54 protein-coding genes and 1 tRNA gene (1 of these 55 only partly in view) are annotated in these 57,671 nt (G+C 43.7%); 27 read left to right on the plus strand and 28 right to left on the minus strand.

Annotated features, from left to right (window positions below):
* The first annotated feature begins 192 nt into the window (after positions 1–192).
* Positions 193–1,590 (plus strand): hypothetical protein, encoded by a 1,398-nt coding sequence (locus tag ABD894_RS22595; RefSeq protein ID WP_345213357.1) that lies wholly within the window; start codon positions 193–195, stop codon positions 1,588–1,590.
* A complete protein-coding gene (locus ABD894_RS22600; protein WP_345213358.1) occupies positions 1,587–2,165 on the plus strand; it encodes a TlpA family protein disulfide reductase in 579 nt (192 codons plus the stop codon). Before ABD894_RS22595 ends, ABD894_RS22600 begins: the two co-directional genes overlap by 4 nt.
* A 188-nt stretch (positions 2,166–2,353) precedes the next feature.
* Here the strand turns inward: ABD894_RS22600 and ABD894_RS22605 are convergent, their stop codons facing one another.
* From ABD894_RS22605 to ABD894_RS22625, 5 genes are all read right to left on the minus strand, one after another.
* Positions 2,354–2,968, minus strand: a complete 615-nt coding sequence (locus ABD894_RS22605) for a hypothetical protein (protein ID WP_345213359.1) — start codon at positions 2,966–2,968, stop codon at positions 2,354–2,356.
* A gap of 33 nt (positions 2,969–3,001) precedes the next feature.
* Positions 3,002–3,703, minus strand: coding sequence for a hypothetical protein (locus ABD894_RS22610; protein WP_345213360.1), 702 nt, complete (start codon positions 3,701–3,703; stop codon positions 3,002–3,004).
* 78 nt (positions 3,704–3,781) lie between these two features.
* Positions 3,782–4,264 carry a hypothetical protein gene (locus ABD894_RS22615; protein ID WP_345213361.1) on the minus strand — a complete coding sequence of 161 codons (483 nt, stop codon included), beginning with the start codon at positions 4,262–4,264 and terminating at the stop codon, positions 3,782–3,784.
* Between the two features lie 152 nt (positions 4,265–4,416).
* Positions 4,417–4,746 carry a hypothetical protein gene (locus ABD894_RS22620; RefSeq protein WP_345213362.1) on the minus strand — a complete coding sequence of 110 codons (330 nt, stop codon included), beginning with the start codon at positions 4,744–4,746 and terminating at the stop codon, positions 4,417–4,419.
* Positions 4,747–4,823: 77 nt separating this feature from the next.
* Positions 4,824–5,090: a hypothetical protein gene (locus ABD894_RS22625; protein WP_345213363.1), complete on the minus strand. Its 267-nt coding sequence runs from the start codon at positions 5,088–5,090 to the stop codon at positions 4,824–4,826.
* Positions 5,091–5,472: 382 nt separating this feature from the next.
* Here ABD894_RS22625 and ABD894_RS22630 point away from each other — a divergent pair, with 382 nt between their 5' ends.
* Positions 5,473–6,030 (plus strand): hypothetical protein, encoded by a 558-nt coding sequence (locus ABD894_RS22630; protein ID WP_345213364.1) that lies wholly within the window; start codon positions 5,473–5,475, stop codon positions 6,028–6,030.
* A 116-nt stretch (positions 6,031–6,146) separates the two neighbouring features.
* Here the strand turns inward: ABD894_RS22630 and ABD894_RS22635 are convergent.
* Positions 6,147–6,219 (minus strand) — tRNA-Met (locus tag ABD894_RS22635).
* A 145-nt stretch (positions 6,220–6,364) separates the two neighbouring features.
* Here ABD894_RS22635 and era point away from each other — a divergent pair.
* The 4 genes from era (at position 6,365) to ABD894_RS22655 (ending at position 9,406) form a co-directional block, all read left to right on the plus strand.
* Positions 6,365–7,240, plus strand: a complete 876-nt coding sequence (era, locus tag ABD894_RS22640; protein ID WP_345213365.1) for a GTPase Era — start codon at positions 6,365–6,367, stop codon at positions 7,238–7,240.
* A 132-nt stretch (positions 7,241–7,372) separates the two neighbouring features.
* The gene (gene der, locus ABD894_RS22645; protein ID WP_345213366.1) at positions 7,373–8,674 is read left to right on the plus strand and encodes a ribosome biogenesis GTPase Der; all 1,302 of its coding nucleotides are present in this window, start codon (positions 7,373–7,375) and stop codon (positions 8,672–8,674) included.
* A gap of 195 nt (positions 8,675–8,869) precedes the next feature.
* Positions 8,870–8,998, plus strand: a complete 129-nt coding sequence (locus tag ABD894_RS22650; RefSeq protein ID WP_345213367.1) for a hypothetical protein — start codon at positions 8,870–8,872, stop codon at positions 8,996–8,998.
* A gap of 198 nt (positions 8,999–9,196) precedes the next feature.
* Positions 9,197–9,406, plus strand: a complete 210-nt coding sequence (locus ABD894_RS22655; protein ID WP_345213368.1) for a YqaE/Pmp3 family membrane protein — start codon at positions 9,197–9,199, stop codon at positions 9,404–9,406.
* 25 nt (positions 9,407–9,431) lie between these two features.
* Here the strand turns inward: ABD894_RS22655 and ABD894_RS22660 are convergent, their stop codons facing one another.
* The 4 genes from ABD894_RS22660 to ABD894_RS22675 all read right to left on the minus strand — a co-directional run bounded on the left by ABD894_RS22660 (position 9,432) and on the right by ABD894_RS22675 (position 13,534).
* A complete protein-coding gene (locus tag ABD894_RS22660; protein ID WP_345213369.1) occupies positions 9,432–10,895 on the minus strand; it encodes a hypothetical protein in 1,464 nt (487 codons plus the stop codon).
* A 90-nt stretch (positions 10,896–10,985) separates the two neighbouring features.
* Positions 10,986–11,249 carry a hypothetical protein gene (locus ABD894_RS22665; RefSeq protein ID WP_345213370.1) on the minus strand — a complete coding sequence of 88 codons (264 nt, stop codon included), beginning with the start codon at positions 11,247–11,249 and terminating at the stop codon, positions 10,986–10,988.
* Between the two features lie 53 nt (positions 11,250–11,302).
* Positions 11,303–12,958 carry a glutamine--tRNA ligase/YqeY domain fusion protein gene (locus ABD894_RS22670; RefSeq protein WP_345213371.1) on the minus strand — a complete coding sequence of 552 codons (1,656 nt, stop codon included), beginning with the start codon at positions 12,956–12,958 and terminating at the stop codon, positions 11,303–11,305.
* Between the two features lie 300 nt (positions 12,959–13,258).
* Positions 13,259–13,534: an Imm27 family immunity protein gene (locus ABD894_RS22675; RefSeq protein ID WP_345213372.1), complete on the minus strand. Its 276-nt coding sequence runs from the start codon at positions 13,532–13,534 to the stop codon at positions 13,259–13,261.
* Between the two features lie 161 nt (positions 13,535–13,695).
* Here ABD894_RS22675 and ABD894_RS22680 point away from each other — a divergent pair, with 161 nt between their 5' ends.
* The 12 genes from ABD894_RS22680 to ABD894_RS22735 all read left to right on the plus strand — a co-directional run bounded on the left by ABD894_RS22680 (position 13,696) and on the right by ABD894_RS22735 (position 24,592).
* Complete coding sequence (locus ABD894_RS22680; RefSeq protein WP_345213373.1) at positions 13,696–14,118, plus strand: cobalamin B12-binding domain-containing protein; 423 nt, start codon at positions 13,696–13,698, stop codon at positions 14,116–14,118.
* A 10-nt stretch (positions 14,119–14,128) separates the two neighbouring features.
* Positions 14,129–14,911 carry an enoyl-CoA hydratase/isomerase family protein gene (locus ABD894_RS22685; protein WP_345213374.1) on the plus strand — a complete coding sequence of 261 codons (783 nt, stop codon included), beginning with the start codon at positions 14,129–14,131 and terminating at the stop codon, positions 14,909–14,911.
* Positions 14,912–15,021: 110 nt separating this feature from the next.
* Positions 15,022–16,470, plus strand: a complete 1,449-nt coding sequence (locus ABD894_RS22690) for a sigma-54-dependent transcriptional regulator (protein WP_345213375.1) — start codon at positions 15,022–15,024, stop codon at positions 16,468–16,470.
* Positions 16,471–16,478: 8 nt separating this feature from the next.
* The gene (locus tag ABD894_RS22695; RefSeq protein WP_345213376.1) at positions 16,479–16,679 is read left to right on the plus strand and encodes a hypothetical protein; all 201 of its coding nucleotides are present in this window, start codon (positions 16,479–16,481) and stop codon (positions 16,677–16,679) included.
* Between the two features lie 98 nt (positions 16,680–16,777).
* Positions 16,778–17,821 (plus strand): AI-2E family transporter, encoded by a 1,044-nt coding sequence (locus ABD894_RS22700; protein WP_345213377.1) that lies wholly within the window; start codon positions 16,778–16,780, stop codon positions 17,819–17,821.
* Between the two features lie 147 nt (positions 17,822–17,968).
* A complete protein-coding gene (locus ABD894_RS22705) occupies positions 17,969–18,235 on the plus strand; it encodes a YtxH domain-containing protein (RefSeq protein ID WP_345213378.1) in 267 nt (88 codons plus the stop codon).
* Positions 18,236–18,295: 60 nt separating this feature from the next.
* The gene (locus ABD894_RS22710) at positions 18,296–18,634 is read left to right on the plus strand and encodes a phage holin family protein (RefSeq protein ID WP_345213379.1); all 339 of its coding nucleotides are present in this window, start codon (positions 18,296–18,298) and stop codon (positions 18,632–18,634) included.
* A 6-nt stretch (positions 18,635–18,640) separates the two neighbouring features.
* The gene (locus ABD894_RS22715) at positions 18,641–19,087 is read left to right on the plus strand and encodes a hypothetical protein (RefSeq protein ID WP_345213380.1); all 447 of its coding nucleotides are present in this window, start codon (positions 18,641–18,643) and stop codon (positions 19,085–19,087) included.
* Positions 19,088–19,156: 69 nt separating this feature from the next.
* On the plus strand, positions 19,157–19,807 hold the full coding sequence (trmB, locus tag ABD894_RS22720; protein ID WP_345213381.1) for a tRNA (guanosine(46)-N7)-methyltransferase TrmB: 651 nt from the start codon (positions 19,157–19,159) through the stop codon (positions 19,805–19,807).
* 5 nt (positions 19,808–19,812) lie between these two features.
* Positions 19,813–20,145, plus strand: a complete 333-nt coding sequence (locus tag ABD894_RS22725; protein WP_345213382.1) for an MGMT family protein — start codon at positions 19,813–19,815, stop codon at positions 20,143–20,145.
* Between the two features lie 70 nt (positions 20,146–20,215).
* Positions 20,216–20,446: a hypothetical protein gene (locus ABD894_RS22730; RefSeq protein WP_345213383.1), complete on the plus strand. Its 231-nt coding sequence runs from the start codon at positions 20,216–20,218 to the stop codon at positions 20,444–20,446.
* A gap of 165 nt (positions 20,447–20,611) precedes the next feature.
* Entirely contained in the window at positions 20,612–24,592 is a 3,981-nt protein-coding gene (locus tag ABD894_RS22735) for a methylmalonyl-CoA mutase family protein (RefSeq protein WP_345213384.1), read from the plus strand.
* 262 nt (positions 24,593–24,854) lie between these two features.
* On the opposite strand, the gene ABD894_RS22740 is transcribed toward ABD894_RS22735, so the two are convergent.
* On the minus strand, positions 24,855–25,475 hold the full coding sequence (locus ABD894_RS22740; protein ID WP_345213385.1) for a thiamine phosphate synthase: 621 nt from the start codon (positions 25,473–25,475) through the stop codon (positions 24,855–24,857).
* A 73-nt stretch (positions 25,476–25,548) separates the two neighbouring features.
* Complete coding sequence (gene pafA, locus ABD894_RS22745) at positions 25,549–27,210, minus strand: alkaline phosphatase PafA (RefSeq protein ID WP_345213386.1); 1,662 nt, start codon at positions 27,208–27,210, stop codon at positions 25,549–25,551.
* 166 nt (positions 27,211–27,376) lie between these two features.
* Between pafA and ABD894_RS22750 the strand changes: the two genes are divergently transcribed.
* The gene (locus ABD894_RS22750; RefSeq protein ID WP_345213387.1) at positions 27,377–29,011 is read left to right on the plus strand and encodes an aminopeptidase P family protein; all 1,635 of its coding nucleotides are present in this window, start codon (positions 27,377–27,379) and stop codon (positions 29,009–29,011) included.
* A gap of 159 nt (positions 29,012–29,170) precedes the next feature.
* Here the strand turns inward: ABD894_RS22750 and ABD894_RS22755 are convergent, their stop codons facing one another.
* The 5 genes from ABD894_RS22755 to ABD894_RS22775 form a co-directional block, all read right to left on the minus strand.
* Positions 29,171–29,866 carry a hypothetical protein gene (locus ABD894_RS22755; RefSeq protein ID WP_345213388.1) on the minus strand — a complete coding sequence of 232 codons (696 nt, stop codon included), beginning with the start codon at positions 29,864–29,866 and terminating at the stop codon, positions 29,171–29,173.
* A gap of 50 nt (positions 29,867–29,916) precedes the next feature.
* On the minus strand, positions 29,917–31,008 hold the full coding sequence (locus ABD894_RS22760) for an acyl-CoA dehydrogenase family protein (protein ID WP_345213389.1): 1,092 nt from the start codon (positions 31,006–31,008) through the stop codon (positions 29,917–29,919).
* Positions 31,009–31,140: 132 nt separating this feature from the next.
* Positions 31,141–31,788 (minus strand): nicotinamide riboside transporter PnuC, encoded by a 648-nt coding sequence (gene pnuC, locus ABD894_RS22765; RefSeq protein ID WP_345213390.1) that lies wholly within the window; start codon positions 31,786–31,788, stop codon positions 31,141–31,143.
* Between the two features lie 106 nt (positions 31,789–31,894).
* Complete coding sequence (locus tag ABD894_RS22770) at positions 31,895–34,366, minus strand: TonB-dependent receptor (protein WP_345213391.1); 2,472 nt, start codon at positions 34,364–34,366, stop codon at positions 31,895–31,897.
* Positions 34,367–35,039: 673 nt separating this feature from the next.
* Positions 35,040–35,645 carry an HAD family hydrolase gene (locus ABD894_RS22775; RefSeq protein WP_345213392.1) on the minus strand — a complete coding sequence of 202 codons (606 nt, stop codon included), beginning with the start codon at positions 35,643–35,645 and terminating at the stop codon, positions 35,040–35,042.
* A 194-nt stretch (positions 35,646–35,839) separates the two neighbouring features.
* Between ABD894_RS22775 and ABD894_RS22780 the strand changes: the two genes are divergently transcribed.
* Positions 35,840–37,462, plus strand: coding sequence for an NADP-dependent glyceraldehyde-3-phosphate dehydrogenase (locus tag ABD894_RS22780; RefSeq protein ID WP_345213393.1), 1,623 nt, complete (start codon positions 35,840–35,842; stop codon positions 37,460–37,462).
* A gap of 207 nt (positions 37,463–37,669) precedes the next feature.
* On the plus strand, positions 37,670–39,352 hold the full coding sequence (locus ABD894_RS22785) for a sodium/sugar symporter (RefSeq protein ID WP_345213394.1): 1,683 nt from the start codon (positions 37,670–37,672) through the stop codon (positions 39,350–39,352).
* A gap of 309 nt (positions 39,353–39,661) precedes the next feature.
* On the opposite strand, the gene ABD894_RS22790 is transcribed toward ABD894_RS22785, so the two are convergent.
* From ABD894_RS22790 to ABD894_RS22805, 4 genes are all read right to left on the minus strand, one after another.
* Entirely contained in the window at positions 39,662–41,380 is a 1,719-nt protein-coding gene (locus ABD894_RS22790) for a sodium:solute symporter family protein (RefSeq protein ID WP_345213395.1), read from the minus strand.
* A gap of 108 nt (positions 41,381–41,488) precedes the next feature.
* A complete protein-coding gene (locus ABD894_RS22795) occupies positions 41,489–41,689 on the minus strand; it encodes a hypothetical protein (RefSeq protein ID WP_345213396.1) in 201 nt (66 codons plus the stop codon).
* 98 nt (positions 41,690–41,787) lie between these two features.
* Entirely contained in the window at positions 41,788–43,386 is a 1,599-nt protein-coding gene (locus tag ABD894_RS22800; RefSeq protein ID WP_345213397.1) for a S8 family peptidase, read from the minus strand.
* Positions 43,387–43,537: 151 nt separating this feature from the next.
* A complete protein-coding gene (locus ABD894_RS22805; RefSeq protein WP_345213398.1) occupies positions 43,538–45,994 on the minus strand; it encodes a PIG-L family deacetylase in 2,457 nt (818 codons plus the stop codon).
* 202 nt (positions 45,995–46,196) lie between these two features.
* On the opposite strand from ABD894_RS22805, the gene ABD894_RS22810 reads away from it, so the two are divergent.
* Genes ABD894_RS22810 through ABD894_RS22825 form a run of 4 tightly spaced genes read left to right on the plus strand, consistent with a single transcriptional unit; the run spans position 46,197 to position 50,813 of the window.
* Positions 46,197–46,844: a TetR/AcrR family transcriptional regulator gene (locus ABD894_RS22810; RefSeq protein WP_345213399.1), complete on the plus strand. Its 648-nt coding sequence runs from the start codon at positions 46,197–46,199 to the stop codon at positions 46,842–46,844.
* Complete coding sequence (locus tag ABD894_RS22815; RefSeq protein WP_345213400.1) at positions 46,828–48,189, plus strand: TolC family protein; 1,362 nt, start codon at positions 46,828–46,830, stop codon at positions 48,187–48,189. The genes ABD894_RS22810 and ABD894_RS22815 overlap by 17 nt, the downstream gene beginning before the upstream one ends.
* A 21-nt stretch (positions 48,190–48,210) precedes the next feature.
* On the plus strand, positions 48,211–49,269 hold the full coding sequence (locus ABD894_RS22820; protein WP_345213401.1) for an HlyD family secretion protein: 1,059 nt from the start codon (positions 48,211–48,213) through the stop codon (positions 49,267–49,269).
* Positions 49,270–49,271: 2 nt separating this feature from the next.
* A complete protein-coding gene (locus tag ABD894_RS22825) occupies positions 49,272–50,813 on the plus strand; it encodes a DHA2 family efflux MFS transporter permease subunit (protein ID WP_345213402.1) in 1,542 nt (513 codons plus the stop codon).
* Positions 50,814–51,071: 258 nt separating this feature from the next.
* On the opposite strand, the gene ABD894_RS22830 is transcribed toward ABD894_RS22825, so the two are convergent.
* From ABD894_RS22830 to ABD894_RS22860, 7 genes are all read right to left on the minus strand, one after another.
* Positions 51,072–51,656, minus strand: coding sequence for a carboxymuconolactone decarboxylase family protein (locus ABD894_RS22830; protein WP_345213403.1), 585 nt, complete (start codon positions 51,654–51,656; stop codon positions 51,072–51,074).
* Positions 51,657–51,731: 75 nt separating this feature from the next.
* Positions 51,732–52,277, minus strand: coding sequence for a peroxiredoxin (locus tag ABD894_RS22835; RefSeq protein WP_345213404.1), 546 nt, complete (start codon positions 52,275–52,277; stop codon positions 51,732–51,734).
* A 516-nt stretch (positions 52,278–52,793) separates the two neighbouring features.
* Complete coding sequence (locus ABD894_RS22840; protein ID WP_345213405.1) at positions 52,794–53,648, minus strand: DUF2911 domain-containing protein; 855 nt, start codon at positions 53,646–53,648, stop codon at positions 52,794–52,796.
* Between the two features lie 117 nt (positions 53,649–53,765).
* A complete protein-coding gene (locus tag ABD894_RS22845; RefSeq protein ID WP_345213406.1) occupies positions 53,766–55,124 on the minus strand; it encodes a hypothetical protein in 1,359 nt (452 codons plus the stop codon).
* A 350-nt stretch (positions 55,125–55,474) separates the two neighbouring features.
* Complete coding sequence (locus ABD894_RS22850) at positions 55,475–55,984, minus strand: anti-sigma factor (protein ID WP_345213407.1); 510 nt, start codon at positions 55,982–55,984, stop codon at positions 55,475–55,477.
* A complete protein-coding gene (locus tag ABD894_RS22855) occupies positions 55,981–56,562 on the minus strand; it encodes an RNA polymerase sigma factor (protein ID WP_345213408.1) in 582 nt (193 codons plus the stop codon). Before ABD894_RS22855 ends, ABD894_RS22850 begins: the two co-directional genes overlap by 4 nt.
* A gap of 75 nt (positions 56,563–56,637) precedes the next feature.
* On the minus strand, positions 56,638–57,282 hold the full coding sequence (locus tag ABD894_RS22860; RefSeq protein ID WP_345213409.1) for a Pr6Pr family membrane protein: 645 nt from the start codon (positions 57,280–57,282) through the stop codon (positions 56,638–56,640).
* 192 nt (positions 57,283–57,474) lie between these two features.
* Between ABD894_RS22860 and ABD894_RS22865 the strand changes: the two genes are divergently transcribed.
* Positions 57,475–57,671: the 5' portion of a DUF6249 domain-containing protein gene (locus tag ABD894_RS22865; protein WP_345213410.1), read on the plus strand. Its footprint extends 163 nt past the window's final position; 197 of the gene's 360 nt are visible here — the first part of the coding sequence; it begins with the start codon at positions 57,475–57,477; its stop codon lies beyond the right edge, outside the window.

Here is a 57,671-nt window from a genome sequence, read left to right on the forward strand (position 1 = left end):
TTGACTAAGTATATAGGTGCTCAATAAAGGTAAAAATATTTTAATTCCTGCATTAGGAGTATATATGATAAATTAAATGTTACGATTTTTTGCCATCTATTTCTTTTTTGCTTTTAACAATAAAAGAATAAGTAAAAAGAAATTCAGAACTTTACAACACATGTAACTAAACTGAAAAACAACCAACATCCTATGAAAAAGAATAAGGTTCTGTTAGTCTGCCTGTTTGTTATAAACGCGGTTTGGGCCACGGCACAAGCCCAAAAGCTGGACGGCGTATACGTGGGGGCGCAATTGTACTCAACCCCTTACAATGGTATGCAGATAGAAAATATTGCGGTGTATTTTAGAAACGATGGCACCTATACCGATAAACTGAACATCAAAAACTGGAAAACCAATGTTACTGGTAAATACACCATTAGCAATGGTATAGTGCAGTTTACCTTTGATAAGGCTATTAAAAAGTACAAGCTAAGCGCGAACGGCAACCTCGAAAGTACATCGGGCATTAAGCATACCCTGCACAAAGTGAAAAATGTAACCACGCTGGCCGCGGCGGTTTACGAAATGAAATCGGCTTCAAATAGCGGTGGTATGGGGACGGGTATGCCTAATGTGGGCGCTTTCTCGTCCGACTATCTCTATTTCGACGGTAAGGGAAATTTCTCGACAGATCATTCGGGCGTGGTAGGTATTGGCGGCGATGTTGCAGGCGGTACCATTGGCGGCAAAACAAATACCAACAGCAAAACACGGGGTACTTATAAGCTTAGTCCGGGAGAGATCACGCTGACCTTTAGTAATGGCACCGTTAATAAGCATAGCTTTTTTTACAGTCCGCCTAACGAGGAGGATATGATCATACTGGATGGCAACTTCTACTTTCGGCAGGAGAGCGAAAAACCTGTAGCCAATATAAAGCAGCCTGTTGCTAATACAAACAAAACGCAGGGCAATGCTACAAAAGCATCAGGCGGATTGCCATCGCCGGCCTTACTGTTGAGCAAACTACGCGAAGCCTGCGGAGGAGCGGGTATAGATAAAATTACCACAGTAAAAGAAACGTCAGCTATAACGGGCAACCTGCAAGCGGTAACTTTTACGGATATTGCCGCTAATAAACTGCGCGTAGAAATAAGGCAGAATGGCAAACTATTAATGGTGAAACAACTGGAAGGCAACGACGGCTGGCAATGGGTGAACGGCGCAAAAAAACCGCTATCGCAAAGCGATAAAACCGAAATGACGCTAAGCTTGTACCAAGGCATACTGGGGTTGCATAAAAAGCTGAACAAAAATTTCCTGGCGGGAACAGTATCTGAATCAAAGGGCGATTATATGCTTACCTTTTTTGTAAATAATAACAAGCTCATTTATATGATTGGCAGCGATTATAAGCTGAAGGCCAATGCCTATACGGTTAATAACACGCCCAATTATTCGGTATACCGCGATTTTGTTGAGAAGGGCGGCATAAGTTATCCTTCGGTTACCGAATCGTCTGACGGGAAGAACACCATTACGGTAACTACCACGGCCATTGAGTTTAACCCGGCATTTACCGAAGCAAACTGGCAGGCACCATGATCAAAAAATGGTTAACACGCGGCAATATCCTGAATGCCTTATTTTTTGCCGTTATACTGATCCTCCTGTTCGTTCCCGCGGCAAAGGCCTTGCTGATACGCGGCTTAATGCAGGTGGGCTTGTTTCAGCCCGATGTGGCTGATAGCTCAACTAAAAATAGTATAGCTACCGATGTGGTATTTCACGATGTACGGGGAAGACAGTTTCACCTCGAAAGCCTGAAAGGGAAAGTGGTATTTATCAATTTTTGGGCTACCTGGTGCCCGCCTTGCCTGGCAGAAATGCCCGCCATAAATGAAATGCACACGCAACTAAAAGCCGACACCAACATTGTTGTGCTGGCAGTTGATACCGATAGCGACCTTAAAAAATCGGCAGCGTTTATGGCGAAACATCAATACAATTTGCCGGTATACGCGACCGAGAGCGCTATACCGCAAACCATGGCGGGCAGCAGCATACCAGCCACAGTGGTGATCAATAAAAAAGGACAGATCGTTTTCCGGCACGATGGCACGGCGGATTATTCTTCATCGAAATTCATCGCTTTGCTAAAACGCTTGTCGGCAGAGTAGCCACAGGTGCTGGGAAGATGATTTTTTTGTCATTTCGAACGAGGAACGAGGAGAAACTACTCTCTTGAGCGTTAGCGAAAAATCTTCTGCTTAATAAAAGTAGAGACTTACAGGGCAAAGAAGATCTCTCCCTGCGGTTCGAGATGACACGTAGTCTTCCCAATACCTGTGAGTTGAATAGCAAGTTATTAAACGGCCATTTGCGGCTGATAGCCTGCCGTAAACATATTAACAATGCTGTGGGGCGTGAGTACGGTTACTATTTTTTCTACCGGTATTTCGAGAGGTATTTTATAACCAGCTGGTGTCCATAAATGTAAGGCGCCGTTTTTAACAAGATAAGGCTCGGCTTCATGCAGCACAAAAGTACCGTCGGGCAGGTCGGCAAGTTTTGCCCTGTAGGTAATCTTCGATCTGTCGGCCGCTATCCTTTCTGAATGAATGATTTCATCTATTTTGGCAACCGGCGTTTTCGGGCTGAAGCCATACTGCGGGTTCCCTTTTAACCAAAATGATTTAAATAGTTGATGATCTTTAAACCGGCATTGAAAGCAAGGGCGGTGCCCGGCAGAAAACGCGGTAGCCTCATCCAGAAAGAAAAGCTCCGTCCAGCGGTCGGGCAGCATGATATCGCGGTGCCTGCCCCTGAAACTCAACGCGCAGGTGATCCATGCCTTCAATTTAAACGGCCGCGTAATTTGTTTATCCTCATTGTGGATCACGCCCCGGTTACCCAGCCACGCCCCGCGGGCAGTAGTACTGAATATATTTCCTTGCGGATCGACGCGGTTTTGGAAAGGCATGGTTAGTTAACAGTTAATTGATGTATTTAATCGCTATCTGATCGCTCGACCCCTAATTTCTTTGGGTATATCTACATAAGAAGGGGTTAAAACCATCCCTGGGATCCAACTATTTATACCATCCTTAATTAAATTATCATCTGTTTTTAAAAATACGGGGTCGGCTTTGAATACTTTGTAAGCAATATCTTTGTAATCCTGCATGCTAAACGTCAGGCCGTGCTTATTTACGTTTATTTTAAGTAGTTCTATAACAATACGGAGGCGCAAAACAGCATCTCCATACAAGGCTATGCCTTCTAAATGTTTTACATTCTCAAATTTGGATGCAACTCCATTTAAAATAAAGTATTTACCATGCTCCATATAAAACCAGTTGCCCTCTAATTCATTGTTGTTGTTCGAGCTATATTTTAAGTGTGGCAGGTCTTCCTTAATTAAGCTACCTTCTTTGGTACCAATAACTATACACTTTGCTTTTCCCCGTGTCGAAAGTTTTTCGCTTACCACACTTCCGAATAAAAGCTCTTTATTTTGTAGCTCGTCAAGATCCTTTATTTCATTATCAAAGGAATTGTACACAGTTACCATATGAGCGTCAAGCGTCATAAATGTTATTAAAGGAAAAGAACTACAATAAGCATACTGATAGTTTAAACCATTTAAAGTAGGAATTTTTGAAAAGGGAATAAACTGTAACGGTAACTTATAAAATGTAGTTTTGATTGGCTCCATTAAGTTAATGATATTTAGTTTTCACTCTGAAATTGTAAGAATTATGAAGAGGGATATCAATAAGATGATTAAGTTCAATCATTCGTTGTCTTCGTCAAAAATGCGAGTGTAATTTGCAAACTCGGTATCTTTTAAAGCTTGCCCAATTACATGTTTAGCCACATCAAAATCCACTACTAAGCAACAAACTTCCATCGTTCCGCTGCCGATACTGCCACCATCACAATGCCCAAGTCCCGTCCAGCCTAATACCTCATCCATTTTATCCTGAAGTCTTGTTCTTTTCTCAACATCTTCGGCAGTTCCCATTCCATCTACAGTATATTCAATTAAAAGGGTATAATGTTCGTCGGTATCAATTTGTGCGTATCCGTCTTTAAGTTTTTGATCTACTTCTTCTTGTATCTTTTTTCTAAAATTGGCTAATAAACCGGATGCGACTTCTTTGCCTTCTCCCGTTTGGCCAACAATGCCCCAATGTATTATTCCTGCCTTACTGTTCTTATCCCAGGTTTCCCAATAATGGAGCGTATCCCCAACGCGTTTATAGAGCTTTAGCATTTTAATCTTTTGTTTTAAGGTATGGTAATAGCAAAGAAAGGTAAAAAAAGTGTTTTGATCCTCAAAATAAGGAAATAGGATTGAGCCGAGGATCGGTATTATTATCGAATCATGAACTTCTATAAGAATAAGATATCTAAGTTGATATACAATTATCTTTTTTTAAATGTTGCTTTTAAATATTTAAAATTCCCGCCTTTTGTTTTATAAAGTTTCAGTTCTTCGTCATGTTGATAATCCTGAAAGCTGGGCATTAATCCTAAAACCGGGACGTCAGTATTTATGAACTTTAAGATTAATGTGTCCTCGTTTTTTATCTTCCATTTACCCCTTCCCTTTTTTTTCGATTCAATGGTACGTTCATGAAAGTTGAAAGTACTATCCTGATTCAAACCTAATTCCATAATGTAATCTTTTCCTTTTGCAACATAAATGCCAGGGATGCTTCGCTTACTTATACAAGACGCTAAGCCAGTAAGCATGTTCCGAAGATTATTCGTTTCATAATTTATTGTTTTTTAGGGTCAGATATTATTGGACGGGCAGTCTAAGGATTCGGTCAAATAAAATCTTTAACGTTTGCCATATGGATATAATGAACTATCTCATCATTCCTGCTTTGAATCCAACATTCAATATCGGGTCTGCTTTGTACAATTGTTAGAGCGGCTTGTAGTGCGTCTTCTTTGTTCGGATAAATCGTAAATACTCTTTGGGCGTTCGTAGTTGCAAAATTATATTCTTCATCAATTACAATTCCGGTATTATACATAGCCCGGGCTAAAACAACCTGACTGTCGACTAAGTTTGGAAATAGCTCAATCATTTAAACGGGTTTAAGTTTATTGTAAGATTTCAACAACTTTGGCCATGCCTAAACTACCACTTAAGTTTCTTAAATCTCTTACAATCAATAAGAGATAACATGAGTACAACTCAAAGAAATTAAAGCAATAGAACCATGCCCTTAAGAGTTAAAGGTACAAATCTGATGCTATATCAAATCCATCATTTTCTGCTTGCTGAACGCCTCGCGAATTACAACGTAGTGTCGATCCGGACAGCGACTTCCCTTTCTAAACGGTGGGATTTATCCTCAGAGAGATACTGTCAATATTTTATTTACAAAGTTTACATTAATATTTACAATACAGATTCGTCCGGCTGAAAACTATCAAGGTAGATTCGCTGAACTAATTCTGATAGATATGAAAAATAATAGCAATGTTTTGTGCAGCCTGGCTATCATGCTGGTTAGCGTAATTTATTTTCCCGTGCAGGCTCAGCAAAAAAAGGGCACTCAACGCGCTGACTTTTCCGGCGAATGGAAAGCTAAAGAGTCGATAAGTATGGGTGGGAATATTGTTTGCACCTACACAGAGGGTGATCGTATGCTATATAAATCGATGAAAATAGCACAGCAGGCAAATTTTCTAAATATAGAGGTATCTGATCCGTCTCCCCACTCAGGTCCGGCTAAAAGCCAGGAGAAGCTGGTCTTTAGCGGTAAAGCAAGCAAAATTGATCGTGCCCCTGGGTTTGGAAAGAAGTTTACTGTAAACTGGTCAGCCGATGGCCAAACTATGACTGTGAACACAATTGTACATTTGATGATCGATCAGAAACAAGAATTGGTTTACGTAACAGAGGTTTGGAAGTTAACCAATAATGGCAATTCAATTTCTGTTCAGACCAATGCAAGATCTGGCTTATTGGGTCGCGACCGTGAACGTTCCTGGACGACCGTATTCGATAAAGCCAGTTGATATTCAAAGATTTTTTATAACAGATCGAATGTGCCGAATTATGCACGCAATTTGTTACCATTTTTAAAACAAAAAAGCCTCTCAGATTTCTCTAAGAGGCTTTCATTTTACTCAGGTAGCGGGAGCAGGACTCGAACCTACGACCTTCGGGTTATGAGCCCGACGAGCTACCAACTGCTCCATCCCGCACTGTGTTTTTATATGTTGCATTCCGTCATAACTTCGGAAAGGTGCTTCCAATTAGCGAAAATGCAAATAACATCTCCGTTTTTATTGGACTGCAAAGATATAATTCGTTTCTTTGCAGTCCAAATAATATTTTTAATATTTTTTTATGAGTCATAAGGCAGGTTTTGTAAGCATAATTGGTAAACCCAACGCGGGTAAATCAACCCTCATGAATAATCTCGTGGGCGAAAAAATGTCGATCATTACGCCTAAAGCACAAACTACACGTCACCGTATATTGGGTATAGTAAATCACGAAAACTACCAGATCGTTTTTTCAGATACGCCCGGTATTATTAAGCCGCACTATGCCCTTCACGAGAGCATGATGCACCAGGTAGAAGGCTCTATTGTTGATGCCGACCTTATTTTGCTGGTTACCGATATCAACGAAAAGCATGATGAGAACGATGTGATGGAGAAGCTGCAAAACTCATCGGCCCCGCTGGTGGTGCTGATCAATAAGATAGATCAGTCGAACCCCGACGCTGTAAACGAAAAAATTGCTTACTGGCAGGAGAAGCTGAACCCTAAAGCGGTTTTCGCTATATCGGCCCTGCACATGCCAAACGCGGCAAGCCTGCTCGATTTTATTATCGAGCACCTGCCCGAGCACCCGGCTTATTATGAAAAAGACGCGCTTACCGATCGTAACGACCGTTTCTTCGCATCAGAAATGATACGCGCGCAGATCTTTAAACAATACAAAAAAGAAATTCCGTACAGTGCAGAGGTAATAGTTACCGCTTTTGTGGAGGGCGAAAAGCTGCACCGCATCAGCGCGGAGATTATTGTGGAGCGCGATTCGCAAAAGAATATATTGATAGGCGAGGCCGGCAGCATGCTTAAAATAGTGGGCAAATACGCCCGTTTGGATATGGAAGAGTTCTTTCAGCGCAAGGTGTTCCTGGAAATGTTTGTAAAAGTAATACCCGACTGGCGCAGCAAAAAAAATTACCTTAAAAAATTCGGGTACGAATAAAATCAGTTGTATGTTATAGGTTGTGAGTTGCAGGTACTCATAATTTTTTAGCATCTAACATCATAATCAAAAATGGTTGTAATTTTGCGGTAACTACTCGCAACATACAACCGCAACTTACAACAAAACAGAATGAGTAACATAGTAGCCATAGTGGGCAGGCCCAACGTAGGCAAATCAACTTTATATAACCGCTTAACCGAAACCCGCAAGGCCATCGTTGACGACTTTAGCGGCGTTACGCGCGACAGGCACTACGGCGTATCTGAATGGACCGATCATCACTTTACCGTGATTGATACCGGTGGCTATGTAGCCAACTCTGAAGATGTGTTTGAGGCCGCCATTCGCGAGCAGGTGGTTATAGCTATTGAAGAAGCCAGCGTGATCTTGTTCATGGTTGATGTAACTACTGGTGTAACCGATCTGGACGACGAAATCGCGTCGTTGCTTCGTAAAGGCAAAAAACCGGTTTTTGTAGTGGTAAATAAGGTTGATAACCACGCCTTACAGTCTGACGCTACGCTGTTTTACAGCCTTGGTTTAGGTGAGATCTACAATATTTCATCTATGACAGGTTCGGGCACCGGCGAACTGCTTGATGAGGTGGTAAAACACTTTGAAGATGAGTTTCCGGAAGAGAATGCCCTGCCTAAGTACGCCATTGTTGGTCGCCCTAACGTAGGTAAATCCTCCATTATAAACGCGCTGTTGGGTAAAGACAGGAATATTGTTACCCCGATAGCCGGTACCACCCGCGATTCTATCCACATTCGTTATAACCAATACGGTCACGATTTTATGCTGATAGACACCGCCGGTTTGCGTAAGAAAACCAAGGTGAAAGAAAACATCGAGTTCTACTCGGTGATGCGTACCATCAAAGCATTAGAAGAAGCCGATGTAGTGATACTGATGATCGATGCCGTTGAAGGTATCGAATCTCAGGATATCAACATCTTTCACCTGGCCGAAAAGAATAAAAAAGGAGTGCTGATCGTAGTAAACAAGTGGGATTTGATTGAAAAGAACAACAAAACCGTAAAGGTATTTGAAGAGCAGATCCGCCAGAAACTGGCACCATTCAGCGATGTTCCTATCGTGTTTACCTCAGTAACCGAAAAGCAGCGTGTACTAAAGGTAATTGATACCGCTAACCAAGTATACGAAAACCGCAGCCGCAAAATACCAACCTCAAAGTTGAATGATATAATGCTGCCGATCATCGAGAACTATCCGCCGCCATCAATAAAAGGTAAATACGTTAAAATTAAATACGTAACGCAAATAGCAGGTACATCACCCATGTTCGCATTCTTTTGCAACCTGCCGCAGTACGTAAAAGAACCTTACTATCGTTTCATCGAAAACAAACTCCGCGAAAACTTCGAACTATCAGGCGCCACGGTGCAAGTGTGGTTCAGGCAGAAGTAGTTTTTAGGATGATGTTTTAATGTGCATGAATTTGATGTGCAGATGAATCTGATGTGCAGATGTGCAAATTAGCAGATGTACAGATGATTTCTTGATGGTCTTTATTCTATCCCCTCCTCGGAGGGGCGAGCGTAAGCCCGAGCACTGGCGGGGTGGGTTTCTACAATTTACAAGGTTAACAATTCCAATATTTTTTTGAAAATCAAAAATAGCGGGGCGTCGGTTACGATAGCCCCGCTATTCGCTTATACTGCACAGGCATTAGGCTCGGGGCCAGTATCGCTGCTATCGGGTTTAAGCGGGGAGAAGGCTGTGCTGATTTAACAGTATACGGCATAAACCCACCCCGCCACCGCGCATTCCCCACGCTCACCCCTCCGAGGAGGGGAAAACTGCATCGCTTCATCATCTGCACATACTCATATTTGCACATCTACTAATTTGCACATCTGCACATCAAAAACATCATCTGTAACATTCCACCCTTTCGCGCGTCAAAACGATATATTAAATACTAAACTTATGCGCTACTTCCTTTGCTTTTTGTTTCCGCCGGCTGCCGTGTTAACTACAGGGCGTATTGGCGCCTTTATATTGAGTATCATACTTACCCTGTTCTTCTGGATTCCGGGTATTATACATGCCGTACTGGTAACGCAGGATTATTACGAAGCCAAACGCCACCGTCGCCTGGTTCGCGAGGTAAGGCGCGGTCACCGGTACTCGTGGTAATGCTGCGCCTGCTCACAGGCTGCAATTAAAATAGATTTTGTTGCAGCCTGATGTCGCTGGTTATGCTGAACATGCCGCCCATGGCTACATAAGGCAATATAAAGCCATTCTTATACCACAATGCGTTCGAACCATCCGAGAACGACGAACTCCGCAGGTTCTTTTTCGATAATATCTCCATGCTTTTCCATTCGCCGGTTTGCATATCAAGCGTGCCATGTATGGCCCTTATAGATGTCATTCCATCCTTGTCATTAGCTATCACATGTAGTGTGTTTTTATCGGCATAATACCCGGTTGGTACCACTATCATGGTGTAGCTGCATTGCGTTGGCATTACCTGCTGAAATTTTTGCTTAAGGTTGGTATCATAACCGTTAATAATAATACTTTGCTCAACACCCCACGCGCCAAGCTGCCCCTGTTCAAAATGCTTGTTTGATACAGCTACCAGCAAGGTGTTATTTAATTCCCTGATATAGCGCACCTCAACATTATTAAACGAACCGAATTCGGGCTTATCAACATCTTTATTAGGCTTTACAAAAGCCTTTTTAATCTCCTTGATGTGGTTCCTGTCAAAAACCTCTGATATGATCTGTTTAGTTTTTTTTGCAAAATCAAGTTTAGCTACAGCAAGCTGAATGTCCTTTTCGTAGTTCTTGTGCATAATGCTAAAGTAAACCACGTTACGGTCAGCTTCCGAAGCAATGGTTTTGATGTACCTGCCCGGCATGCTTTTATCGGCATTGGAGGGGAGGTCAATATCCTGGCTCAACACACCAGATGGTACTTTGGCGCCCGCATTATACCGGGTTACTTCAATGGTATTGTCTCCTTTAAAAACCGAAACAAAAAGATCGGCATCGTAATTACCGGCGGTTTCAATAATGGTACCATCGCCAATAACAGGCTTAAAGGTAGATGCTATATCTAAACGCTCGTTAAGTTCAAAAACCGTCAGATCTGTTGTTTTATCATAATTGGTTTTGGTGCGGCTAAACGAAAACATGGCCCGCTTCATATTGCTTTGGCGTATCACCATTCTGAAATAGGTACCATCGCCGGTATAGTAATTGGCTATGGTTTCGTAATACTCGCCTTTGCCTTCATATATTGTTTTCTCAATTTCTGATTTGCCGGTTTTGGGATCAATTAAAAAGCCTTTATAAACACCGTTAAAGCCTCTTATCTCGCCATGCTTTTCGGCCGCTATGGCTAATATTTTTCCTTTAAATTTTCCGCATGATATGGCATAACCGTTAAGGGTGGTTTTCCACAAAATGTTCATCTTGTCGTCAATAGCAACCAGGTCGAATTTTTCGTTATTGAGGTTAATTTGCATCACGCTGATGTGATCATCCCAGCTAAAGGAGTCGGCTATGCCTTTTGTGTCATCAGCAAAATCTTTGTTTACGGGTGGTTCGCTTTGCGCGGAGGTTAAAAATGGCAGAAGTGCCAGTACTGCGTAGAGTAATAGTTTTTTCATGTAATAAGGGGTTAATTACGTGCCCAAATATAACAGGCTTACAGCGATATACTGCAAGCCTGTTATATTATGTATACATTAAATTTTACTTTAGCGCGAAGGCACCGCTTCCTTAGCATTCTCCGGGAAATAACCCTGATCTATCAGGAACAATTTACCATCCTTAAAATAGTAAAAGCGAAAGCTCTCATAAAGAGGCTCTTTATAAACCTTGCGGTAGGCCGATGCTTCAACAACATTGGCGTAACGATGCTGTTTTTTAAACTGCGGTTCGCTCATGCCTAAAACAGCTTCGGGTATTTTACAGCTAACTAAAACGCACAGGGCAAGTAATAAGGGTAGTATTTTTTTCATACAAATAAGATGCATAATCGCCCATAAGGTTTAACTATGCATCTTATTCTTATTTATTTCTTCACCCAGCCGTCTTTCAAGGTAACGGTGCGGTTAAACACCAGCTTGTCGGCGGTTGAATGTTTATCTAAAGTGAAATAACCTTTGCGGATAAACTGATAACCTTTACCGGTTACAGCAGTAGCCAGATCGGGCTCAATATATCCCGGAATCACCTTTAAACTATCCGGATTAATGTAATCTTTAAAGTCGCCATCCTCGTTTGATGGGTCTTCAACCTTAAACAACCTGTCGTACAAACGGATATCGGCGGTTTTAGCATGCGGTACACTTACCCAGTGAATGGTACCCTTTACGTTGATGCCGCTGGTATCGCTGCCCGATTTTGATTCGGGGATGTAAGTACAGTGTATTTCGGTTACGTTGCCATCGGCATCCTTCACAAAATCCTCGCATTTAACAATGTAGGCGTTTTTGAGGCGCACGCTAAGCCCAACACCCAAACGGAAGAATTTCTTCGGCGGAACTTCCATAAAATCCTCACGCTCTATCCAGAGTTCTTTGCTGAACGGTATATCACGACCGCCTTCGCCGCCTTCAACCTCGGGGTTGTTTTCGCCGTGCAGTATTTCTGTTTGTCCTTCGGGATAGTTGGTGATGATCAGTTTAACCGGATCAAGCACCGCCATACGGCGCCACGCGGTTTTGTTAAGGTCTTCACGGATGCAGAACTCAAGCAGGCTTACATCTATCATGTTCTCACGCTTGGCTACACCGATGCGCTCACAAAAATCGCGGATACTGGCAGGGGTATAACCACGGCGGCGCAAACCGCTGATGGTTGGCATGCGCGGGTCATCCCAATCCTCTACATGGCCTTCTTCTACCAGTTGCAGCAGCTTGCGCTTGCTCATTACGGTGTAGTTAAGGTTGAGGCGCGCAAACTCGTACTGGTGCGATGGGAAAAGGTTCAGCTGCTCAATAAACCAATCGTACAGGGCACGATGTGGCACAAACTCCAGGGTGCATATCGAGTGGGTGATCTGCTCAATGGCGTCCGATTGGCCGTGGGCGAAATCATACATCGGGTAAATGCACCAGGCATCGCCGGTACGATGATGGTGTGCATGTTTAATGCGGTACATCAAAGGGTCGCGCAAGTGCATGTTTGGCGATGCCAGGTCGCCTTTGGCGCGTAATACTTTAGCGCCATCCGGATATTTACCGGCTTTCATATCGGCAAACAGTTGCAGGTTTTCTTCTACACTGCGGCTGCGGTATTGGGTAGGCGTACCGGGCTCGGTAGGCGTACCTTTTTTTGCGGCAATTTCTTCGGCGGTGCTATCGTCAACATAAGCAAGGCCTTTGCTGATCAGGGCCACGGCAAAGTCGTACAGCTTATCAAAATAGTCCGACGCGTAAAGCTCTTCGGCCCATTCAAAGCCCAGCCATTTTACGTCGGCCTTTATGCTGTCAACATATTCAACATCCTCTTTAACAGGGTTGGTATCATCAAACCGCAGATTGGTTTTACCGCCGTATTTAAGCGCCAAACCAAAGTTAAGGCAAATAGATTTGGCATGGCCTATATGCAGGTAACCGTTAGGCTCGGGCGGGAAACGGGTAAGTACCCGGCCGCCGTGCTTACCGGCACGTATATCTTCTTCAACAATTTCTTCTATAAAATTTAATGATCTTTCTTCGCTCATGAGTGTTATTTACAATAGCAAAGTTAACTTAATTGCGAAAAAAACGAGAATTTATGTAAGGTGCCTGTTTTGCCTGCGTTACGTTAGTGCTTGTTCTGCCTAAATTAAAAAAGGCAGAAGAGATAGGCTTTTAATTTATTAGTAGCGTGGCAAGTATTTAAGCTTAAGTTTTAATAATTAGGGCATTGCCTGCGGCCCGGGCTTTCCGTTACAAGTCCTCGCGTTTTCCTCCGCTTCAGGGGCAATGCTCACACGCTGCGGGCTTTTCACTGCAATCCCTAATGCGGGTAGATTGTCTCATTATAAATTATATTTGATTTTCGCCTCCCTGTTTGAAAGCACAGTTAGTAACTGTGGCCCACCTCCTTGCATCTCGCTATCCGGATAAGTGTATTCCCAGTATCTTTGATCACTGGGGTCTTGATATAATTTCTCCCATCCATCTTTATTGGCGACCATAATCAGATAGTTATTTACTAACCACTCAATCCTGTCACATTCAGACGTTTTATGCATCTTTTTGCCGTCAAATATCCACTCGCAAACAATTTTTGTTTCCTCTTTTTTTATTTTCATGTCGCAAGTAAATATGCCCGAATCTTTCCTGAAGTTACCCGTTATTTATTGCTAAATTTAAAAAAAGCGAAAATTTGTTATTCAAAAAAATGCAATGCATCGTTCAGTTGCGAATCAAATTTTCTATTACATTTACAAAATACCAAACGGTGTAGCAGCCCATGAGCATAAACCCATTTAACCGCCCAATCCGCGTTTTAGTTGCAAAAGTAGGGCTCGACGGGCACGACCGCGGCGCACGTATTATTGCTACAACTTTGCGCGATGCCGGCATGGAAGTGATTTATACCGGCCTGCGCCAAACGCCCGAAATGGTGGTGAATACCGCCTTGCAGGAGGATGTTGATGCCATTGGCATTTCCATACTCTCCGGCGCACACATGACGGTTTTTCCGAAGATCCTTAAACTGGTAAAAGAGAAAAAGATGGATGATGTGCTCATTACCGGGGGAGGTATCATTCCGGCAGATGACGCGGCGGTGCTAAAGCAAATGGGGGTGGGCGAACTGTTTCCGCCGGGTACAAGCACGCAGGATATTGTGCAATATATAACCGCATGGGTGCATGAGCACCGTAATTTTTAATTGAATAAAAATGGTTTTCGAAAATATATTATCAGAACAAAAGGGCCGTATACAGTACATCACCATTAACCGCGAAAGCAAACTGAACGCATTGAACAAGGCCACCTTAGCTGAGTTACACGTAGCAATTACCACCGGCTTTAATGATGAGGGCATTGGCGGTATAATAATCACCGGCGCAGGTCCAAAAGCATTTGTTGCGGGCGCCGATATTGCCGAATTTGCCGCTTTGGATATAGCCGGAGGCCGCGATATGGCACTCGACGCGCAAACAAAAGTATTTGATATTATTGAAAATGGTAACAAACCGGTGATAGCAGCCGTAAACGGGTTTGCACTTGGTGGCGGCCTTGAGCTGGCTATGGCCTGTCATATCCGCATAGCGAGCGACAATGCTAAGCTGGGTTTGCCCGAGGTAACCCTGGGGCTTATACCGGGCTACGGCGGTACACAGCGCTTAACACGCCTGGTTGGCCGCGGCAAAACGCTCGAAATGATCATGACGGCAGATATGATCAGCGCGGCCGATGGTTATCAATATGGTTTAATAAACCATGTGGTAAGCCCCGCCGAACTGCTGCCAAAGGCAGAAGAGCTGCTGAATAAGATATTATTACGCGCTCCGCTGGCCATTGCATCGGCAATTAAGGCAGTTAACGCGGCCACTTTGCCGGGTACACAAGGCTTCGAAACCGAGATAGATGAGTTTTCGAAATGTTTTGGTACAAGCGATTTGAAAGAAGGAGTAAACGCGTTTTTAGAGAAGCGCAAAGCCGATTTTAAAGGAAAGTAATGTATGTTTTTACATATATTAGCTTTTTGAAACCTTTAGTTAATATTTTCAGAATATAATAATAAAGGGCGGGTACGTATATTTACCTGTTGTAATACTAATTTTCCGATATGAAGAAAATACTCATCATTGATGATGAAGTTAATGTTGCGTTACTGTTGTCGAAATTTTTGACACGTAATGGCTTTGATGTTGAAACGGCGTCGAATGGTGCCAGTGGGATGGATTTTTTGAAAAACAACGAGTTTAATCTTGTTTTGTGCGATTACCGTTTGGAGGATACTGATGGGCGAGAAATATTAAAGAACATCAAAACGCTTTACCCTAAAACCGGGGTAATTATCATTACCGGCTATTCGGATATTAAAATGGCGGTTGAGCTTATTAAGATGGGGGCGTATGATTATATCACCAAGCCGCTGTATCCTGATGAGATATTGAACACCATTAACAAGGCTATTGAAACACAGTACGCCTTGCAGCAGGAGGATGAAGATGTAGCCGCCATCCCCGAAAAATCAAAAACAAATAAAAAGCAGGTTTTAGCCGGCGAATTTGTGGTAGGCACCAGCCGCCCCTCAAAAGAACTGGTTAGGCAAATAGAACTGGTAGCACCCACCAACTACAGCGTTATTATATTGGGCGAAAGCGGTACGGGTAAAGAGGCGGTTGCCAAGAGCATCCACCTGAGCAGCCCGCGCCATAACAAACCCTTTATTGCAATGGATTGCGGTTCGTTAACCAAGGAGCTTGCCGCGAGCGAGTTCTTCGGGCACGAAAAGGGGTCATTTACCGGCGCGCTGTATACTAAAATTGGTCACTTTGAAATGGCTAACGGCGGTACCCTGTTTTTAGATGAGGTAGGTAACCTATCGTACGATATACAGGCAGCCCTGCTGCGTACCGTGCAGGAGCGTAAGGTAAAACGCATAGGCAGCACCAAGGAGATCGACTTGGATGTGCGCATTATTGTAGCGACCAACGAAAACTTGCAGGATAGTATTTTAAAAGGGCGTTTCCGCGAGGATTTGTACCACCGCTTTAACGAGTTCGGTATTTACATGCCGCCGCTGCGCGATCGTGGTAACGATATTATGCTGCTGGCCGAGCACTTTTTAAAGATAGCCAACGAGGAGTTGAGCCGTGCGGTAAGCACATTTTCGCCCGAAGTGGTGGAATGCTTTTTAAATTACCGCTGGCCGGGTAACATCCGCGAGTTAAAGAATATTGTGCGCCGTGCCGCCCTCCTTGCCGAAGGTGATGAAGTGCCATTGAAAGCCTTACCGCTCGAAATATCGAACTACAAAATGCCGGCGTTTGAGGCTTACAGCCCTAATCCGCATAACTTTAATCATGGGCAGCACCAGCAAACGGAAGCTCCGGAAGTAAAAGAGCACCCTAAACACGATTTAAAAAATGCCGCGTTAGAGGCCGAATATGAAACCATATTACGTGTACTGCGCGAGGTGAACTTTAACAAAACCAAGGCTGCCGAAATTTTAAAGATAGACCGCAAAACCTTGTATAATAAAATGAAAGCCATAAATTTGGGCAAGTAAGTATATAAATGATGGATGAGGCTGCTGAAAAATACAATGATTCGCTAAGGATGTTAAGGCATGATATCAACAATCAGCTATCCAATATTCACCTTTGTCTTGATCAGTTAAATTATGAGGTGCCCGATCCATCGCCCGATTTTACCTTTTATGTAACCACCATTATGGCCAGTTGCAAAAAGATAGAAGAGCTGCTGAAAAGCGAATAATAAACACGACCAATTTTAACAGGAATTATACTTAAACACTAAAAAACTTTTTAGTGTTTTTTTGTTTAATTGATAGTTCCTCCGTTCAATTATCCTGCATGTCGATTTTTAATTATAAGCAACGCAATAACATTGTATTAGTAAGCATTGTGCTGCTGGCCTGTTTTTTGGTTTACGCGTTAAGCGGCCTGTTCAGCGCCATATTGGGCGCTATTGTATTGTTCACCATTTTCAGGCCGCTGTACCTGTACCTTGTAGAAAAGAAAGGCTGGAACGGCACCTTTGTGGCCTTGTTGCTCATCTTCCTGTCGCTAACGGTGATCATCATCCCGTTCCTGCTGCTGAGCTTTATGGTGATCGGTAAAATTGCCAGTCTCAACAGCAATACCTTCCCTATTGAACAATGGTTGAAAAAGATAGATGCCTTTGCAGGCTCAAACCTTAACCAGCCACACTTTGCCGAAAACACGCTGCAAAAGCTGAGCACCTATACTACCGATCTGTTCCCATCTATACTGGGCAGCGCGGCCAATATTATTATCACCCTACTGGTGATGTACTTTTTACTGTACTTTATGTTTGTACAGATGCGCCAATTCGAGGCCGGCCTACTGCGTTACGCCCCTTTCCGCGAGCAGCATGCCTTAAAATTCGCTGTTGAGTTACGGCACTCTACTTACTCCAATGTATTAGGTCAAGGAATTATCTCGATAGTGCAGGGCGCGTTACTGGCCAACGGTTTCTGGATCTTCGGCATACCCGACCCTGTATTTTGGGGCGTGATAGGTACATTCATATCCTTTTTACCGGTAGTTGGCGCGCCTACGCTCACTATCCCGGCAGGTATTATTTTGATGTCTGACGGGCATAGTTTGAAAGGCGTTATCCTGATTGCTTACGGGGTGTTATTCATCGGTAATATTGATAATGTGTTGAGGATGATCATCAACAAACGGATAGCCAATACGCATCCCATCATATCGGTTATTGGCGTATTTATCGGCCTGCCGCTGTTCGGTATTTTGGGCCTGGTGTTCGGGCCGCTGCTGCTATCGTACTTTTTATTACTGCTGGAAATATATCAAACCAACCGCATGGCTGCCGACCGGCTCGACCGCATACGCACCGGCCCCGATAATTAGCGATTTTTTTGACCACCCAATAAACTATAAATGTTAAAATTGGGTTATTACAAAAAGAAATTCATGCTAAATTGGCCGAAAACGTAGGTTTGGCAAGATATTTAAACGATTTTTAAAACAAATGTTCAACTTAAAAATTTATATGATATGAATGATAACACAAAAACAGTAGTTGCTTTGCTGGCAGGATTAGCAGCAGGCGCGGCATTAGGGTTGTTGTTTGCTCCTGAAAAAGGATCAGAAACGCGCGATAAACTGAGCGAATCATTAAAAAACTTAGGTGATTCTATCAAAGATACCGCCGCAGCAGAAATTGATAACCTGGTTGGTTTTAAAGACAGGGTTGTTGACAACATTAAAACTAAAATAAAAGGCGCTGAGCAAGAATACCAGGACGATCTTGAGCACGCATAATTAAAACATAAATTTAACTGAGCGCCGGGTAATGTTATCCGGCGCTTGTAAATAAATTACATGGAAGCTAATAAAGATACAACACAACCCATTATTGATCAGCTTAAGGAGTACGTTGAAACGCGTATTAAGCTGGCCAAGTACAAGGCTATTGAAAAAGGATCGTCAATAGCATCAAGTATTATCATTGATTTAATAGTGGTTGTTATTGCAATGGTGACTTTCTTGTTTGCAAGCTTCACCCTTGCCCTGTTCCTTGCCGATGTTTTTCATTCTTACTGGAAAGGTTTTGGTACTGTTGCAGGTTTTTATCTTTTGTTGGTAATTATCATTCTGGCTGCCAAACGCAGCTTTGAGCGACCAATTATGAACGGCTTCATCAAAAAATTCTTTAAATAACCGGCAATGACAAGTATCACAATCAAAAGTATCGACGACCTTCGCAGCGAGATATCAAGGCTTGAACTTGCTGAAACACAGCAGGCGGCATTATTAAAACAACGCTTCAGCAGTCCTTCGGCGCTGTTTGCCACTGCATTAACCCTATTCCCAAAATCGGCTACTGCTGATGGCATTAAGAGCGCGGGCTTTTTCAAGCAGGATTTTGTAGGCTTGATATCGCGTTTTGTATTGCCTGTATTGCTTAATAAAACCTTCTTCCGTAAATCAAACTTCCTGGTAAAAGCATTGGTGGGTGTGCTGTCGCAAAAAGCATCGGCCTATGTTAATGAAGATACCGTAACCGGTGTTTGGGGTAAGCTGAAATCGTTGGTGGGTAACATCCATCTCGGTAAAAAGAAGCAAGAACCCGAGCCCGACCCAAGGATACCGCCGCTAAGCGAAACCTACTAAGCATAAAATTTTACGCCATTTTTCGCCGGACTTAACATAAAAGTTATTTTTGCACTTTATTATATTTAAGTGGGAAAAGATAAACTGAGGCGTTTTGCCGAGATAGCTACCTTTAGCAATGTGTTTGAGCTGGAAGCCGGCAAAGTATTAAAAGGCCAGTGGGCTGCAAATTTCTTTAAGAACAGCAACCCTGTTGTGCTTGAACTGGCCTGTGGTAAAGGCGAATATTCTGTTAACCTTGCGCAATTGTTTCCCGAAAAAAACTTTATTGGGGTTGATTATAAAGGCAACCGTATATGGCGCGGCGCTAAAACCGCGTTGGAAGAAGGTGTTGATAACGTTGCCTTTTTACGTATACAGATAGAAACCATTATCGAATACTTTGACGAGGGTGAAATTGACGAAATATGGATCACCTTCCCCGACCCGCAACCGCAGATAAGCCGCGAAAAGAAACGTCTTACCTCACCGCGTTTTTTAAACATGTACAAGCAAATACTTAAACCGGGTGGGTGTATCAACCTTAAAACCGATAACGATGGCTTTTATGCCTATACCGCCGAACAGGTTGAAGAACAGGGGTTAAAAGCACATATAAAAACAGAAGACCTTTACCATTCGGAGTTTGCAGATGAAGTATTATCAATTAAAACTTATTACGAAAAGAAGTATCTTCAGCACAATAAAAACATCAACTACATCAAATTTTCATTTGAATAAAACACATGGCCGACGATAATTTTTTTGAACGGGTATATGAAGTGGTTCGGCAAATTCCTGCCGGGCGGGTTACCTCTTATGGTGCCATAGGTCATTTCCTGGGTTCAAAAAGATCGGCACGCGTGGTGGGTTATGCCATGGGCGCGGCAGGCGGTGCCCGCCCCCCTGTACCGGCACACCGGGTAGTGAACAGCCAGGGTTTGCTTACGGGCAAATTCCATTTCCCAACATTCGATCTTATGGAACAGATGCTGGCCAGCGAGGGTATAGTTGTGGAAGACAACAAGGTACAGAACTTCAAAACCGTATTCTGGGATCCATCTATTGAATTACTGTAAGATGGGTAGCACACACAAATAATCCAAACCATTAAGGCAATACCTGTGTTTGCATTTAAAACACATCGCCATGAAACACAAACTTTTAACAGCCTGTTTATGCGCTACGTTAGCACTGGCGGCATGCGGCGGCGCGCCCGACAGTAACGCCGGAGATACATCGGTTGCTACCGACAGTCCAAAAATCGACACACCAACCACTTCTACTACAAATACACCCGCAGCGACGGATACGCCTGTTAAGGTTAACCCAGCCGATACCACGGTATCAGACACTGCCAAACCGGGGCCGGTTCATTAATCTTAATTGAGGCTACTGGTTCGAGGGTTCGAGTTCGAGTTTTTAGAGCGTGTGTGATTGAGTACAATTAGCAATACCACACGAACCCCGCAACTGAAACCTCGAACCCCATCCCCCGAATACCGGAATATTTTGGTTAAATTTGGGTAACCAATTATTCCTTGTATGGAAAGCATTGCTCCATATATTTCTAAAAACAAAATTCGTTTTGTAACTGCTGCTGCGTTGTTCGACGGGCACGATGCCACCATTAACATTATGCGGCGCATCTTGCAGGCATCGGGCGCGGAGGTAATTCATCTTGGGCACAACCGTTCGGTTGATGAGGTGGTGAACTGCGCTATACAAGAGGATGTGCAGGGGATCGCCATAACATCGTACCAGGGCGGCCATATCGAATATTTTAAGTATATGTACGATCTGCTGCAACAACGCGGTGCAGAGCATATCAAATTGTTCGGCGGCGGCGGTGGCGTTATTCTTCCGCACGAAATTGCAGACTTGCAGGCGTACGGCATCAGCAAGATCTACTCGCCAGATGATGGCCGAACCATGGGTTTGCAGGGCATGATCAACAACATGTTGGAACAATGCGATTTCGCTACGCGCATCAGTCTAAATGGCGAGCTAAAACATCTCTCCCAAAAACATGCTGGATCGATTGCCGCCTTAATCACATTGGCAGAGAGTGGAAAGAGTGAAGCCCCAAACCTTTCAAAAGGCAAGAGCACTAATCACACGCCGGTGTTAGGTATTACCGGTACAGGCGGGGCAGGCAAGTCGTCGCTGATTGATGAGTTTGTACGCCGCTTTTTACGGCATACCGATAAAACTTTGGCCATTATTTCTGTCGACCCTTCTAAGCGCAAAACCGGCGGGGCTTTACTGGGCGACCGTATCCGGATGAATGCCATCAATAATTCGCGGGTGTATATGCGGTCGCTGGCTACGAGGCAGGCTAACTTGGCTTTGTCGGGACATGTGCAGGAATCGGTAGATATTTGCCGTGCGGCGGGCTTCGATCTCATCATTGTAGAAACATCGGGCATAGGGCAATCAGATACCATGATCACCGATTATTGCGATGTATCGCTCTATGTAATGACGCCCGAATTTGGCGCGGCTACCCAGCTGGAAAAAATTGACATGCTTGATTTTGCCGACATTGTAGCCCTCAATAAATTTGATAAACGCGGCGCGCTTGATGCCATACGCGATGTGCGCAAACAATATAAACGGAATCACCAGCTATTTACCGCTAAAGACGAAGATCTGCCGGTGTACGGTACCATGGCTTCCCAATTCAACGATGCGGGCATGAATAGCTTGTTCGCCGCAATTATAAATGCTATCAAAATAAAAACAGGGACTGATCTGTTTGGGAAAGATGGCGATAAAACTCCATACGCCGCTTCAAATACAGGTAAGGCATACATTATTCCGCCCGAACGTACACGTTACCTTGCCGAGATAGCCGAGAGCAGTACAGCTTATGCCGATTGGGTGGATGAGCAATGTACGATAGCACAGCAAATGTACGGGTTGAATATTACTCGGGGCCTCACCCCGGCCCTCTCGAAGGGAGAGGGGGTAGAGAACAAGTATGACAAAGTCCTCTCCCTTGGAGAGGATTTAGGTGAGGCATTGCAATCGCTTTATAAAAATTTAGAAGCCCGTCTTCACCCGGACTGTAAATGTTTGTTAACCGAATGGCCCGACACTGTGGCTAAATACAAGGCCGAAAACTTTATTTATAAAGTGCGTGATAAAGAGATCAGGCTGCCGCTGTTTTATACCTCCTTATTGCAATTACAGATCCCTAAAATAGCATTGCCCCGGTATGAAGCCTGGGGCGATATTTTGCGGTGGCTGCTTACCGAAAATGTGCCGGGTGAATTTCCTTATACAGCTGGGGTATTTCCGCTAAAGCGGGAAGGGGAAGACCCAACCCGCATGTTTGCCGGTGAGGGCGGTCCGGAACGTACCAACAAGCGTTTTCATTATGTATCGCTCGGGCAGCCTGCGCACCGGCTGTCTACCGCTTTTGATTCGGTTACACTTTATGGTGAGGATCCGCATATCCGTCCCGACATCTACGGTAAAATAGGCAATGCGGGAGTAAGCATAGCCACGCTGGATGATGCCAAAAAACTCTACTCGGGGTTTGACCTGTGCCATCCATCCACCTCCGTATCCATGACGATCAATGGTCCGGCACCAATGCTGCTCGGCTTTTTCATGAACGCGGCTATTGATCAGCAATGCGAAAAATATATCACGGAACACCAGCTGGAGCATTTGGTGGAAGCTAAGTTTAAGGAGTTATATGATGATAAGGGGTTGGCAAGGCCTGGTTATGGGAGCCTCACCCCGGCCCTCTCCAGGGGAGAGGGAGGGAAGAATGAGCAAGACAAAGTCCTCTCTTTTGGAGAGGATTTAGGTGAGGCTTCTAAAAGCGCCAAGCCCGGTTATCAAACGGCCGATTTACGTTTCTGGGAGGTTTTAAAAACCAATTCGAGGCTCAATCGGCAAAATGCAACGCCTGCGGAAAGTCTTTTATGGCAAATGCTTCGTAACCAGCAAATAGGCTACAAAATACGGCGACAGCATGCTATTGATGGTTATATAGCTGATTTTGTATGCTTAAATAAAGGACTGATTATTGAAATTGATGGCGAATATCATCACTTCACAAAAGAGCAAGATGACATAAGAACACGGGTTTTAAAAGGGGAAGGTTTTGACGTGATCCGTTTTTCAAATGATGAGGTACTGAATAACACACATCAGGTTATTCAAAATATAAAAGAGCAGCTCGACCGGCAGGCGGAAAGGAGCCTCACCCCGGCCCTCTCCAAAGGACAGGAAGTAAGCGCCCGGCAAAACAAAGTCCTCTCCTTTGGAGAGGATTTAGGTGAGGCCCAACCAACTTCCCTTCCACCCGGCAACAACGGCCTCGGCCTGATGCTGCTTGGTTTAACCGGCAATATGGTTTTACCTGCCGAGGTTTACGAAAAGATAAAGACCGACACCCTGGCTACTGTACGCGGCACCGTTCAGGCGGATATTTTGAAGGAAGACCAGGCGCAAAACACCTGCATATTTTCTACCGAGTTCGCTCTGCGGATGATGGGCGATATCCAGTCTTACTTTATTGATAGCAAGCTGCGCAACTTTTATTCGGTATCTATTTCGGGGTATCATATTGCCGAGGCTGGTGCAAACCCGGTTACTCAGTTGGCCTTTACACTCTCCAACGGGTTTACTTATGTGGAGTATTACCTGAGCAGGGGCATGCATATTGATGATTTCGCGCCTAACCTGTCGTTCTTCTTCAGCAATGGTATCGATCCTGAATATTCGGTGATAGGCCGGGTAGCCCGGCGTATATGGGCGAAAGCCATTAAAAATAAGTATAAAGGTAACGAGCGTTCGCAAAAGCTGAAATACCATATTCAAACCAGCGGACGATCATTACATGCCCAGGAAATAGATTTTAACGATATCCGCACCACCCTGCAAGCTTTGTATGCTATTTACGATAACTGCAATTCGCTGCATACCAACGCATACGACGAAGCGATTACCACACCAACGGAAGAGTCGGTACGCAGGGCGATGGCTATTCAACTCATTATTAATCGCGAACTTGGTTTGGCCAAAAATGAGAACCCCTTGCAGGGCGCTTTCATTATAGAAGAACTGACCGACCTGGTAGAAGAAGCCGTAATGGTCGAATTTAAAAACATCAATGAACGGGGCGGTGTACTGGGCGCCATGGAAACCATGTATCAGCGCAGCAAAATACAAGAGGAGTCGTTGTACTACGAAACCCTTAAACACAATGGCGATTATCCTATAGTCGGCGTAAATACTTTCCTCAATAAAAAAGGCTCGCCAACCATTACCCCCGGCGAAGTGATACGGGCTACCGAAGACGAAAAACAACAGCAGATAACTAACCTGCAAGCATTTCAACAACGCAATCAGCTTCGATCCGCAGAGTTATTAAGCGATTTACAAACAGCAGCCATCAATGGCGATAATATCTTTGCAAAGCTGATGGAGGTGTGTAAATACTGCTCGCTCGGGCAAATATCAAATGCGCTGTACGAAGTTGGTGGGCAGTACCGGCGGAATATGTAATGGCGCGAGGGGCTCTCCACCCAAAGGAGAAAGGCTATATACACTTTCCTCCCCCATCAACAAACAGCTTCGGACGAAAACGGGCATAATTGTGGAGGCCCATTAGCACAAAGGAGGGAATAGTGAACTCATTGCATAAGCTTAAACCCATAAAACATTTGGAAGCTCATAAAAGCCCATACCAAATCGTGCTCTTCCCAATACCTGTGGTTTAAAACGAGTGCTTACTTGTCTTGCGTCTTCGACGCTTCTTCGCCAGATCCTAATAGATCTTCCTGTAAAATTCCTTCAATGTTTCGGCCGGGTTAAGCGCTAAGTTAACGGCTGATGATACGGCTATGCCATAAATATTGGTGTGCAGCAACGCGTCTACATCGGTAAGCTGTATGCCGCCTACGGCAATTACGGGGAGGTCTACCGGTTGCTTTTCCAGTTCGCGGTAGGCAGCGAAACCTAATGGATAGTTGTTGGTATTGGTATCGCTGTGCGCAAACGGACCGTAGCCGCAATAATCAACAAAGCCGTCGTTTTGCAGTTTAATAAGTCGCGTTATATTATTGGCCGATGCGCCGAGGGTTTTGTCCTCATTGATCACATCGCGAATGTGGCTGAAATCGGCATCCATATCTTCTATATGCACGCCCTGCGCATCTACCTCATCCAGCAGATGATAATGGTTGGTGAGTATCAGCGTGGTGCCCCAATCATCGCAAATGCTGGCAATTTGGTTAATCTCGTCAATAAGCTCCTTATCGGTTTTGGTAAGGCAGCGGTACTGTATCCAGTTGGCCCCGGCAATGCAGGCGGTTTCTACCTGTTCAATATGGCTGCGCTGCGGCAGGTCTTGTGTGATATAGTGTAGTTTTGATATGTACTTTTTCATGCCGTTAGCATCAATCAGCCTAAAATAAAAAGCCGGTCGCTTGTTTAAAAACGACCGGCCTTTAACCTAAATTTTATTTCATTACCTCGGCAATTGGCTTGCCAATGTTACCGCTTGGGGTTTGTATGTGCAATAATGCAGCTACGGTAGGCGCAATATCCGTCATGTGGGTTTCGCGTACCAGGCTGCCATGTTTAACCCCCCAGCCCATAAATACTAGCGGAATGTGCGCGTCGTAAGGGTTCCAGGTACCATGCGTGGTACCGGTACGGCCGCCCGAAAACCATCCCGGTTTCAGTACAATTTGTACCGTACCGCTATGCTCGCTGCTGTAACCGTTAACAATTCGCTCACGCAAATCGGCAGGGATGTTGGTGGTCAACGCTTTTTTCATGTCAACAGCGTAAGCAACACCTTCTTGTTTGGCTATAAAGTCGATAGCGTCAAGCTTAAGGTCTTCCTCGTTTAATTTCGCCTCGGCAATAGCTTTATTGTTAAAATTTACCTGGTAGTTGTTAAGGCTTAGCACCAGGTTTTTCACTTTGTATTTATTTTCGAGCAGGGTATTTAAGCCGGTATTTACAGTACCCTCGTTAAAGTTACCTGCCGGAATGTTATGATCTTTCAGGAAAGTTGGGTTATGAGCGGCGCCATGATCTGCAGTTAAAAAAACAGTGTAGTTGCCCTTGCCCACTTTACCATCAAGATAAGTGAAGAAAGCCGCTATATCTCTGTCTAAACGCAGATAAGTATCTTCGGCCTCAAGCGAGTTAGGGCCAAACTGGTGACCAACATAATCTGTTGATGAAAGGCTCACGGCTAAAAAGTCGGTTACTACGTTTTGGCCAAGTTGCTCGCTTTCAACGGCCGCCTTTGCCATATCTAAGGTAAAAGAGTTACCATAAGGCGTAGCACGGATCATGCCCAGCTTGCCTTTATACAATTCAGATGTTTTTATCGGGAAGGTAGGCGCATCGGTACCGCCAAATTTACCTTCATATTTCGGGCTGTTATCGGGCGCGCTTTGTACGTAGGTGTTGATAGGGTATAGGGTATTCCAGTCTTGTTTCAAATATTTTTCGGCCAGGTTTTGGGCATTGAACTTCTTCACCCATTCCGGCAAATCATTCATATAATAGGTGCTGGTGATCCAGGCACCGTTGCTATCATCAAACCAGTAAGCAGCATTAGCTGCATGACCGGCAGGTAATATACCACCACGGTCTTTAATAGCTATACCGATCACTTTCGAGCGGAAGTTGGTAGCCAGTTTTAACTCATCGGTAACGGTGCTGGCCATCAAATTACGTGGCGACATTTCGCCCGCTTTTGAGGTGCTGCCCACCGCTTTTACGGTAGAATCTTCGGTACAGTACATGCTTTTGCCTGTAGCCTGTACAATAAAATCGTTACCGGCTATGCCATGTATGGAAGGTACCGAACCGGTATATATACAAGTATGGCCCGCCGCCGTAACGGTTGGCAGATAATCGATATTGGTATTTTCGCAGGTAAAGCCTTCGTTAAGCATACGCTTAAAGCCGCCGGCCTGGTAACGGTTGTAGTAACGGTACAGGTAATCCCAGCGCATTTGGTCAACCACTAAACCTACCACTAATTTGGGGCGGGGTAAGGCGGTAGCGGGTGGTGTTATAGCAGTAACTTGTTTTATTTGGGCCGATGCAGCTGTAGTTGCCGCGCCCAATAGCAATAAAAGGAGGTGTTTAATTCTCATCAGTAAATTTTTTTACACGGCAAATATGAACATTGAAAGTAAAATTAAACTACTATTAAGGTTAATAATAGTTGATTGTTACATTCATTAACGCCCTGTTTTTTTGGGTTGATAATAATATATGTATATTAAACCTGTTTTTAAACCTTCCGCAATACACAAAACAATGAAGTTGTTAAATAGATCATTAGTCCTTGCTGCTGCCATTTGCCTTGGTGCTTTCACCGGCTTTTCGCAAACCGCTAAAACAGCCGAAGATACACCCAAAGATTATCTGAGCGCGGCGTTCCATGCGGGCAGGCGGCAAGCACTGCGCGATCTGATGCCTGCCAACTCGGTAGCGGTGATATTTGCCTATCCGGAGCGGCTATTTTCAAACGATGTTAATTACGTATACCACCCTAACCCCGATCTGTATTATTTTTCGGGCTATAAAGAACCGGATGCCGTATTGCTGGTATTTAAAGATACCCAGGCCGCGGGCGACAGCAGTTATAACGAATTGTTTTTTGTGCGCAAGCGCGACCCGCAGCGTGAACAATGGACAGGTAAGCGGTTAGGCGTTGAGGGCACCAAAACACAGCTGGGTTTTAAGCGTGTTTATAATGGTGATGCTTTCGCAAATTTCCCTGTCGACCTGAAAAAGTTTAGCAGCATAATCTATGATAAGTTACCCGATGATGCTACAGGAGATGGCGCCGGAGGATTAAAAGCGTTAATAAGCACATTCAAAGCCAAAGCCGGTGTGCCCGATGTGGATAAACAATTATTGAGCGATCTTAATTTGATCAATCAGCGGGGCACACCCCAAAATATCGACCGTATATTGAACTACCTTAAGCCTAAGTTAAACAACGAGGCTTACAAAAAAAATGAACTGATACAGCTACTGGTAAGCAAGCCCGATTCGGCTACTTTGGTGACCGTAAAAGCGAAAATCAATGCTGATTTTTCGAGCATGGCAAAGTTTACGGAGTACACGACCCAATTACGCGGGATAAAAACACCGGAAGAGCTGGATCTGCTGAAAAAATCTATCAGGATATCATCTATCGCACATGCCGAGGTGATGAAGGCGGTAAAGCCTAACATGTCTGAACGGGAACTGGAAGGTATCCTGCTGTATGTACACAAAAATTACGGTGCCGAAGATGAAGGTTATCCACCGATCATCGGCGCGGGGGGCAATGGTTGTATTTTACACTACGAAGAAAACAGCCGCATGCACCTGGATAATCAACTGGTATTGCTCGATGTAGGTGCCGAATATCATGGTTACTCCGCCGATGTTACCCGCACAATACCTGCCAATGGCAAGTTTACCGAAGCGCAGAAAGCCATTTATCAACTGGTGTACGATGCGCAGGAAGAAGTATTTAAGCTATGCAAGCAAGGTGTAACCTACAGCGACTTCGAAACTAAAACCGGTGAAATATTGGCTAATGGCCTGATCAAACTCGGCCTTATAAAAACCGCCGCTGAACTGCGCAAATATTATCCGCATGGTGTATCGCACCATTTGGGTTTGGATGTGCACGACAAAGGCGCTTATGATGGCGAACTGAAAGCTGGCATGGTGATCACGGTAGAACCTGGTATCTATATCCCGGCCGGTAGCCCATGCGACAAAAAATGGTGGAACATTGGCGTACGTATTGAAGATGATATTTTAATAGGTGTAGATAAAGGCACTAACCTATCTGCCGACGCCCCACGCAAATGGCAGGATGTAGAAAAGATGGCCGCACAACCAAGCATATTTGATACCGCCAAATTCCCCGATCTGGATACGAAGAAATAGGGGGATTTAAAAATCCTGTCATCTCGGCCATAGGGAGAGATCTTCTTCGCCGTTATTTTTTAACCGCGGAGTTAAGGAGGTTTGCGCGGAGTTAAGAGAGAAATTAGATAAAGACTTACGAGGTTTTTGAAACTTCGTAAGTCTTGAAAGCGCGATATGTTAGTATACATACTCCAGCGTAGCCGGATTGTCAAATTCTACATTGTATAGTATATCGTATAGCCATTTAGCTATCTCTGTTTTTATGGGAGTGGCATCCTTAAAGTTTGCCATATTATAATAAAAGGTGAACAGGTTATTGTCGCCATAGATAAAACCCACTTTAGTAAACTGTGCCGCATAATTGTCCATTAAATATGTGTCAATTTCTTCAGTTACCTGAAACGAGATGGCCAGTAAATGACGATGATGCAATGAGAACTTAAAGTGCATATCTACAGACTTTTTAATAACTAATTTGAACCCCACGCATTTACCTTCGTAGATCGCAAACAGGGCATCGTCAACCTCTTGGGTATCGAATAATGGTGTGTTTTTTATTTGAGCGAGGGTACGTGCTATATTAGCCTCTGTGCTTTCAATGTGCTTTATAACAAATGATGGAGCGAATCGAGCTTTATCGGCGCTCATTGCTTCTAAATTTTGTAGCCGGTACCTTAACTCTTGTAACTCCATATAGCCCGGAGTTTTAAATTCATTCAGAAGTCCTACCATCCTGTTAACCTCCCGTAAGGCAGTAGCGTTATAATCTGCCGATAAATATTCGCCCTCGGCTACCGCTAATTTTATCTGGGTTTCCAGCGCTTGCTTTTCGGTTTCGTAGTATTCAATAAGCAGGTCGAGGTCGGTTTTCATACAGCATGGCTTAGGCTGTCTAAATTAAGCATTATCCGCCAAAAGGCATATCAACTAATCGTTAACAAAGAGTGCTGCCCGGCGGTATGCATATCGCGCCAAACCTGGTTGATCTCGGTATCCGGATTAGCCGCTTTCAACCCACAATAGGTATACAGGCTGTCCACGCTTTCGCGGGCGGCTTTGGCCAATCTTCTGCTGCTTGCGCTTACCTGTTGCAATTCGGCTTCGGTTAAAATATTATTGCTGATAGCCTGCCAGGATGCATCAAGCGCTTCATAAAATGCCGAACGGCATTGCTCTAAATTGCTGATGGTTTGTTGCAGTAATTCCTTTAATAATGCTTTTTGCGATTCTGTCGTTTTTTCGCGACTTGCCCTTTCTTCAAATATGGGCCCGCACAGGTCGGTAAAATGCACTGCCAATCCGGATAGGTTGGCGGCCAGGGTAGCTTCTGCCAGTTGCAGAAAAGCGTACCTGTAAAGCGGGTCATCAATCACAGAAAAATCAGGATCTATCTTAAAACAACGATCCTGCTTTACAAACAGATTTTTCACCTCATAGCCATCGCTTCCGGTTGCCATCATGCCTACATATTTCCAGGCGGAGAAGAGACTAACATCCGCCCTGTCGAAAATAAACGGTAACACCAGCGGAGTGCCATCACTGTTTAACACAGGCTCATCGCCTTGATAAATACTACAATTGGCCGTTAAGTGTGTAGCATGGTGCGCGCCGCTGGCATACATCCAACTCCCGTTAATGATGTAACCGCCATCGGTAATTGTAGCGGTGCCGGTGGCCGCGCCGCTGCCTGCCAGACAAAGCTGTGGGTTGTTAAATATTTCGGCAGCAACATCCGCCCCTAAAAAACCACCGAACCATCCCGCCCCGCTGCATAAGGTAACCACCCAACCCAGACTGCCGCTGGCCCAGCTTAGCGCTTCTTCCAACCTTACCTGTTCGGGCAATGCCAGTTGCAAGCCCGAATAAGCCTTCGGGACTAAAAACTTAAACCATTGCTGCTCATAAATAAGTGCCAGTTGATCGGGCTGTAATTTGCCTGCCTTTTCAGCAGCCGGTACAGAGTCGCGGATGGTTTGTACCCATTCGGGTTTTAAGTATGTTGAGGGATGCGTCATTTTTGAGAATAAAGAGTATGGAGTCAAGAAGCAAGAAGGAAAGTAAATCAGGAAAGGTTTGCTTCAGACCTTGTCCTGATTCCTGCTTCTTAATTCTTGCTTCTTTTTAAAGTATAGAGTCAAGAGCTCGAATCACAATAAGCTGGTTTCAGGTTCTTGTCCTGATTCCTGTATCTTAATTCCTGTTTCTCTCTCCGATCTTTTCCAATCAAAGTAACCAAAAATGGCTACCACAAATAGTATAATAGTTAACAACGCGAACAGCGGTAACTGCTTATGGAACAGCAGCGGCACCGCGAACAGATTACTTATATTAAGCAATATCCAGTTCTCTATTTTGCGGCGGGCCAGCAGCCACATACCTGCCCACGCGGTTGATGATACCCAGGCATCCCATACCGGTACTGTTGAGGGGGTAAAATGTTTAAGCGCCAAATACAGCACCAGCCAGCCGCCAAATACGATAGCCAGTGTAGTAGACCATTCGTTTCGGGTGCTGTAGCTTACGGGTACAGGTGGCTGGTCGCGTTTGCGCACCCAGTATATCCAGCCGTAAACACTCATTACTATATAATAAACATTCAGCAGGGCTTCGGCAAAAAGCTGCACATCTACCAGTAAATACACCGATATAGTGGTGGCTACTAACCCGGCAGGGTAAAGCCATATTTTATTGGCCCGCGCCAGCAATACCTCGGCCACGCCAAACACCACAGCTACCCATTGCAGCCAGGTGGTTTCTTTAAATTGTGATATAAACAAATCTATCCAGTATTGCATTTCTTGAGATGTAAGAGTAAGAATCAGGATACAAGAATCAGAAGATATCACAAAGCATAGATTGCTTGATCTTGTCTCTTAACTCTTGTATCCTGATTCTAACATGTTAGAAACTTAAACTAACCGATGCCAGCAAATTGCGTGTGGCCTGCGGGAAAAAGTAGTTGTAATTATACAGCGTACCTGCGGTTACACCCGGATACGTTGCGCCGTTGGCCTCATATTTTTTGCTGAATACGTTATTAACCAATAAGGTAAGGCCTATGTTTTTAACACCGCTTACGCTGAAGTTATAGTTGAGCCTTACATCGCTCACAAAGTACGATTTCAGGAAACGGTTAACCGCGTACGAATTATTGGCCACATCCGGCGAAGTGGTAATACCATCGGGATTAACGTTCGAGGTATTGTCCAAATATTGCTTGCTTACATACTTGCTGATGAACGCGATGCTGCCGCGTTTAACCGGTGCAAACGTAATTTCACTACCGCCGATAAACGATGGCGAATAGGCGATATTGGTTTTGCTGAAAAACTGCGGCACCGGTGGCAGCGGGGCATAATCTTCAGTAGTATTGCTCAAAGCCTGGCTTAAATTTTTGATCTTGTTAGTGCTGATGGTAGCATTGGCAGCCCAGCTTAATTGGTTGGTGATCTTCACGCGGCCATCCACCTCAATACCTGCCCGGTAGCTATCATCCACATTTTTGCGGATCTGCGAACCTACATCATTCAACTGACCTGTAATTACCAGCTGGTTTTTGTACAGCATATAATAAGCGTTGATGCCCGCGCTGAAATTGCTTTGCGTGGTACGGTAACCCAGTTCAAAATCTTTCAGATTCTCTGATTTCGGCTTGTTCTGATCGGCCAGCCTGTCGGTATAATCATTACGATTAGGCTCGCGATTACCTACCGCGAAAGAGAAGTATACGTTGTTATGCTGATCAATCTGGTAAGTAACACCCGCTTTAGGGTTAACAAAATTGAATTTGGCCAGTTCGTTTACAAACTGCTGCTTGTTCTCGGGCCCGTAAATTTTGTAGTATACGTTGCGGTACTGTACATCGCCATATAGTAATACTTTGCCCCATTGGTACTCTGCACGGGCAAAAATATTAAAATCGTTCTTTTTGGCATTATTGCGGTAGTATTCATAATTAGGACCGATGCCCGCGCTTTGTTCCGTATAAATTACGTTGCCGAAATGGTCGCCATCGTACTTGTTATAAGCGCCGCCCACAATAAGGTTCAGCTTGCCGGGATTGTACTTAAGGGAATAGGTAACGCCATAAAAATCATTATCTAACCAACGGCGACGCGCCAAATTGGTACTGGCAATGGTATCGCCGCCTACAATTACCGGCGTTATGCCATAAGTACCTTGCAAGTCGTCATCTTTGCAGTATTCCTCATAATAACCCGCGCCCTTGGTATAGTGCAGGGCTCCGCTAAAGGTTAATTCGGGCGTAATGCGCTGATCGTACAGCAACTGGTAATGGTGCTGGGTATAATCGTCTACCTGGTCTTTATAATAATTATTTTCGGAGATATAACCCAGTTCATTGTAACGACGATTGTTCTGGATGGAATTATCGCCGATCACATAGTCGGGCACGCCGTTCCAGGCCTGGTAGGTACGCTCGTAACCTGTAAATACGTTTGCACGGATAGTAGCTGTTTTGCCATAATAAGCGCCGCTTAAAAAGTACGATTTAAGATTTGATGAAGCCCTGTCGATATAGCCGTTAGATTGTACGCGCGATAAACGGCCATCGAAAGTAAAATGATCGCCCAATAGGCCTGTACCCACGTTTACCGTGTTTTTAACCGTACTGTACGAGCCTATGGTATTGTTTAGTTCGGCATAGGCGGTATCGCGGCGGGTGCCGGTTTGTATGTTGATACTACCGCCAAAAGCACCGGCACCATTAGTTGAGGTACCTACACCACGCTGCACCTGTATGTTATTTACAGACGAAGCCAGATCGGGTACATCCACAAAAAAAGCTCCCTGGCTTTCCGAATCGTTATACGGAATGCCGTTTACGGTTACGTTAATGCGCGAACCATCAGACCCACGGATACGGATCCCGGTATAGCCAACACCCGTTCCGGCATCTGACGATACCACTACCGACGGCGTTTGGTTAAGCAGGTAAGGCAAATCCTGACCAAGGTTGTTCTTCTCCAGGTCTTTTTTGCTTAAGTTGGTAAAAGCCGTGGGCGAATTTTTGCTTGCACGTGTAGCCGTAATAGTAATGGTTTCGGTGGTGAGCGAGCTGCTGGTTAATGTAAAATCAGCAACACGACTGGCGGCGTTCAGCGTAATAGTTTTGCTGACGGCTAAATAACCAATGTAACTTACGGTTAAACTGTAAGTGCCTTTGTTTAAATTGTTAAAACTGTACTTTCCATCAGCATTGGCAACGCTGCTTTGAGCAGGGTTTGCAATAGTAATGGTAGCGCCGGGCAGTACTTCGCCGGTTTGATTAGTAACCTTTCCGGATATGGAAAGTTGGGCCGATGCCAAAGCAGGCAGCAGCAGGACGAATATCGCCGCAAATAAATTTTTCAATCTTTAATAATAAAAATTAGTTAAACCATCTCCGCATCAGGGCAATACGCAGTACACTTAACTTGTTACCTCTCCCTACGCCGGCATTACCCGGATCAGGTTCGTGTTTTGGTTGCGAGTGGCGTTTATGCAGTATGAGTTATAATGTACTAACCGGATACTGAAAACTGTAAACTCTTAACTCAAAACAATGGGTATGATCTCAGCCTGTCTTTAAGTTTGGTATTAACGTTCTGCAGTACGTTATTGCAACCAAAGCAAGGCACCCCTTGAGAATTATAAGCGCAAATATATAATTTTTTTAATAAGTCGGGTGGATGGGGTGAGAAGTCTGAAAGTAGGGAAAGATACAACAGGTATTAGGAAGAACAAAAAAGGTCATGCTGAATTTATTTCAGCATCCCACGTGCAGGGTAAACACTTTGCCTTTTCGAGACTCTTTCAATAGGATGCCGAAATAAATTCGGCATGATGGATTATGAAATTGGTTTTCCTAATATATGTGGACTGAAAACGAGCGGTGGGCAAATATCGCCTCGCTTAGTCTTTTACACTTTGAGGCTCAAGTAATGAACAAAGCGGTTAAAAGCAGATACGACACTCCAAGATTTACTAATATGAGGGATTACGTTCTTCTTCGCAGTGACACTTTTGATTTTTAAGCAAATGCCATTTAAAGTATCCCCCTGCTAATCAATTCATTCTTCAATTCCGCGGCTGATGTAAAGTGAATACTACTGATCCCGAGGTTTTCGGCACCTTCAACGTTGCGGGCGCTGTCATCAATAAACAAGGCTTCTTCGGGGTTTACATGGTACCTGTCCAGCAGTATCTTGTAAAATTCGGGGTAGGGCTTGCGGATCTTTTCGGTGCCCGATACTACGATGCCATCAAACCAGCTCAAAAACTCATAACGGGCTTTGGTGAGTACAAATGTTTCTTCCGACCAATTGGTGAGCGCGTATATTTTATACTTACCGCTATCTTTCAATTGCTTAAATATCGTTACAGTTTCATCTATCGCGCCGCCAAGCATTTCTTCCCAACGGTTGTAAAACAGGCGGATGTTGTCTTCATGGTCCGGGTGCTTGGCTACCAATATATCGGTTCCGTTTTTTAAGGAGCGGCCTGCATCCTGCTCTTCGTTCCAGTCGGGCGTGCATACGGAGGCTAGGAAATCGCGAATCTCGTCGTCGTTATTAAATACCTTGCGGTACAGGTGATACGGGTTCCAGTCGATAAGTACACCGCCAAGGTCGAAGATGATGGTATTGATCATACAGCTTAAAATTTATGCTAAAATAGGTTAAACGAGCATGTATTTATGGTTAAATTATGACCGAATGCCTTAATCTATGCAGATATATTTTTCTAATTTGCGATATTGTTAACGTTTTAGGCAATTTTATATAACAGACCGCCATAATTCATCGAATTAGTAATCTAAAACACAAAATCCATAAACAATCAACCATGAGTTTTCAAGACCAGATCAGATCACTATTTATTGAAGAGGACCGGATTCCGGAAGAATTCAGGATAGAGGAGGTACACCAGCGCGAATACCTGAGCAACGGCGAAATGAAACAATGGGATGGTCCGGTGAGCGAAGTGTATTCGCCGGTTTGCATCCCTACAAGCGAAGGCCTTAAACGCAAGCTGATAGGTACCTACCCTATTTGCACCGAAAAAGAAGCGATGGAATCGTTAGATGCCGCTTTGGCCGCCTACGATAACGGCCGTGGCGAATGGCCAACCATGAGTGTTGACAACCGCATTAAAAGCCTCGAAAAGTTCGTATATAAGATGAGTGAGCAACGTTCGCTGATCGTTAAGCTTATTATGTGGGAGATCGGTAAATCTTATGCCGACTCTGCAAAGGAGTTCGACCGTACCATCGAGTACATCAATGCTACCATTGATGGCTTGAAAGATATCGATCGCCAGTCGTCCCGTTTTGAAATGGCCGAAGGCATTGTGGCGCAGGTACGCCGCTCGCCATTGGGTGTAGTGCTTTGTATGGGGCCGTTCAACTATCCGCTTAACGAAACCTTTACTACGCTGATTCCTGCACTTATAATGGGCAACACCATACTTTTCAAGCCGCCGAAACACGGTACACTTTTGCACTACCCGTTGTTGAAAGCCTTCCAGGAATCGTTCCCGAAAGGGGTGGTGAATACCATTTACGGCCGCGGATCGGATGTTACACCGGGATTGATGCAAACCGGCAATATCAACGTGCTGGCCTTTATTGGTTCAAGCAAGGTAGCCAACGGCTTAAAAAAGAGTCACCCTAAAGTTAACCGATTAAGAGCTGTTTTAAGTTTAGATGCCAAAAACGCCGCCATCATTACCAAACATGCCGACCTCAAACTGGCCGTAAGTGAGTGTATACTGGGCGCGCTATCCTTCAACGGCCAACGTTGTACCGCTATCAAGATCATTTTTGTACATAAAGAAGTAGCCGATGAGTTTTTGGGCCTACTGAGCCAGGCTGTTGAAAACCTGAAGATAGGCCTGCCATGGGAAAAGGATGTGAAAATAACGCCGCTGCCCGAGCCGCACAAACCCGACTACCTGAAAGAGTGTATTGATGATGCCAAAGCCAACGGCGCAAGCGTGATCAACGAAAATGGTGGTGTTACTTCCGAGTCGTTCGTGTTCCCGGCGGTGGTATACCCGGTTAACGAAAAAATGAAGCTGTACCGCGAAGAACAGTTCGGTCCGATCATCCCGGTGATCCCATTCGAGTCGATAGAAGAACCAATCGCTTACCAGATAGATTCGCCGCATGGTATGCAGGTGAGTATTTTCAGTAACGATGCCAAAGAGATCTCCTCACTGATTGATCCGTTTGTGAATTTGGTGAGCCGGGTAAACATCAACGCGCAATGCCAGCGCGGGCCCGATGTGTTCCCGTTCACCGGCCGTAAAGACAGTGCCGAGGGTACGCTATCCGTACATGACGCTCTGCGCTCATTCTCGATACGCTCATTGGTGGCTACCAAGCTTAACGAAACCAACAAGCAGCTCATCAACGAAATTGTGAACGATAACGATTCCAATTTCCTGAGCACTAAATACATTTTATAATGCTAAACTTTTAGCAGCATACTAACGGCATCCGGACCACCCGGATGCCGTTTTTGTTAAAAAAATATTATTAAACCATTGCCAAACCACGCGGGTGTTTGATTGCCGTACAAAAATTATATATTGCAACAAATATCTTAGGTATTGATAAACCAATTAAAATAAACTATAATTGTCTCTTTGACAGATTAAACCTAACTTAAAAAAATGAAGACACTTTCCACAAGTGATTATGCCGTATTTATTGTATACTTTTTAATAGTAGCGATATATGGTTATTGGGTATACAGGCGCAAGCATAACGCCGATGCTACCTCAAAAGACTACTTTTTAGCTGAAGGCTCCCTTACCTGGTGGGCTATTGGCGCGTCACTCATCGCTTCTAACATCTCGGCCGAGCAATTTGTTGCCATGAGTGGTAACGGTTTCACCATGGGATTAGCCATTTCTGCTTACGAATGGATGGCAGCCGCGACACTGATCATTGTAGCGATCTTCTTTATCCCGGTTTACCTTAAAAACAAGATATTCACCATGCCGCAGTTCCTGCATCAGCGCTATAACAGCACTGTAGCAATGATTATGGCTATATTTTGGTTGCTTTTATATGTAATAGTTAACCTTACCTCTATCTTATACTTAGGCGCTATCGCCATTAACGGTATATCGGGCATCAACTTCCAGTTGTGTTTAGTTCTATTAGCCGTATTTGCCGTTATTATTACTTTAGGTGGGATGAAAGTAATTGGCTATACCGATGTTATACAGGTGTTCTTCCTGATATTGGGTGGTTTGGTCACTACCTACATCGCGGTAACGCAGGTATCTGAACATTTTGGTACCACAGGTGTTGGCAACGGGCTTTCGTTAATGTATACCAAGTTTAACGATCACTTCCACATGATCCTGAAAAAGGATAACCCAAGCTATATCGACCTACCAGGTTTAACCGTATTATTGGGTGGTTTGTGGATCACAAACTTAAATTATTGGGGTTGTAACCAATATATTACACAAAGGGCATTAGGCGCTAATTTGAAGACTGCACGTGGCGGTATCCTGTTCGCGGCGTTCTTAAAATTACTGATGCCTGTTATTGTGGTACTGCCTGGTATTGCGGCTTATGTACTGTACAAAGAAAACGTATTAGGCCCTAATATGACAAACAGCCTGGCCGAAAACCATGATAACGCTTACCCTGTATTGTTAAACTTACTTCCATCGGGCTTTAAAGGTTTATCATTCGCGGCGCTTACTGCGGCGGTGGTTGCATCATTGGCCGGTAAAGCGAATAGTATCGCTACCATCTTCACGCTTGATATCTACAAGAAAATTAAACCGGACGCGCCTGATTATAAACTGGTGAACGTTGGTAAAATAACCGTAGTAGTAGCCATGGTGCTGGGTATCATTATCTCTCCGTTTTTAGGGATTGATAAAAAAGGTGGTTTCACATTTATACAAGAATATACCGGTTTCGTATCTCCGGGTATCTTCGCCATGTTTATCCTGGGCTTCTTCTGGAAAAAGGCATCTTCATCAGCGGCATTATTCTCCACTATAGGCGGTTTTATATTCTCGGTAATATTTAAACTGATGCCTAAGTTTGTCGACCTGGCATTTTTAGCACCATTTGGTTTCTCAAAACAAGTATTGCAGGAAGATAAGGTGACTTACCTATACGAGATCCCTTTCCTTGACCGTATGGGCTTCGTATTCATTATTTGCGTGATAGGTATGTGGATCATCAGTACACTTGATTACAAAAAAGGCAAAGTTACCAACGGCCTGGAAATAGACGTATCTATGTTCAAAACCAACAAAGCATTCACCGCAGGCGCGCTTATTGTGTGCGGTATATTAGTTGCACTTTATACCTTACTTTGGTAAGTGTTAATAAATAATATAAAACGGGCTTATGATGTAACATCATAAGCCCGTTTTGCTTTTAAAGGGGTTGATATCTTTTGATATTACCATTATCAGCAGAAATGCAGTGAGAATTTACTCGCTATAGACACCAATATATGTATTGAAATCTTTCTCTACAGTCTAATCATTAATATCTCAACTAATTTCCGGTTATACTCAATTTCATAATCCGCCTTGCCAATTTTATTTCGACATCTCATCAGAATAATCTCTGATAAGCGAAGTGTTTGCCTACTTGTGTAATGCTGAAACAAGCCAATATAATCTTTATGATTTTCCAACACCTGTAGGTTCTGCCGGGCTTTTTTTTGGAATGAGCTGATTGAGCAGCATGGCTATCGGTATTAAAACAATGCAACCAATGGCATTAAGCCAAAGATACGCCACCACCTGGTAATAACCCAGCACACATACAATGCTTTCGGTAATAATAGCCGCTATAAAAACCGGCGTGCCCTTTATCCGCTTAAAATAAAAAGCCACTACAAATACACCTAAAATGGTACCATACAGGTATGAGCCTAACTGGTTAACCGCTTCAAGCAGGTTGCCCAGCTTGCTGGCATAAAGCGCCATGCCAATGCTTGCCACGCCCCAAATAATAATGGCCAGTCGCGAAGCATTCAGGTAATTTTTGTCGGATGCATTGGGGTTAATAATGCGCTTGTAAATATCAACCACGCTGGTTGAAGCCAATGAATTAAGGGCGCTGGCAGTTGAACCCATCGACGCCAGGAAAACAATGGCGATCAGCAGGCCTATCAAACCTTGTGGTAAGTACTGGGTAACAAAGGTGAGGAAGATGTAATTGGTATCATCCGTATCGGCACGCTCATTATTTTGTTTCATTAAACCGATGGCATCTTTGCGGATGGCCAGGGCTTTTTCGTCGGCTTGTTTCAGGGCTTGCTTTGCCGTGCTGATCTGTTGCTCATCTTTGCCATCAATGGCGGTAAGTAGCAATTCGGCGCGCGATTTCCGTTGCGCAAAAGCATCGGCATATTGGGCTTCGAGGGCATTGTATTGAGGTGCAAGCTTGCTTTTCTTAATTACTTCAACCTCGTACCGGTTAAAAAATACCGGCGGCTTATTAAACTGGTAAAATGCGAATACCAATACACCCAACAGCAATATTAAAAACTGCATGGGTATTTTGATCAGCCCGTTCATGATGAGCCCCATGCGGCTTTGCCCCACCGAGCTGCCGGTTAAGTAGCGCCCGACCTGGCTTTGATCGGTACCGAAATAAGAGAGTTGCAGAAAGAAGCCGCCGATGATACCGCTCCATATAGTATAGCGGTTATCAGGGTCAAACTTCCAGTCTATCACATTCATGCGCCCCAGCTTGCCGCCCAATTTGAGCGCGTCGGTAAAGCCAACATTGCCGGGCAACAGGTGCACTACAATTACCCCCGCCACAAACATACCCGCGAAAATGATGCTCATTTGCAGCATCTGCGTATACGACACCGCCCTGCTGCCGCCATACACCGTATAAAATATAACAATGCTGCCGATGAACAGGGTGGTGTAAACGGTATCGATCTTCAGGATGGTTGACAGGATGATAGACGGCGCGTAAATGGTAATACCTGTTGAAAGCCCGCGCTGTACCAAAAACAGGAAGGAAGTAAGCGCACGGGTTTTCAGATCGAAACGCTGCTCTAAAAATTCGTAAGCGGTGTAAACTTTGAGGCGGTGAAATATGGGTACAAAGGTAATGCACAGCACGATCATGGCCAGCGGCAGCCCGAAGTAGAACTGCACGAAACTCATCCCACTGGTATAAGCCTGGCCCGGTGCCGATAGAAAGGTGATGGCACTGGCTTGCGTAGCCATTACCGAAAGACCTACGTTATACCAGGGCAACGAGCGGTTGCCCACCAAAAACTGATCGATATTTTTATTGCTGCCGCTTTTCCACAGGCCATAGCCAACTATAGAACAAATGGTGAGGGCAAGAACTATCCAATCGGTAAGGCTCATTCAAACATTTTAGTAATGAGCCAAAATACAGAAATAAGAAAAACCAGCCAAACAACCACAAGGATGTAAAACTGGTTCCAGTTATTTATAAAAGAAGGTAATTCGTTATTATTTGGCGTTTTCACGGCCTTTCACCAGCTTGCTGATAAACAATGCAGCGGTTAATAAACCTAAAACACCACCAATTGGGATGTAAATTAAGCCTCTGTCAACAATTGCACCTACAAATAAGCCGGCTAAAAGACCTGCAATGTAGTAAAGTGAGTAAAAGTTGTTATCCTCTTTTGGTTCGTTATGATGTTGTGCCATGTTCTTTTTATGTGTTGCTGCAAATTTAATTGATTAAGCTATAGATGCCTAATGTTAAATGGTAATTTTTTAGCTACCCTGCCTTGCCTAAAGTATGCTTAATAGGTTTCGGCAAGTTTTAGGGCATTGTAAGCATTAACAATACCGCCGCTTTTGCACAGATCGCTAAAAGGCACTTTAACTTCCTTACTGCCATCCCTCATTTTTATCTGGTGCTTAACCGGCGTAACCGATTTCATGATGATCTCTTTAACCTGTGCCGCGCTTAATTTAGGATAATACGAGCGGATAAGTACTGCCAAACCGGTTACTACAGGGGACGCCATACTTGTACCATCGTACGCAATATAGCCCGAACCCGGCGCGCATGAATTGATCTTTACGCCCGGCGCAAAAACATCAACGGTTTCTTTACCGTAGCATGAAAACGGCGCTTTCAAAGTTTCATCGTCAATGTAAGATGATGCACCCACCTCTATCCAGTTGGCAGCGCTGCCGCTGTTATCGGCATAGTTGCGGTTAGGGTAACGGATGGCTTTGTCGCGATTGCTATTTTCATTGCCCGCGGCATGTACAATCAATACATCTTTGCTCATGGCAAATTTAACGGCATCGTCAACTGCCTTTTTATCGGCCGGGTAGGTTTTGCCAAAGCTCATGTTAATTACCTTCGCGCCATTCTCAACAGCATAGCGTATGCCGTTGGCTACGTCTTTATCACGTTCGTCGCCGGTTGGCACCACTTGTACCACCATTATTCGCGCGTCATTAGCTACGCCCTTAATACCTATATTATTATCACGCGCCGCGGCTATAATACCCGCCACATGTGTACCATGCTCATTATGCGGACCGGTTACGTCTGAATTACCATAAAAATGTTCACTACTATTAGCATAATTGTCGCCCACAGTATCGCGCGGGTCGAAATTAAAATTCAAGTGATAATTCAGTTGCTCGCCAGCACGCTGCGCCGGGCCTGTTATTTCGTCCTTTTTAAAGGTAGCGTAGTCCATTTCGCCCAATGCGTCTATCATTGTTTTGCGTATGTAGGCTTCCGCGTCGCTGTCGGCTGTAAAGTCTTTAAAATCCTGCGCGGTAGGGTTATCCTTTTTCATTTGGCCCATTATACCGTATAGTAATTCGCTGAAACGATTGATAAAGGCTAACCGCTTTTGGTATTTGGTGGTTTGTACTTCCACTTCCTTTTTCATGGCGCGGTAGTTCTTATATCCGTCCGCGTCTTCAGGTTTTACCGCTGTAGAATCAAGGTTTTCGTACTTGTCTTTCTGCTGTCTTAACAGGCGTACCAGTTCCATATTATCATACTGGATGTTCCCCTTCGCCGGCGAACCGATAAAGCACCAGCCGTGCACATCATCGGCAAAGCCATTTTTATCATCGTCGGTTTTATTACCTGCTATCTCGCCAGGGTTTGTCCACAGTACTTGTTTTAAATCTTCATGGTTAATATCCACACCGCCATCAATCACACCTACCAATACGGGCACATGTTTTTTATTTTTGAGCAGTTCATTGTAGGCCCTTTCGGTACTTATGCCAAATACACCGTCGGCTTTTAAATCGAGGTTTTGCCAGTTCTCTTTGGGTTTATCAGCTTTTTGCGCGTAGGTAAATAAGGGTAGCGACAGGCCGGCTATGAGGCAGGCCTTTTTCATCAGGTTATACACAATCATGTATGCGTGGCGATAAGGTTAATATTTGTTGAGCTATGTTTATTTAGCCCTGAAAGTAATACTTTTTTAATACAAATTATAATAAACAAAAAAGCGGTGAAAGATGCTTTTCTGCACCTATCACCGCCCCTTACTAAGATATATATCCTTCTTAACTTTTCGGTTTGCTCAATAGGTTAATGAATAACCTGTACGCGCCCGGTACACCGGTGGGCAGCTCCCTGAAGAAGGCCAGCGAGGTATACACAAAGCGGCCTTTGCCATAATCGGCCACTATCAGCGAGCCATTATTGGGGCCTTCGTTGGTGTCGTGCATTTGCAGCGGGGTTTTGTATTGCGGGTCGATGTCGCTTACAAAGTACAGCCCGCGCTCCTGTATCCAGTTGCTGAAATCGGCATCGGTAATTTTGTTAGGATAGTTCAGCACCGGGTTTTGCGCATCGGTAATGGTTACTTTGGCATCCTCCTCGGTAACACGCTGGTTAACCGGGCGAAATGGGTACGGACCGATCTGACTGGTTACCAAACCATTGTTATTATTGTACTGCACCACCAGGTTACCGCCGTTTTTAACATAGTTAAGCAGGGCGGGCTGTTCGTAAACTAACCTGTCGTTCACGTTATAGGCACGCACACCGGTAACAATGGCATCATAGGCAGATAGGTCGGTATTCATGATCTCGCTTTCGGTAAGCAGGTGCACATTGTAGCCTACCTGGCGCAAAGCATCGGGCATCTGGTCGCCCGCGCCTACGATGTAGCCTATATTTTTGCCTGCGGTTTTAAGGTCGATGTTCACCAAACGGGTTTGTGCCGGGGGGAATAGAGTGATATTGGGGATATGCTCATATTTTATCCGGAGGATCCCTTGCGAAAAGGCCTTGCCATTGGCTTCAACAGCGGCGTCCAAAGCGCTCACGCTCGATTTGTTGCTTAACGGTGTAACTGTAAACAAAGCAGTCCATTCATCGCCTTTGTGCTTGCCTGCAAAATCAACCTTTTCCGGGCTGATCTTCCACCCTGCTACAGGTTTCAGGCTGATGCTGCCCGTTGCATTGGTAAAGCTTTTCAGTTTTATTTGCAGGGTTTGGGGCTGTTGAGTATTAAACACGTATACCTTATCAGCTATATTGGCGGTAACAATGGGCGCTATCTCAATAGGCTGATAAACCTCACCACGTACCGGATCGGTATATTTATATAACACGGTACGTTCATATTGCAGATCGCGGCCGTTTATCAAAAAGTCGAAAGTTACTTTTGGCGGTTCAGGGTTTTCGGGGTTACCTGCCAGGGTATCTGCCGGTAAAGTATACATGCCAATACCATGCGGAGCGGCAAGCCAGTAAGGCTGTGTAAGCTGCGTGGCAACCGGCGAACTTTCAAAGCTTTTCATCTGATTTTTAGGCAAAGCCACGCCGCCTCTGAAACCAACAATGCTTTGTTGTATGCCAATGTTAGCCAGTTTAATGTTACTATCAACCCGGTTAATAATTTGTGAATTAACCCGCATTACATCGCCAACGGCATAAGTAGGGTCGAGCGCGTAGCTTTCAAACCATAATCCCGCGCAGGCGGCAATCACTTCTTTTAATTCGTTGGTTTTTTGCTGCTGCCAGTAGGCATCTTTGATATTTTCAACCTTGTCGTATAGTTTTATCAGTGCCGGTACCGATCTTTCGGGATGCTCGCCATCCAGCGCTTTTTGTATAGTGGTTACTTCCGTACTTAATGCCGGAGCTTTTACCCTTCCCCAGCCGGTATCTACACCGTCCATCAGGTCCGCTTTGGGGGCATCGCCCAATATGGTTTTAAAATACTCGAATGATTGGCCGCGTTGTTTAGCAGCGCCAAAGCCCTGCGATTTATGGTTCGACCGGCTTTCGGCAGCTATTTCGCCATAGCCTTTACCTAAAAGTGGGTTATATACACCTACGTCAATCCTGAACTGATCGGGTGCCGTGGTATTGGTACTGCCAAAGTTGAAGGTATTCCACAGCAGGCGTTTGGCCTGCCATACCTGTACATATTTTAATTGTTCGGGAAAACGTTTTGGGTCGGCAGCGGCGCTAAAGGCTTCTTGGGCTAAAATGGCCGAAGTGGTATGGTGCCCGTGCCCACCCTCGCCGGTGGTAGGGAAACGACATATCATTACATCGGGCCTGAACTTGCGTATCACCCACACTACATCGCCCAGCACCTTTTCTTTGTCCCATATCTTCAGCGTTTCCTCGGGATTCTTTGAAAAACCGAAATCATTGGCACGGGTAAAAAATTGTTCGGCACCATCCACACGGCGGGCGGCTAAAAGCTCCTGCGTGCGTATCAATCCTAACAATTCACTTTGCTCGTTACCTATCAGGTTTTGGCCGCCATCGCCACGGGTGAGCGAGAGGTAACCGGTGCGGTAATGTTTTTCGTTGGCCAGGTAAGCCAGTAAACGGGTATTCTCGTCATCAGGGTGGGCGGCTACATATAGTACACTTCCTAATACGTTCAGCTTTTTCAAATCCTGTTTAATGGTTGCCTCATCTGCCGGCGGTGCCGACTGCGCGAATATACGGCCGCATGTAAGTAGCAATGCAGCAATTAGTTTAGCCCGTTTCATGCGGCAAAAATATATAAAGTATGCCGCCCTTGTTAATATGTAACAATAAAATGAAGAAACTATGTAAAATTGACATTAACAGGTTATTAATTAATCGATTGATTAACTTTTTAATATTGATAATCAATTACTTACGTTTCATGACATTTCAATTACGCGTATTTAATTAATCGATTGATTAATTTTGTTCAGCAATTACAAAATGGACAAGGAAAAATCAGATAAAAAAGACCACATACTCGACGTAGCCGAAAGGATATTCTCGGATGTGGGCTTTGACGGAGCATCAACCAGGCTGATCTCCGGTGAGGCGGGTGTGAACATGGCCATGCTTAATTATTATTTCGGTTCAAAAGAAGGTCTGTTCCTAGCGGTATTCGAACGCAAGATAGCATCGTTCCAAAACATGCTGCAAAACATCGGCAACGACGAAAACATGTCGGCATGGGATAAGCTGCAAATGTGTATTGATACCTTTATTAATAAAGTAGTCGTAAACAACTGTTTTCAACGGCTCATCACCCGCGAGGTATCTATCAATAAAACAGGCCCGCTTAGCGAAAAACTAACCGATATATTAATGGTTAATGTATTGGAGTTCAAGAAGATATTTGTTGAAGGTGTAGCAACCGGCGTTTTCCGTAAGGATATCGATATTGAAATGGCCATAGCTACCATATTCGGCACCAAAAATTATATCAGCAATTCGTCGCAATTAGCATCAAAACTGTTAGGTAATGATGTAAGCGATATTAAATATATGGACGAAGAATTAAAACCACGCATAAAAAACTACCTCAAAACCCTCTTAAAAGTGTATTTACTAAACGATAATGACAACTCAAAATAACACAACCAATCCCCACTTTTTGCATAGAGAACTATTCATCTATGCCATTATAGCATCGCTTATCGCGCTGTTTCTTACCACCACGGCAAACGCGCAGGATAAGGTGCTCACCCTCAACGAAGCTGTTGACCTGGGTATTAAAAACAGTAAAGTTTTAAAGCTTTCACAATCAAAAATTGACCAGGCTATTTCACAGTACGAGCAAGCCAAAGATGAATCACTGCCAACCGGTAAAGTAAACTTTGGTTACAACCGTGCGCAAATACCTGCCAACAAATTGGTTTTAGGCGAAGAAACATTAAGGTTACCGGCACATGCCGATGCTTACCTTGGTACGGTATCATTAAGCCAAACCATATTTTCGGGCGGTAAGTTCAAGTACGCGCGTCAGTCTACCGAGTTACTGGCCCAGGTATCGCGCCTTGATGCGGTGAACGATCAGGATCAGATAGTTTACGATGTAATTAACTCTTACTACAATCTATATAAGGTATTACAGAGCAAAAAAGTAGTTGAGCAAAACTTAGCGACCATTGATCAGCAAATTAAACAGGCCAAACGCTTTTTCGACCAGGGTTTAGTTACCAAGAATGATGTATTGCAATTTCAACTGCAACGCGCCAATGTGGAACTGAACGGTATCGATTTGGAAAGCAACCGTAAGATTGTTAACTACAACCTTAACATATTATTAGGCTTGCCTGAAACTACCCAGCTAAAAATCGATCAGTTAAACGATGATGATAAACCGGTAGGCATATTGGCAGGTTACATTGATACCGCGCTGGTTAACCGCCCCGAATTAAGGCAAACAGACTTACGTGCTAAAGTAGCCGATATCAACATCAAAAATGTAAAAGCTAACCTGTCGCCAACATTAGCGGCTGCTGCAAGCGCGTATTATATTGACGCGAATGCTAACCCGCTGCCAAAATCGGGCAACTTCATTACCCCTATATCAGTAGGCTTAACCGCGTCATGGAATTTCGGCGCACTTTGGACCAACAAGAACAAGGAAACCGAAGCGAAAATTGAACGCGAGCAGGTAGATATAAGCAGAGGTATCACGGCGGATCGTATAAAGAACGAAGTGAACCAAAACTATCAGAACTACCAGGCTGCTATAGATAAGATAAAACTGCTGCAAACATCAATAGCGCAGGCTACTGAGAACAACAAAATTTTAGAATCAAAGTATAAGAGCAATATATCATCAGCCGTTGACCGTGCCGATGCGCAAACCTTGCTTTACCAGGCCGAAATTAATTTAGAATTGGCCAAGGCAGATGCAGGCTTAGCTTACTACACTCTATTGAAATCAACCGGAAAAATTAATAAACAATAAAAAAATAACAATACCACGATAATGGCACAAGAAACAGAAACTCAGGAAACAACCAAAAAGAAATCAAAAGTTATTCCTATTATATTAGGAGTAGTGCTTATAGGAGGATTGATTTTTGGTATAAAAGAATACATATACTTTAGCAAACACGAGGATACCGATGACGCGCAAATTGATGCCGACATAAGCCCGGTAGTTGCCCGTGTAGGCGGTTATGTAGATAGCATTTTGTTTGAAGAAAACACCCACGTTAACAAAAACCAGCTATTGGTAAAAATTGACGACCGCGACTTTAAAGTGAAGGTTGAGCAGGCACAAGCCGCCCAACAAGGTGCTAACGCGGGTATCAACGTTGGTCAATCACAAATTTATGCTACTGCCGCTACCTCATCAAGCGCGAGGGCACAGGTTGCCTCAGCCGCTGCAAGGTTAGAGAAAGTGAAGAAAGATTACGCGCGTTATGCCGACCTGGTAAAAGACGGATCAGTAACCCAGCAACAATTCGATCAGGCAAAATCTGATTTGGATGTAGCCGTTGCTACTTACCGTGCCGCGCAAGATCAGTATAAAGCCGCTGTTGAGCAGGTAGGTACTACCCGCAGCCAGTTAAAGGTAACCAACACCGGTGTTACCCAGCGCCAGGCTGATGTTGATTACGCTAAACTGCAATTAACTTATACCGATGTTAAATCGCCTGCAAGTGGTTTAGCCGCTAAAAAGAACGTACAGGTAGGTCAGCTGGTACAACCGGGCCAAACGCTGTTTGCTATAGTTAATGATAACAGCTTATACGTAACCGCCAACTTTAAAGAAACCCAGTTGGATAAGATCCGCAATAACCAAAAGGTGGATATTGAGGTAGATGCCTACCCTGATATGAAACTGGAAGGTACAGTATACAATTTTTCGCCTGCTACAGGTGCTAAATTCTCTTTACTGCCACCGGATAACGCTACGGGTAACTTTGTTAAAGTAGTACAACGTATCCCTGTTAAAATTAAAATAAACGGTACTAAAGAACAATTAGAGAAGTTACGCCCGGGCATGAGCGTTAACGTATCTGTTAATATAAAAGATTAATCATGGCTGAAACAGGCTTTAAAAAATGGATTATCACCTTTACGGTGATCACGGCCTCGTTGCTTGAGCTTATTGATACCACCATTGTAAACGTGGCCATACCACACATACAAGGTAACCTTGGCGCAACGCTTGAGGATATTGCCTGGGTGGTAACCGGATATGCAGTGGCTAACGTAATCATCCTGCCCATGTCGGGCTGGTTGGGCGATACCTTCGGCCGTAAGAATTACTTTATCACGTCCATCATTGTGTTCACTATCGCCTCGTTTTTATGCGGTAATGCTACCACGCTGAATGAGCTGGTTGCCTTCCGGATACTACAGGGTATTGCGGGCGGTGGTTTGATATCAACATCACAGGCTATATTGATAGAAACCTGGCCGCGCGAACAAATTGGTACAGCAACAGCGCTGTTCGGTTTAGGCGCGGTAGTAGGGCCAACAGTAGGCCCTACTATTGGTGGTTATATCACCGAGCACACTTCATGGTCATGGATATTTTATGTGAACATTCCGGTAGGCGCGCTTGCAGCATTCCTGGCCTATACTTTTATTCGGGAGACGCCGAAAGTGGTCGGGCGACCCGTCGACTGGTGGGGAATTGTTTTGCTCGCGGTAGCAGTTGGTAGTTTACAAACCATATTGGAAAAAGGTGAAAGTGAAGACTGGTTTGCCAAAACTTACATCATCGTACTTACCATATCTGCGGTATTGGGTACCATCCTGTTCATCTGGCGCGAAATGAGTACCGACCACCCTATTGTGAACTTCAGCATTATGCGGCACCGTAGTTTTGCGGTAGGTATGTTCACCTCGTTTATATTGGGCTTTGGTTTATATGGTTCGGTGTTCGTTTTCCCGGTATTTTGCCAAAACCTGCTGGGCTTTAACGCGCAGCAAACAGGTGAGCTATTGTTCCCCGGTGGTTTATGTACCATTGTAATGATGCCTTTCATTGGCCGAATGCTTAATAAGGGTATTCCGGCGCAATTTATGGCAACTATAGGTATGTTCCTGTTCTTTGTATTTACCTGGATGTTGAGCAACTCAACACTGGCAACCGGCGAAAAGGACGTATTGGTACCATTACTGATTCGTGGCGTAGGTATGGCACTGTTATTCGTGCCGCTTACTACCCTGGCAATGGCCGACTTGAAAGGGCCGGAGATTGGACAAGGTTCGGGCTTAAATAACATGATGCGCCAGTTAGGCGGTTCATTCGGTATTGCAGCACTTACTACCATTATCCACATCAGGCAGGGACAACATCGCAGTAACTTGTTAACTAACATTAACCAGTACGATCCTGCATTTGTAACGCGCTTAAAAGAGCTTACAGCCGGTTTTGTGGCTAAAGGATCATCGGTACTTGATGCTACGCAGATGGCTTATAAGGCTATTGAAGGTACTATCATCAAGCAAACGTTATTGCTTACTTATGATGATGCTTACTGGATCTCAGGCTTGGTAATGTTATTCTCAATACCCCTGTTATACTTACAGCCATTTAAGAAATTGAAGGCTGTTACCGACTCTCACTAAATAATAAAAGCCGTTCCTGTAACTACTTACGGAACGGCTTCCCCAAAAAAATTAACAATTAAAATTTAGTTCACCAGCCCTTAAGCATAGTCCGTTTACAAAAATGAATAAGGGATTGGTTTAATCTTGCTATAAAATTAAAATATTTTATGTTACAAACACAACTTTTGTTAGTAACATAACACATTATTAATAAAAAAGGCCCGAATCTCGCGATAAGGGCCTTTTGGGTATTAATTAGGGGTATTTAAAAATTAATTAATAGATCACTTTACCTGTAGCGGTAACCAGTGATGCTATGCGAACCGCATCAAAAATGCGTTCTTCGGTAGTGCCCAGTTTAATCAGCGAATCCTCGTGCGCGTTCACACACATTTCGCAGCCGTTCACTGCTGATACGGCAAGGCTCAACAGCTCAAAGAACTCTTTACCTGTTACCGGTTTCATCATCAATTGCATGCGGATACGGGCAGGTATTTGGGTATATTTCTCTTTTTGGGTGAAGTGCCTGAAACGGTAAAAAACATTGTTTGATGCCAGTAACGACGCGCAACCAACCGCTTCGGCAATTTCTGCCGCAGTTGCGCCCTGCTCTTCAGCATATTTGGTGTAATAGTTGGTAAGCGGTTTATTGTTGTTGTTCACCGCAATGCTAAGGCCGGTTAAGGCACATTCTTTAGTGCTCAGGTGTTCTGACGTAAGTGTACTGGTAAAGTTCAGCTTCAAATCGCGCAGGTAGCGCGATTCGCCGTTCTCTAACAGGGTAAGGCTATCGGTAGTGTAATCAGCTCCCAGGCCTAAAGCCTGTACTATTTCGCCTATTATTTCTTTGCTTTCGCTCATGTTATATTCAAATAAAAGTGTACAAAAAATCCCCGCATTATTCAACAATACGGGGATAATTATAGAGGTCGTTAATTATACTGTAAGAGTTTCCTGACCTTTTTCCCAGTTGCAAGGGCAAAGTTCGTCAGTTTGTAAACCGTCTAATACACGTAAAACTTCTTTAACGTTACGGCCAACGCTCAGGTCGTTAACACATACCCAACGTACAATACCTTGTGGGTCGATAATGAAAGTAGCACGGTAAGCGATTTTTTCAGTAGGCTCTAAAATACCCAGGTCTTCAGCTAATGATTTTGAAGTGTCAGCCAGCATCGGGAATTTAAGGTCACGAAGATCATCGTGGTTGTTTCTCCATGCTAAGTGAACAAATTCAGAATCGGTAGAAGCACCAATTAAACGAGTGTCGCGGTCGCGGAACTCACTGAAGTTTTTGTTGAATTCAGCAATTTCAGTAGGGCAAACAAAAGTAAAATCTTTAGGCCACCAGAAGATAGTTGTCCAAACGTTATCCTCGTTGGTTAAATAATCTGAAGTTAAAGTTTCAAACTCTTTGCCTTTTTCTAAGCTGGTAACAGCTGTTTTTGAAAATGATGGGAATTTTTGTCCTATGGTTATCATATCGTAGTCTTGGTTTTTATTTATAATGCAAAGATAAGCTTTTGCAACACTTCTGTTTATACTAATAATTTATAGCTTATAAATTTTATCTATAATTTGATGAAAGTTTTATAGGATAAAACGATTTTTCAGACGGGGGTTTGTATTGAATGGTGGCTTCTGTTAAAAATTTTGCAAGTGTATGATGTACAATAAGTTGGGGTGGGAGTTGTGGGTTGAAAGTTGTGAGTTGCAGGTGTGCTTTTAGGCTATCTGTAATTATCTGAACCTTTAGTCATATCTCGCCACCTCATATAACTTCTGCACATTAAAAATTCAAGAAAATTTATTGAAGCAATTTCTGCTTTGTACTTCGGAAGATAATACCCGAAGGAGGAGGGTTAGATTAAAATCTCCTGCCATGCAAAACGGATATATCATTTTGCATGGCAAGGATTTAAATATGCGAGCTTAGATATCGCTCAGGGCTATTAAAAAAGACTGGTGAAAAGAATTAATCTCTCGCCTATCCAAAATTTATTTCTCTTCAGTAGCCTGATCAAGCACATTCTGGTTCAAACGAACATATTCGTCGTCATTACTTGCTTTTGCCAGTTTTATACCTTCGTTAGCGGCAGCTATGGCGCCTTTTTTATTGCCTTGTTTTAACAGGATACGGGCTTTCCATAATTTAAACCATGGGCCTTTAGGTTCGGCTTTTTCGGCTTCGGCTACCCAAACAAGTGCTTTGTTGAGGTCTTTGTCGTTTTCGTAGTAATACTGAATAGCGTTAAAGTATGGCTTTTTAGGTCCTTTCATCAGCTCATCAATATTAGCGGTGATCTGCGCATCATCATTGGTGGCCAGTTTAATGGCTACGGCAGTATAATCCCACAGTAAATACAGTTCGGCAGTTTTGGTGGTTACGTTAGCGAAAGCGATGGTAAAGGTTTCGCGTTTTTCCTGCAATTTAATGGGCGCAACTTTAAACCTCACTACATCATCTTCTTGCTTGTAGGTATAAGCGCCCCATTGTTTAGCCGTTTTGTTGAGGATCACAGTCCACTCGGTAGCTCCGGGAATAGTGAACAACGAATAAGTGCCCGCCGCTACTTTATTGCCGGCTACTAAAACTTCTTCGCTAAAGGTGATGGTGGTAGCCGCGTTAGCGCCTGTGCGCCACACTTCGCCATAAGGCTGTATGCCGCCAAATATTTTGCGCCCTTTAACATTGGGGCGCGAGTACGTAAGACTTATTTTACCTAAGCCAAAATCTTGTATAATGGTTTGTGTAGAACTTGCTTCGGGGATGCGCGGTTGCTGCTGCGCATAAGAGTTTAACGCGCATACGCAAAGTATGGCGACCATAACATTAATTATCCTTTTTTTCATGTGGTTCAGCTGTACGAATTTATACGAAGTTATCAATTGCAATAGATTTTTAAAAGCAAGCGCCAAATTAATGTTGCGACATGAAAAGTAAATGAAGAGATGAAATAATTATTGTATTCAATTAACAGATGCTACGTTGCCATAATTGTGCAATACCTTGCCTGTGCTATTAAATAAAACGCCTACCTCCCTTGTAGCCGTGGCTAATTGCTTAGTAAGCGTAAGCGAATCAATGGCAAGGCGTTTAACCCAATCTATGTCTTCGCATGTGCCTCTGTAACTTAATAACAGCAATGTGTTATCAGGTAATAGCAGCCATCTCGAAAAGAATTTTTTGCCATCGAATACTTGTATCATATGGGTTTCTTTATAGTCAAATTGATCTATACCCACATAAAACTTTCTGATGACCTTAAAGTAATCAGCCCCGAAGACCCCCATGTTAATATCCCCGAAGGTGATATTCGTATTAGGTTTGCCTTCTAAATATTTAAAGAGAAAATTAGGCTTTTTAAACAATTTAATGAGCGTATCCTGGTACCTGTTGATTTGATTTACCGATAACTCGTCATCTTTTTTAATAAAGGCATGAAACTTTGCATATGCCGGCAGTTTTTCAGATTTAAAGCGCCCAACAAACCCCTCGGCAGATTTACGGAGATAGATCGGCGTAATGTTTTTGTTAAGTAAACGAAATAATGCAGGTTGTTCATTTTTAAAATCATCCCAATTAAAGGGAGTTAGAAATTGGTTGCGATAAATTTGCGTGCATATCCTTAAATTCAAACGCTCTCTTTCCCATGCTATAGATTCATCATTTCCGGATATAAACTCATATAAAATGGTAATATTAGGATTATAGTTCTTTTTATTATTGATATACCACGGCAAATAATAGGGCTCGGCAAAGCTTAAAACATGGATGGTGAATTCTGTATTGTTATTTGTTGTAATAGTAATACTATAGTAAGTTCTATCATCCAGAAAAAGGGGTTTTATTTCTTTTTCAAATGCCGTTTTTACTATGGAGTCATTTTGCAAAGCCTTAATAAACTCAGCTCTCTGCGCAGGGTGCATAGTTATAGCTTCATTTTTGGGGCCGGATTTTAAACTGTCAATCGCTTTTATTAGCTCGGCAGTATTTATATTAAAAGAAGAGATATGCAGGGAGGTATCCTCAACCGCGATAATTTTCAGCAATAGATTTAATTTATCTTCGGGAATGTTTTTGATAAATGTTCTTGTTGAATCGTTATGTTTCCAGTCGACCAGTTTGGTTTGATAGCATTTCCAAATGTTGTTTTGCTTTACAACCTCCAGTTTTCTTACACTACCGCTTAGTCCTCCTCCCTCGGTGTTAAGAGAAAACTTAGTAATATCATTCAGTTTAATTTCGGGCTGCGCTAAGCAATTTTTTGCCGTAGCTGAAAGCCATATAATAACAACGGTGAATAAGAAACGAAAATGCGTGTTCATTGGGTTATTGTGATTACTGGTTAGGATTTACGAATATAACGAAATGCGAACGGCTCTATTATATCAACTGTTTTAATTCAGAATAAACCGACTGAAATTCCCTTAAAAAATAAAAAGCCCCCCAGACTTGCTCCGGGGGACTTTCAACCTAAACCTTATCACAATTAAACCGGTAAGTTTACCAGTTCGTAATATGTATTACAATTACTGTACCAAACTAAATGTTATGGTAAATATGTCTTTAATCATAAATTACAGCGCTTTTTAGCTTAACGGTGTTTATAATATTAAACAATTTATATGTACAAATTTGCTCACTGTTGGCATTTCTATACACATATATGAACACTTTAAGCTGTTTTTGGCATATTGCGTCTGCGCAGCCAACCATCAAACAGGAAAAGGCCCAGCACGGTATCAACAAATAAAATGCTTTGTACTATAGTGCCTGAGAAAACATTTTTCAGGTCGGGCGCTTTCAATTCCGGCGCTTTTATTTCGGGGATGCGCCAGCCGGTACTGTCGCTTGTCCAGTTGATCTGCGTTAGCATGTAGATCACCAGCACTCCTATGCTTATTAAAAAGAAAGCCGCAATGCCCGTAATAATGCGTTTATCAATAGCGGCTTTTAATGGCTTATGCGCCTGCTCGGCACGTATTTGCTCCAGTACATTATAGGTGAAGGCCATAGGCGGTTCATCCAGTTCTATAGTAGCCATTTCTGCATTTAAAACCAGCAATTCGTTATAAGTATTGCGGTAAGCCTCATTCTGCTCAATCAGCAAACTAATGGCTTGCTGCTCTTCGGGAGTGCAGTTGCCATCAATGTAGTTCCAAAGTTTTTCTTCTATGCTATTCATATCAGTTCTTTAGCTTCATGTTTTAAATCACGCTCCAGTCGTTCTTTCAAACGCTGCCGCGCCCTGAATAGTTTTACCTTCACCGTATTGGCTTCCATGCCCAAAGTTTGGGCTATTTCCTCCAATGATTGTTCGCCTTTGTAAAACAAGGTTATAATGGCGGCATCATCCGGTAAAAGCTGCTCAATGGCCATATTCAGGTAATATGACCGCGATTTGTTCTCAATATTATGTGCATCGTAAGCCGATGGTTTATTTTCTATTTGCACGCATGTCATTTCGTCATCTATGGATGTGGTATCCACGCGCTTTTTGCGCAAAAATGTCATGGCTGTAGTATAAACTATGCTATACAACCATGTGCTGAATTTTGCCTGCCCCTGAAAAGCTTGCAGAGAGCGATAAGCTTTTACAAAGCAATCCTGCGCAATCTCCTCGGCATCCTCACGGTTTTTAGCAAAGCGCATAGCCAGTGTAAACACAAACCGCTGATGACGTTTTACCAGGTCGGCATAAGCCGATTGGTCGCCGCCAAGGGTGTGCTCAATTAATTCGATATCTGAAAGCTTGCTCTGCATATATAATACAACCTCTCTGACGCCGCTTTTACAATACAGGTTACAGCCTTTTTAATTTTTAAGGCATATTTATTTTTATGCCCTGTTAGTTCGACCCGCGAACTTTGTAATGAGTACGAAAAAGCTGCCTATCACCAAAAATAATATTAACACGATTACCGAATTTATAGCTATCTGCTGATAGCCCAACTTAGCGGCATCAATAAAGCCGTAAGGATAACCACCCGTTATAGCTCCCCTGATGAGGCTGTATATAAAATACACAAAAGGAAATATAAGCCATGGTAACATTTGCCGCCACGCTATATGCTGCTTGGGTACAAAAATAAGCCAATACAACAGCAGCAATATCGGGCTAATGGTATGCAGCAGATCGTCGGTAAGTTTAAACAGGCCTTTTGGCTGCCATAGGTCTTTTAATATGGTATTATAAATTAACCCTACAATAACAATATATAAGGTAACGGCGGTTATCACCGAAATGCGGGAGAAATACTTTCCCCATGATTTTTGAGGCGATGCTAAGACCGATGTTAAAGCCACTGCAACCAGTACATTGGTTTCGATAGTAAAAAAGCTGATGATTTGCACCAAGGCACCGGCAAACGAATAACCCTCAACCATATATTGCCTGGTAGAGATATAAAACTGCAAGCCAAGGCCAAACCATATAATGGCTGAGGTTAACGCTGTATAAAGCTGTTTAAGGTTGTATTTCATTACGATGGATGCAAGGCTTTATGTTTAATGCTAAACACTTACTTAAAGGTAATATTTATTATCAGATACCTTTCTGAAAAAAAAATGCAAAACAGGGTGTAACCTGTTTTAAAAACGTGTGGTCATAGTTTACAAATACACCACAATGGTGCTTTAGTAAACAAAATATCAAATTATAAAAATTATATTATTATGGAACCCTCAATAGCTTTAACACTTGTAGCATTAGGACTTTTAGCAACAGTTTTCGGGATAGTTTACCTGAGTAATAAAGAAAGAATGGCCATGATTGAACGTGGCATGGATCCGCGTGGCTTCAAGGCACATCCGGCACCGTACAAATACCTTAAATGGGGCTTATTATTAATCGGCTCGGGTTTGGGTTTATT

This window comes from Mucilaginibacter gynuensis, from assembly GCF_039541195.1.
Lineage (GTDB): Bacteria > Bacteroidota > Bacteroidia > Sphingobacteriales > Sphingobacteriaceae > Mucilaginibacter > Mucilaginibacter gynuensis.

Bases quoted from the DNA above. Each gene is read 5' to 3' on its own strand.
- pnuC (WP_345213390.1), bottom strand. From the start codon at position 31,788: ATGCAATACTGGATAGATTTGTTTATATCACAATTTAAAGAAACCACC.
- ABD894_RS22665 (WP_345213370.1), bottom strand. From the start codon at position 11,249: ATGAAAAAAATACTACCCTTATTACTTGCCCTGTGCGTTTTAGTTAGC.
- era (WP_345213365.1), top strand. From the start codon at position 6,365: ATGAGTCATAAGGCAGGTTTTGTAAGCATAATTGGTAAACCCAACGCG.
- ABD894_RS22620 (WP_345213362.1), bottom strand. From the start codon at position 4,746: ATGCTTACTGGCTTAGCGTCTTGTATAAGTAAGCGAAGCATCCCTGGC.
- ABD894_RS22760 (WP_345213389.1), bottom strand. From the start codon at position 31,008: ATGACGCATCCCTCAACATACTTAAAACCCGAATGGGTACAAACCATC.
- ABD894_RS22630 (WP_345213364.1), top strand. From the start codon at position 5,473: ATGAAAAATAATAGCAATGTTTTGTGCAGCCTGGCTATCATGCTGGTT.
- pafA (WP_345213386.1), bottom strand. From the start codon at position 27,210: ATGAGAATTAAACACCTCCTTTTATTGCTATTGGGCGCGGCAACTACA.
- ABD894_RS22740 (WP_345213385.1), bottom strand. From the start codon at position 25,475: ATGAAAAAGTACATATCAAAACTACACTATATCACACAAGACCTGCCG.
- ABD894_RS22805 (WP_345213398.1), bottom strand. From the start codon at position 45,994: ATGAAACGGGCTAAACTAATTGCTGCATTGCTACTTACATGCGGCCGT.
- ABD894_RS22705 (WP_345213378.1), top strand. From the start codon at position 17,969: ATGAATGATAACACAAAAACAGTAGTTGCTTTGCTGGCAGGATTAGCA.
- ABD894_RS22780 (WP_345213393.1), top strand. From the start codon at position 35,840: ATGAGTTTTCAAGACCAGATCAGATCACTATTTATTGAAGAGGACCGG.
- ABD894_RS22750 (WP_345213387.1), top strand. From the start codon at position 27,377: ATGAAGTTGTTAAATAGATCATTAGTCCTTGCTGCTGCCATTTGCCTT.
- ABD894_RS22730 (WP_345213383.1), top strand. From the start codon at position 20,216: ATGAAACACAAACTTTTAACAGCCTGTTTATGCGCTACGTTAGCACTG.
- ABD894_RS22755 (WP_345213388.1), bottom strand. From the start codon at position 29,866: ATGAAAACCGACCTCGACCTGCTTATTGAATACTACGAAACCGAAAAG.
- ABD894_RS22610 (WP_345213360.1), bottom strand. From the start codon at position 3,703: ATGGAGCCAATCAAAACTACATTTTATAAGTTACCGTTACAGTTTATT.
- ABD894_RS22700 (WP_345213377.1), top strand. From the start codon at position 16,778: ATGTCGATTTTTAATTATAAGCAACGCAATAACATTGTATTAGTAAGC.
- ABD894_RS22660 (WP_345213369.1), bottom strand. From the start codon at position 10,895: ATGAAAAAACTATTACTCTACGCAGTACTGGCACTTCTGCCATTTTTA.
- ABD894_RS22840 (WP_345213405.1), bottom strand. From the start codon at position 53,648: ATGAAAAAAAGGATAATTAATGTTATGGTCGCCATACTTTGCGTATGC.
- ABD894_RS22835 (WP_345213404.1), bottom strand. From the start codon at position 52,277: ATGATAACCATAGGACAAAAATTCCCATCATTTTCAAAAACAGCTGTT.
- ABD894_RS22655 (WP_345213368.1), top strand. From the start codon at position 9,197: ATGCGCTACTTCCTTTGCTTTTTGTTTCCGCCGGCTGCCGTGTTAACT.
- ABD894_RS22860 (WP_345213409.1), bottom strand. From the start codon at position 57,282: ATGAAATACAACCTTAAACAGCTTTATACAGCGTTAACCTCAGCCATT.
- ABD894_RS22735 (WP_345213384.1), top strand. From the start codon at position 20,612: ATGGAAAGCATTGCTCCATATATTTCTAAAAACAAAATTCGTTTTGTA.
- ABD894_RS22790 (WP_345213395.1), bottom strand. From the start codon at position 41,380: ATGAGCCTTACCGATTGGATAGTTCTTGCCCTCACCATTTGTTCTATA.
- ABD894_RS22820 (WP_345213401.1), top strand. From the start codon at position 48,211: ATGGCACAAGAAACAGAAACTCAGGAAACAACCAAAAAGAAATCAAAA.
- ABD894_RS22825 (WP_345213402.1), top strand. From the start codon at position 49,272: ATGGCTGAAACAGGCTTTAAAAAATGGATTATCACCTTTACGGTGATC.
- ABD894_RS22715 (WP_345213380.1), top strand. From the start codon at position 18,641: ATGACAAGTATCACAATCAAAAGTATCGACGACCTTCGCAGCGAGATA.
- ABD894_RS22830 (WP_345213403.1), bottom strand. From the start codon at position 51,656: ATGAGCGAAAGCAAAGAAATAATAGGCGAAATAGTACAGGCTTTAGGC.
- ABD894_RS22680 (WP_345213373.1), top strand. From the start codon at position 13,696: ATGAGCATAAACCCATTTAACCGCCCAATCCGCGTTTTAGTTGCAAAA.
- ABD894_RS22775 (WP_345213392.1), bottom strand. From the start codon at position 35,645: ATGATCAATACCATCATCTTCGACCTTGGCGGTGTACTTATCGACTGG.
- ABD894_RS22855 (WP_345213408.1), bottom strand. From the start codon at position 56,562: ATGCAGAGCAAGCTTTCAGATATCGAATTAATTGAGCACACCCTTGGC.
- ABD894_RS22690 (WP_345213375.1), top strand. From the start codon at position 15,022: ATGAAGAAAATACTCATCATTGATGATGAAGTTAATGTTGCGTTACTG.
- ABD894_RS22615 (WP_345213361.1), bottom strand. From the start codon at position 4,264: ATGCTAAAGCTCTATAAACGCGTTGGGGATACGCTCCATTATTGGGAA.
- ABD894_RS22625 (WP_345213363.1), bottom strand. From the start codon at position 5,090: ATGATTGAGCTATTTCCAAACTTAGTCGACAGTCAGGTTGTTTTAGCC.
- ABD894_RS22810 (WP_345213399.1), top strand. From the start codon at position 46,197: ATGGACAAGGAAAAATCAGATAAAAAAGACCACATACTCGACGTAGCC.
- ABD894_RS22605 (WP_345213359.1), bottom strand. From the start codon at position 2,968: ATGCCTTTCCAAAACCGCGTCGATCCGCAAGGAAATATATTCAGTACT.
- ABD894_RS22595 (WP_345213357.1), top strand. From the start codon at position 193: ATGAAAAAGAATAAGGTTCTGTTAGTCTGCCTGTTTGTTATAAACGCG.
- ABD894_RS22675 (WP_345213372.1), bottom strand. From the start codon at position 13,534: ATGAAAATAAAAAAAGAGGAAACAAAAATTGTTTGCGAGTGGATATTT.
- ABD894_RS22710 (WP_345213379.1), top strand. From the start codon at position 18,296: ATGGAAGCTAATAAAGATACAACACAACCCATTATTGATCAGCTTAAG.
- ABD894_RS22800 (WP_345213397.1), bottom strand. From the start codon at position 43,386: ATGATTGTGTATAACCTGATGAAAAAGGCCTGCCTCATAGCCGGCCTG.
- ABD894_RS22785 (WP_345213394.1), top strand. From the start codon at position 37,670: ATGAAGACACTTTCCACAAGTGATTATGCCGTATTTATTGTATACTTT.
- ABD894_RS22695 (WP_345213376.1), top strand. From the start codon at position 16,479: ATGATGGATGAGGCTGCTGAAAAATACAATGATTCGCTAAGGATGTTA.
- ABD894_RS22685 (WP_345213374.1), top strand. From the start codon at position 14,129: ATGGTTTTCGAAAATATATTATCAGAACAAAAGGGCCGTATACAGTAC.
- ABD894_RS22845 (WP_345213406.1), bottom strand. From the start codon at position 55,124: ATGAACACGCATTTTCGTTTCTTATTCACCGTTGTTATTATATGGCTT.
- ABD894_RS22795 (WP_345213396.1), bottom strand. From the start codon at position 41,689: ATGGCACAACATCATAACGAACCAAAAGAGGATAACAACTTTTACTCA.
- ABD894_RS22600 (WP_345213358.1), top strand. From the start codon at position 1,587: ATGATCAAAAAATGGTTAACACGCGGCAATATCCTGAATGCCTTATTT.
- ABD894_RS22815 (WP_345213400.1), top strand. From the start codon at position 46,828: ATGACAACTCAAAATAACACAACCAATCCCCACTTTTTGCATAGAGAA.
- ABD894_RS22725 (WP_345213382.1), top strand. From the start codon at position 19,813: ATGGCCGACGATAATTTTTTTGAACGGGTATATGAAGTGGTTCGGCAA.
- der (WP_345213366.1), top strand. From the start codon at position 7,373: ATGAGTAACATAGTAGCCATAGTGGGCAGGCCCAACGTAGGCAAATCA.
- ABD894_RS22850 (WP_345213407.1), bottom strand. From the start codon at position 55,984: ATGAATAGCATAGAAGAAAAACTTTGGAACTACATTGATGGCAACTGC.
- ABD894_RS22670 (WP_345213371.1), bottom strand. From the start codon at position 12,958: ATGAGCGAAGAAAGATCATTAAATTTTATAGAAGAAATTGTTGAAGAA.